The organism is Paenibacillus sp. TCA20 (assembly GCF_000732325.1).
Lineage (GTDB): Bacteria > Bacillota > Bacilli > Paenibacillales > Paenibacillaceae > Paenibacillus > Paenibacillus urinalis.
Genome location: NZ_BBIW01000021.1, coordinates 1 through 57,671, shown reverse-complemented (window position 1 = coordinate 57,671; position 57,671 = coordinate 1). Strand labels below are relative to the sequence as shown.

Sequence of the window (57,671 nt, the reverse complement as noted above, 5' to 3'; positions counted from 1 at the left end):
AAAACGTCCTGTCGGATCAGTCGTGATCCAGGCTCCGTACACGGTTCCGGTTAGACCTACAGCTACCTCCGGACGTTCGACTTGATCCGCTTCACTAGATAGAAGCACAGGTGTCTGCCACGTAATACCACCATCGGTTGATCTGCTGAAGAAGGCTGTGGAGTTCCCTGCATTCGCTACATTAAACTGGTGATTGTAGGTCACATAGATATTTCCTAAATAAGGACTGGACTGAGCCGTATCGCATATGACATTCGTCTCATCATTATTTATATAAGTACCATATCCCTGATTTACTATTCTCGGTGCGCTGAATGTTGCCCCATTGTCGGTAGATATATAAATGATCGCTGTCCCGTCAGACGCGCCAGGAAAAGCATGGGCAGTAATGACAAAAATATTTGGAAAGGCATAAGCAACCGCAGAAGCCTCTGCTCCTGTGAACCCTGGAGGAAGGGGTAAGAGGGCGTTGGACCAAGAAAATCCACCGTTCAAGGATCGGTATACCCCAATGATCGGGACTCCTGTTGTTGTATCCACTGCGGTAGCGACCATGATGCCGGGGATTAGATAATTCACGGCGACACTAGGTTCGAACTTGGGATTACCAACTGGAGTCACTTGAAAATTAAAATTGGTCAACGGCAATCTCCCCCTTTCATTCGTCTTATCTATTCTTATTCTATATACACAGCATCGGTTCTGATTGGGACAACACCCGTTTTTGTCATAAATCCGCACATGTAAAGGTGTTAGTCTATAACTCTCTGAATCTGCTGAATATAAATGATAGTGTAAGATGAAAGGAGGAGAAAGGTATGCCCGTGTATACTACTGGACTTATTACAAACACAAGAGCTTTTGGTACAGCTGCTACGAATGCGGTAGTTAGTGTTCGAAATGTGGGGAACTCTGTTGCCAGTATCATCGTAGTGGTCTACGTCGTTCCAATAACCACTTTGACACTTACTCCGTTATATGTCTCCAGTTATTCGATCGCTCCAGATAACGCAGACATTCGCTCATTTAATATTGCAGGAAATGTGGCTTATGAAGTGCAGTACAATATTGACACGACCCTTACAGAAGCGGCAATATCTACTTTTGGTTTAGATGAATTTGGTAATCTTGTTACAGAGCAAGGTGTGCTTCAATCCGAACTGACTCCTATTTCTGCATTGTCCATTTAATACAGCCAAAGTTTCATTTTATAGAACATTTTATCTGCCCATTGTTTTATAACAATGGGTTCTTCGGGTTTGATCGAGTTGTGGAAATCAGGGCATACGCACAATCCATTTGTCCAACGATACATACACTATAACCAAATGTGCGGAGGAAGAGGTGATTGGGGTTTGGTTGATTTAGGTGTGGTCATGCCTGTATATGTACAGAAGCCCGAATTTCTCCAAGCAGCACTGGAGTCCGTGTTAAACCAATCTTTTAGCAAATTCAAGATGGTGATTGTGATTGATGGTGCTCCTGAGATGGAGCCGCTGATCAAGAGCATTGTGAAGGAGGATAAGCGCGTTAAGATCGTAGCTTATCCCGATAATCAAGGTGTTGCGCATGCCCTTAATACCGGATTCCAGCATTTGTTCTTGGACGAACATATCGAATATTTGACGTGGGTATCAAGTGACAACGTGTATTATCCCTATTATCTGGAGACGCTGCGCAGAGAGCTGAAGAAGGGATCTGATGAGTTAGGTCTGGTGTACAGCTCCTTTCAGTCCATTGATAATAACGGAAGCCGTCTTCATAATGAGCATCAGCTGGCTGCATTACGAAAATACCAGAGCAGACCCAAGGAGAGGCTGCTGGATTCATCGATTATCGGTGTTTCGTTCATGTATAAGTCCAAGTATGCCAAAATGATTGATGGTTATCATCTTGTACCTGTTGAGGATTATGATTATTGGCTCCGTTTGACGGAGAATTGCGAGATTCGTTATATCCCGGTCGAGCTGATGGATTACAGAGTGAATTCGACCTATAGCGTGTCGGCGACACTCAAATCAAGTGAGCAGCATCGAAGATGGAGATATACGTATCATTTGGCACGTCATTTGGCCCGATCAAGAAGAAAAATGAAGCCTCAAGTGACGGTGTTGTTTCCCATAAGTATCGCAGATGAAGCAGCTCTTATGAGATTAGAGAATCTGTATGAGCAAAGCTTTAGTAATTACTATTGCTATGTGCTGGATCTGACCACAGATCAGAGTGCTCAAGCGCTGTTGTCCAAAGTCCCCCATCCCATAACGGATTTCAAATGGTATCCCACAGTAAATGAAATTGTAGCCAGTCTCATTGCGGTTCAGATGATTCAAACCCCTTACACAATGATTCTAAACAATGTATGTACAACAGACGTGATGGAAATGGAAACCTTGCTAATCGAATTATCGAAGGCCGAGCCAAGCGCAATGTCTAATTATTACACACCAGATCATTCACAAATCGGTTATCGGTTCGCACCTTATTTGCCGCAGAAGCTTGATTATTATAACGAATTGTTTAAAACTGAGCAGCTTGTGCAGGCCATAAAATTTAAATATATGAATGCGTGGTAGTGGAGGATGAAAATACTATTTACTTTTTTTAATCCGAGCGGTGGTATGGAGACGTTAAATCGGATAAGAAGCAAGGCGCTTATGGCTCGCGGCTATGAATGCCATTTATTATATGCGGTCGATGGAGAAGGACGTAAGAATATAAAAGGGATTAAAACGTTTGTAACTAATGATAACGAGCAAATCAAGCGTATTATTGAATCAGAGAATTATGACTTCATCGTCGTTTGTACAGACATTCATCTGCTTCAAAAGATAAAAGAAATGGGCTTTCGTGGCAAAGCGGTCTTTGAGATTCAAGGACTGGGTACGACAGACACTGCTCTTGAGCTGCTGGAGGTGTTTGATTCAGGAATTCGAGAATATGCAGACGCGTTGTTATATCCCCGTACTTCGCATCTGAAGCAATGGTTTGAGCAAATCTTCCCTGCGATCCCTCAGTTCTGTTTTGACGACCCTCTTGATACGGAGCACTTTGGATATGTGTCCTATCCCCCTAAATCCTATCCGATTATTGGCTGGATCGGCCGCATCGAACAGAATAAGAATTGGAGCGAATACTTAAGAATCGGTTTTGAGCTGAGAAAGCAAATTCCGGATCTGTATTTATGGATGTTTGATGATGATACCCTATCCGATCCCTCGCAGAAAGATTATTTCGAATTTAGTGTACGTACACTAAATTTGTCTGAGCGATTGATTCGATACTCGAATATTCCTCATGAGCAAATGGCGGACTATTTATCAATTATCGGAGATTCAGGAGGATTCTTGTGCTCGACCTCGATTAAAGAGGGCTTCGGCTATGCTGTTGCAGAAGCAATGCTATGCAGATGCCCTGTACTATCTACCGACTCGGATGGAGTAAAGCGGTTTATTACGCACAATGTAACAGGCAAATATTATAACCTCGGAGATATCAAGCAAGCGGTAGGTGAATCTCTCACTTTGATGCGAAACCGGGGTTTAAGGAATCAGATTATTTCTGCTGCTGAGCAGCATATTAAGAGCGAATTTTCCACTTCTATATACTGCGATCAATTTGAGTCCATGGTATCTATGATCACAAGATGAGTTTTTAAATTAAATCATGAGTAGAGACGGGAGATTTCTTCTCGTCTTTTTTAGTATTTACTTCCTAATGTTCAAGATCTAGATTGGACAAACTAGAAAAATGGAAATAAGTAATGAAGTATATTGGTTAAATAACTATATAAGAAAGTAATTAATATTTAAAGCTAGTTAAAGTCAGCAGAGAAGGGGAGTGCGTAAGACAGATATGAAAAAACAGTGGTGGAAAGAAAGTGTTGTATACCAAATATACCCGCGCAGCTTCATGGATAGCAACGGAGATGGTATTGGTGATCTTCAAGGAATCATTTCGAAGCTGGATTACTTGAAAAAACTCGGCGTAGATGTCGTATGGCTGTGTCCTGTCTATGACTCACCAAATGATGATAACGGCTACGATATACGGCATTATCAACAGATTATGGATGAGTTTGGAACGATGGCGGATTGGGAGGAGCTCCTTGAAGGCCTGCATGAACGTGGAATGAAACTGATCATGGATCTAGTCGTCAATCATACTTCAGATGAGCATGCTTGGTTCGTAGAAGCACAGAAGTCGATGGATAATGGGTATCGAGATTACTATATATGGCGGCCAGGCAAGAATGGAGAGGAACCGAGCAATTGGATGTCTTATTTTCGCGGTTCTGCCTGGCAGCATCAGCCCGAAACGGATGAGTACTATCTGCATCTATTCTCCAAGAAACAGCCTGATTTAAATTGGGAGAACGAGCGGGTCCGCAAGGAAGTGTACCAGATGATGACCTGGTGGCTGGACAAAGGCATTGATGGATTTCGTATGGATGTTATTAACCTCATATCAAAGGATCAGCGCTTTCCAGATGCCGAGGAAACAGGAGATTCTCTATATCATTGGGGCGGGAAGTATTTTGTGAACGGACCGAAAGTGCATGAATATTTGCAGGAAATGAATCGGGAGGTGTTATCGAAGTATGACATTATGACCGTTGGTGAATGTCTGGATGTTTCACCTGAAGAGGCCGTCAATTACGTAGCGGAGGATCGAAACGAATTAAACATGGTATTTCATTTCGAGCTGATGAATGTAGGCAGCGGACCGCTTGGTAAATGGGATATCATTCCATGGAAACTGACCGATTTCAAGCGGGTAATGCACAAATGGCAGCAAACGCTGAAGGATCGAGGTTGGAACAGCCTGTATTTGAACAATCATGATCAGCCGAGAATGGTCTCACGTTTCGGAAATGATGATCGGTATAGAATAGAATCGGCCAAATTGCTGGGCACTCTGCTGCATACGCTGAAAGGGACACCTTATATATATCAAGGGGAAGAAATCGGAATGACGAATGTGAATTTTGCTTCGATAGAAGATTATAGGGATATTGAAACCTTAAATATGTTCCACGAGTATACTCAGTCCGGGCATCAGCATGATCTGTTAATGCAGTCAATCTATGAGCGAAGCAGAGACAATGCTAGAACACCGATGCACTGGAATCAACGTGAACATGCTGGATTTACGACTGGTACACCCTGGATTCAGCTGAATCCGAACTATACAGCAATCAATGTTGAAGAGGCACTGTCAGATCCGAATTCGGTGTTTTACTATTATCAGAAGCTGATTCAGCTTAGAAAAGAACATCCTATTATTGTGTATGGTGATTATGAGCTGCTACATGAGGAGGACGAGCAGATCTATGCCTATACAAGATCACTAGAACAAGAGATGCTCATCGTTGTGCTAAATTTCTCAGAACAGGAAGCGGAATTCATGCTTAATGAAAATATTAAGTACTCCGATTCACAGCTGCTGATTCATAACTATGAAATTCAGGATAAGGGCATCTCTAAGCCATTCACATTAAAGCCATTTGAAGCAAGAGTATACAAGCTGTTGACATAAAGGGGAGAATGAATCATGGGAAGCAGAGCAACCGGAAGACTAGCTCCATTCGCTAGATTAACGAAATTAACCTTAACTTTAGCGCTGACAGGATCTATGACTGCATTGGGTACGGTCTCAGCTCAGGATACGAGTGAGCTCACAGGGAATAAGCCTGCAGGAGGAGAGGCCTTCTATATTAGTGACATTCAGTTCTTAAACGAGACGACGGGACGTGCAGCAGGTAATGGATATATGATTGGCACATCCGATGCCGGTGATCACTGGCAGAACATCTATACAGGAACTTGGCAGTTCACTCAGCTTGATTTTATCAATAATAAAGTAGGTTATGCGCTGGCGAAATCCTCAAGTGGCGGACCGAATGCGCTACTGCATACGGATGATGGTGGTAAGTCATTAACGAAGATAAAAACGGGGGACATGTATCTGCAGCGTATCGATTTTACTAAGGAGGATGAGGGATTTGGCTACTCCCAGGCTTACACTTACCATACCTCCGATGGAGGCAGCAGCTGGAGCAAGATAGCCACCCCGACGAATACCAGATATGCGGTATTCACAGATGCGAAGAAAGGTTATGCACTGACAGTTCATCCGGGATACGGATATAAGCTGCATCAAACGACAAATGGCGGCACAGGCTGGAAGGTACGTCTCTCCGTATCCTCGGAGACAGTCAGTGGCGGTAAAATCGCCGTGAACGGCCAGGAGGTATGGGTGAGGCTGAACGGAGGGGCTGGCATGTCTCAGCAATCCTACGCCGTATACGCTTCGAGCAATGCTGGTCAGAGCTTTGTCAAAGTGATCGGTCAAGATACAGCAGGAGCCGGACCCGCGCCTGGCGACGAACCAGGGTATACAGATGTCGGTCCTGCAGCACCTGCCGGGCATCCAGGGAATTTATCGCTTGTAAATGGAGCGGCCTATCTCGCTGGGTTCTCGCCGGCAGGGGAGAAGATCGGCGTGGGAAGCTCTTCCGATGGCGGGAAGACGTGGACGAACCTGCCGTCTATTCAAGGATACGATAGTGACATTTCCTTCACTGAGCGGAATAAAGGCTGGATGGCAGATACAAGCCTCATGCATCCTGCAATTTATCGAACGGGAGACGGAGGTCATTCTTGGACTGAGGTCTTGGTTCTGGAGCAGCCTAACGAGTGATTCGTTATACTCGGCTAATGAATGGAGCAGATGAGTGTTCATGGCCGATCCGATTTGTAAAATGAACAGAGGAGCAGACCTTTTGATTAATTGAAAATCAAAGGTCTGCTCCTTTGTGCGGTTCGAGATTGCAATTTTTAAGCGATCGGTGTTCCATTAGGCACTTCTTCATCGGGTCTCAGCAAGATGACATCGCCTTCTTCAGGAATGCCGCCGAGTACGAGAACCTCAGATACATAGCCGGCGATTCGGCGCGGAGGGAAGTTTACAACTGCCGTAATCTGCCTTCCGATTAATTCATCGGGCGTATACCGTTTGGTGATTTGTGCAGAGGATTGCTTGATACCGAGTTCTCCAAAATCGATCTCCAGCTTGATTGCCGGCTTTCTTGCTTCCGGAAAAGCCTCTGCCTTAACAATGGTGCCGATGCGGATATCCAGCTTTACGAAATCATCTATCGTGGCCATGCCATTTCCTCCAAGTTTAATTTTCGGAATCAAGATAACGATACAGTGTAGATTTGCTGATTCCAGTTTCGTCTTTTATCTGTGCCAGACTATATTGATTGCTTTGATACATAACAATCGCTTTTTTGACGTTTTCGTCTGGTTTTTTGGGGCGTCCGGGTCTTATCCCCTTCTGTTTTGCTTCATATAACCCTTTTTTAGTCTTCTCACTAATTACATCACTTTGAAAGTCGAGCAGTTGGTGCACCATCTCTTGAAAGGCCAAACCGGTAGAAGTACTTGTATTGATCCCTTCTTTTGCGGAAATAAGATAGCAGTCTCTATTGCGCAGCTCATCGAGCAGTTCGGCCAGGTGCCTCGTTGAATCAGCGAGTGCAAATAATTTAGCAACAACGATATGATCGCCGGGCACGAGCTTGTCTAATAGACCGTACAACGCAGTTCGTTTCTTGGCGGAGCCATGCTCCTCGGCAATGATATGATCGCAGGCATATTGTGCCAATACGGCTTGCTGGTGGTTACATTGTAAATCGTCCTGATAAGGTCTTACATATCCGATTAGCATGTATTAAACTCCTTGACATTCACTAGTCTCAAAAAGGTTCCATTTTGGAACGATCCATGATAAACTAACGAAGGTATTGATAACTTGCATTTATATGATGACTTGACGTTTATGAGACTTAAAAGTCGGGTTCTCAAAAATAGATAAAGAGGTGTGGAGAGAAAGTGTTAGAAAATCTCAAGAGAACATGGTTTTTTAATGTAAGAGCTGATATTTTGTCCGGAATTGTTGTAGCTCTTGCGCTCATCCCGGAAGCCATTGCCTTCTCACTGATTGCGGGTGTGGACCCTATGGTCGGTTTGTATGCTTCCTTCTGTATTGCTGTAATCATTGCTTTTGCTGGCGGCAGACCAGCGATGATCTCAGCAGCGACAGGGGCCATGGCCTTGGTTCTTGCTCCCCTGGTGAGGGAGCACGGGATCGAGTACATGCTTGCAGCTACCATTTTAACAGGTATTATTCAGTTTCTGCTAGGTGTGTTCAAAGTAGCTACACTGATGAAGTTTATTCCACGCGCCGTCATGATTGGCTTCGTCAATTCACTGGCCATTCTGATCTTTATGGCGCAAGTCCCTTATTTCTGGGGCATCAATGGCGCAACCTATGTGTTCCTAGGTATAACACTGCTTATCGTATACGTCGTGCCTCGATTCTTCAAGGCCATTCCTGCACCATTGATTGCCATCGTCGTGTTAACTGTTGTATCCGTATTTACAGGATTTAATCTCCAGACCGTAGGAGATATGGGGAACATTACTCAGACCTTACCGTCATTTCTGATCCCTGATGTACCGTTCTCTATCGAAACACTACAGATAATATTACCATATTCTTTCGCACTCGCAATTGTCGGCTTGCTTGAATCACTGCTTACCTCCTCCATTGTCGATGATATGACAGATACAGAGAGCGACAAGAATCGTGAAGCTAGAGGGCAAGGGATTGCAAACTTCGTCACAGCGTTCTTCGGTGGTATGGCGGGATGCGCCATGATCGGTCAGTCCATGATTAACGTAAAATCAGGCGGACGCAGCCGTTTGTCTACGCTTGTGGCAGGGCTGTTTCTTATGTTCCTGATTCTTGTACTTGGTGATCTGGTAGTCCTAATGCCGATGCCCGTTCTGGCTGGAATCATGGTCATGGTCTGTATCGGGACGTTTGATTGGTCTTCATTCCAATATTTGAAAAAAGCGCCCCGTTCGGATGCCATCGTCATGGTGGTTACCGTAATTATTGTCGTTGCCACTCATGATCTCTCCAAAGGAGTTATTGCTGGTGTCATCTTAAGCGCTGTGTTCTTCGTGGCGAAGATATCGAAACTGGAAGTGACCAAGCCAGCGGAGGATGTCAAGAAACAGGTGTTCAAAGTGAAGGGGCAATTATTCTTCGCCTCTACCACGACATTTGAACAATCCTTTGATCTGTCTGTACAAGATCGCGACATTGTCATTGACTTCTCCAATTCTCATGTTTGGGATGATTCTGCTGTAGGCTCGATTGATAAAATCATCTTGAAATACAGAGAGAATAACAATGAAGTAAGACTGACCGGACTAAATGAAGCAAGTCAGCGCATGATCGATAAGCTGGCGGTATTTACAGACAGCAAGGGTAAATTGAATACACATTAAAACAGGTATTCTTATGATATAACATTACCCGCGAGGAGGAATATCAAGGTACAAACGGATGAAGTAACAGGGTGAACAATATTTTGCTTGGTGAAAAATAAGAAGGTCCTGCTCTGCTGAAAACTCAGTAGTGCAGGACCTTCTTGTATATCTTAAGGTTCAAAGCCCTGTTGACTAATATATACACGCTCCTCCGGAAAAACGCTTCGCATCCGAGACAGAACGATTTGATAGGCAGTGGAGTCATACCATGCGGTTGAATCTATTTCATCATATAAGGCATCAATCCCCAGCTGTCTTGTTCTTTTGCCGCCGCTGCCATCTCCCATGAAATAATCATCAATGGTAACGCGGTTGGTCGCACAATAGAGCTTGGACGCAAAAGCCTCGCTGCTGGGCAGAATCGGAGCGATCGCTGCTTGAGTCGGAATGCCCGCCTCGGTTAATTCCTGCAGTGCCTTCATTCGGGCAGCAATAGGAGGGGCAGAGGGAGAGAAATGTTTTCTGACCTCATCCAGATCGGTTTCGATCGTAAGACTGACACGCACCCTGTCTCCCAATGCTGTGAATAAATCGATATCCCTTGTGACGAGGGGGCTTCTGGTTTGTACCAGTATAAAATCAGGCGGAGATTCGCACATCACTTCCAGCAGGGAACGAGTAATCTGCTCTTTATATTCGATGGGCTGATAAGGATCTGTACTGGAAGACATAAAGATCGTAACCGGCCCCTTAGCTGTGGCACGCTTTAATTCCTTGCGGAATACAGTTGACGCTTCCTGCTTCACATCTACCCAAGTTCCCCATTCCGACCCGCGAAATAGAGAAACAGGCATCCGGCGGACATAGCAATACGAGCATCCGAACGAACATCCCGTATATGGATTCAATGTATGGGTGTAGCCAGACAGGAATCCAGTTCCTTTATTCATCAGTGACTTTGGAGTTTTATATAAATATTGAATTTCTCTCTTGGACATCGATAACACCTCTATTCTTATAGAACAGATTCTATTATAATTCATTAAAGGTCGTGTGGGAACATATATTCTCATTTTTATCCCGTATGATACATCTTTCGATTATGAGATATAAGATTCGGGTATAACATTCGTAGCCGGATAATCCAGCAATTACCTATATTACTGCATAAAAAGGAGATGTAACGATGATCAAGAGAAATACAATCAAGCTGGCAGATGGAACTGTGCTTCCTGCAATCGGACAAGGAACCTGGCGTATGGGAGATGATCCTTCCGTACGAAGTGAAGAAATGGCCGCACTGCGTCTTGGTGTTGAGCTGGGGATGCATGTTATTGATACCGCGGAAATGTATGGTGAAGGCTTGTCCGAATCCCTTGTCGGAGAAGCGATCCAGGGCATTAGGGAAGAGGTGTTCCTCGTTTCTAAAGTATATCCGCATAATGCAGGGCGAAACCGAATCATTACCCGTTGTGAGCAGAGCCTGCGCAGACTGAAGACAGATCATTTGGATTTGTATCTGCTTCACTGGAGAGGAGACATTCCTCTCGCCGAAACGGTAGAAGGAATGGAGAAGCTGGTTCAGGACGGTAAAATCGCGCGTTGGGGCGTTTCCAATCTGGATACAAAAGATATGGAAGAGCTGCTATCTATATCTAAAGGCAGTAATTGTGCGGTTAATCAGGTACTGTATCACCTCGGCTCAAGAGGGATTGAGGTTGATCTGATGCCATGGCAGACAGAGCGTCAGATCCCAATTATGGCTTATTCTCCGCTTGCGCAGGGAGGTACACTTCGGCGTGAAATTACTGGCAATGAGACCGTAAAGGCAGTTGCAGAGAAGCATGATATAACCCCGCTGCAGTTAATGCTTGCTTGGAGTATTCGGAACGGTCAAGTTCTCGCTATTCCTAAAGCTTCTAAGGAGGAGCATGTGATACTGAATGCTGCTGCATATGAGGTAGAGCTGACGGAGGATGATCTCAATGAGCTGGATTTAGCATTTCCGAAGCCAGATCATAAAGTACCGTTAGAAATGATTTAATTTATGTTAGAAAACTTTACAGGTGTATCTGAAATTTCACATTAATTAATCTATTCTACCTATTACATGTTAAAATCTTGCTCAAATCCTCTTATTTACAAGTCTATCATTCTATTATATGTTAGTTTAAGTAACATAAATAGAATGAGGGCGAGGGAATGAAGTATGAGGAATAGCAAAATGCAAATGATGAGTGTGCTCTTGGCTGGAGGACTGCTGCTTCCTGTGGCCGGCTTTCCTGGCGAGATGGCGGCTGCGGCACCTGTCAGCACGGAATGGTCTGAATTTATGGAACTCGATTGGGCCCCGAGTGAGTGGACTGTGGAAAATGAACGACACAAGACCATCAGTACGGAACAGTTTGCAGAGCTCATTAATCTGGCGGCGAAGGAAGCCGGTTCGGAGCGCCTCATTACAGAAGTTTCACAATCGGCTAAGATTAACAGAGAAGTGGCAGCCCGCTTGTTGGATGAAATGATTGATGTGCCTTACGTTGAAGAAATGATATATCAGGATATTCCGATCAGCAGTCCTTATGCAAGCTCAATTGGTGTAATTACGACGGCCGGTGTGATGAAGGGGAATGCTGAATATACATACGGTTATGGCAAGCCCCTTACCAAGGGGGATGCAGCAGTTGTTGCCCTCAGGGTCTATCAATATTTACAGCCGGTGAGTGTCGTTGAGGCATCGATCTCGGATTTGCAGAAGGCAATGACTTCAGGAAGAGTTACCTCCGCAGAGCTGGTGGATATGTATCTGGAACGCATCGAAAAATACGATGTAGAGGGTCCGAAGCTTAACTCTATTATTTCCCTTAATGAGCAGGCGGACGAGCTGGCTGAAGAGCTGGATGCCGAGCGTGGGCAGAGTGGAGCAAGAGGTGCGCTTCATGGAATACCTGTCATTTTAAAAGATAATTTCGATACAGCGGACATGCCGACTACAGGAGGCTCGTTAGCATTAAAAGAAAGTGTTCCATTAGATGATGCTTATCAAGTGGAGAAGTTAAAAGAAGCCGGGGCAATCATACTAGCGAAGTCCAATTTGCACGAATTTGCATTTGGTTATACCACAGTAAGCTCTGTGTCTGGTCAAACGCTGAATCCGTATAATGTATCCAAAGTGCCGGGAGGCTCAAGTGGCGGGACAGGAGCGTCGATCGCGGCGAGCTTTGCTGCAGTAGGGATGGGCAGCGATACCGGCGGTTCTATTCGAGTGCCGTCTTCATTTAATAATCTGGTCGGTATTCGTCCTACCATTGGTTTATCAAGTCGAGACGGAATCATGCCGTTAGCATTGACACAGGATACAGGAGGGCCGATTGCTAGAACCGTTGCTGACGCGGCTGCGATCCTTGACTTAACGGTAGGTTATGATCCTGATGACGTGACTACAGCAGCAAGTGTAGACCGCATTCCGGAATCATATTTGCATTATTTGGACCCAGCGGGATTAAACGGAGCGAGAATTGGTATTGTCCGAGAAGTGTTTGGCTCAGATCCAGATATCAATAAGGTGATGGATGAGGCGATACAGGACATGAAAGACCAAGGTGCTATATTCATTGATGATGTTGAGATTCCTAACTTCAAACAGATTAACAGCTATGCCAGTCTCAGTGCATGGGAATTCAAATTCCAGTTTAATGATTATCTCGAATCGCTGGGAGAAGAACGCGCGTATAAGGATCTTACGTCGATCATCGAATCGGGCTTATATGATGAATCGGTGAAGACACAGCTCATGGAGCGCAACAATCGGGAATCGCTTGAGGATGAGTCTTACAAAGATATTGTTCTTCATCGTACCAAGTTAGCGCAGAATGCTGTACTTAAGATGATGGCGGATTATAATCTGGATGCCCTTATTTTTCCTACTTCCGCAAACCCGATTTCAGAGATCGGGGATGAGCAAACCATCGGCGATGGCTTTAAGCTCAGCTCCTTCACAGGTTACCCGACAATAACGGTTCCGGCTGGCTTCAGAGCTGCTGACAACATGCCGGTTGGGTTGGATTTCATCGGAAGACCTTTCAGTGAACCGACATTGATTAAGCTTGCCTACTCCTATGAACAGCACACCCAGCATCGCACGGCTCCTGCCTTAACTCCATAAAGATGGGTCAACATTATCGAACAGCGGCGGATTTATGAGTCCGCTGTTTTTTTTTGCGTGTCCAATCCAGAAATTGAGTCAGTCCCTGGGGCGATGTGTTATAAATAGGATGATATGAAATGGAAGGTTGAGGATGAGAGATGGATAAAATCGTATTTGCTGTAATTGGGGCTGGATGGAGAGCTGAATTTTTTATGCGAGTTGCTGCAATGCTGCCGGATCTATTTAAAGTAAGCAGAGTATTGGTCCGAAATGAGGCTAAGGCCGAACTGTTTCAAAAGAAATGGGGAATAAAGACCGTTACAACATTGGATCAATTCCTGGAGAACCGGGATTATTCGTATGCGATTATTTCTATACCTTGGGATGCCAATCCGAATTACATAGCCGAACTGAGCAAGCAGGAGATACCTGTACTCGCCGAGACGCCTCCAGCTCCAGATATGGACGGACTATTGAAGCTGCATCAGGAGCTGCCCGCAAATGCTAAGGTAGAAGTTGCAGAGCAGTACTTGTATCAGCCGATGCACGCGGCCAGAATCCGTCTTGCCCGGTCCGGTATTCTGGGTGAGGTCTCTCATGTTCAAGTATCAGCTGCACATGGATATCATGGAATAAGCCTGATCAGAGAATTGCTGGGGGTCGGGTATGAGAAGGCGAGTATTACAGGACATCAATTCACAAGTCCCATTGTGAAAGGACCGGGTAGACAGGGCTTGCCTGAAAACGAAGAGATCGTTCAGTCCATTCAAGAATTGGCAGTATTTCAATTTGGAGAGAAGACTGCGGTTTTTGATTTTTCCAATGTTCAGTACTTCTCTTGGATTCGGGGGAATCGGATCTTGGTTCGCGGGGAGCGTGGAGAAATTGTCAATGACGAGGTTTCTTATCTGAAGGATTTCAGAACGCCCGTCACATCCCGCTTAAGAAGAATAGATACGGGACACGGAGGGAATCTGGAAGGATACGCGCACCGGGGAATCCAATTTGAATCGGAGATGATTTATGAGAATCGATTCGAAATGGGAAGACTGTCGGACGATGAGATTGCTGTAGCGACAAGCATGTATAAGATGGGCCTGTATGCGTTAGATCTGGGGCCTTCATTCTATAATTTTGCTAAGGCAGCGCAGGATCATTATTTATCTATGATGATGAAGAGATCAATCAAGGAGGGCCAAGAGGTCGTCACTGAAATTATGCCGTGGTCAAGCAGGTAGGTGATAGTCTGTTATTTCTGCGAAAATTTCGTATTTTTCTGTCAATTGGGTAAATTACTTAGGTCGAGTTATTATAACCCAGAATACAAATGACAGGAGACGAGCGAAATGGCTAGACTAACAGACAAAGTGGCGATTATTACAGGAGGAGCCGGCGGAATTGGTAAAGTGACAGCAGAGCTGTTTCTGAAGGAAGGCGCCAAGGTGGTTATTGTGGACCTCATGCAGGATGCGCTTGATAAGGTGAAGTCGGAATTGTCATCTCATGGAGAAATTGTTGCTATACAAGCAGATGTATCGAATGAAGCAGATGTAGAGAAGTATGTAAAAGCAACCGTTGATCAATTTGGCAAAATTGATGTTTTCTTCAATAATGCCGGAATCGAAGGTAAGGTTGCGCCAATCATGGAACAAGAGGCTCAGGACTTCGATAAAGTTATTGCTGTGAATGTCAGAGGTGTGTTCCTTGGATTGAAGCATGTGCTCAAAGTGCTTGTAAATCAAGGCTATGGAAGTGTTATCAACACTTCGTCCGTCGCCGGATTAAGCGGGAGCATTGGAGTAACACCTTATATTACCTCGAAGCATGCGGTTGTGGGACTGACCAAAGCAGCCGCACTTGAGGTAGCCAGCAAAAATGTCCGGGTAAACTCCATTCACCCTTCACCTGTGAATACACGTATGATGCGCTCCCTCGAAACGGGCATGCAGACGGATCAGGAGACATTGGCCAAAGCTATCCCGCTGGGACGTTATGCTGAGTCCAGTGATATCGCCAATCTTGTACTATTTCTCGCTTCTGATGAGAGCTCCTTTATTACAGGTGTGCAATATCGCGTCGACGGCGGTATGGGTGCGATGTAACCGTTCAGCCTGCATTAAGATATATACGGATTTAGATCTAAACCTCTTTTTGGCAATCCAGCCGAGAAGGGGTTTTTTTGGATCCAAGTTTGCGCCAGTCTACACTTTGCATTTATTTATACACAATATTATAAGAATAAAAATTCCAGTTGTGGAAAATATACAAGGGGTAGGCTAGACTCACCCATATTATAGGAAAGTAGGTACATGTATTGGATACGAATCATAATGATCCAAAAACGAACATAGAAGATGATCAAACTTTAACGAATCGACAAGGCCATCCGATTACGAACAATCAGAATATTAGAACAGTCAGCAACCGGGGACCTGCTACCTTGGAGAACTACGATTTTATCGAGAAGATCAGTCACTTTGACCGGGAAAAGGTGCCTGAACGAATTGTACATGCCAGAGGAGCAGGAGCTCACGGTTACTTTGAAGCTTATGGAACATGCGGCGATGAGCCGATATCTAAGTACACTCGTGCCAAGCTGTTCCAGGAAAAAGGCAAGCAAACACCGGTCTTCGTGCGTTTCTCTACCGTTGTACACGGCCTGCACTCTCCGGAAACGGTGCGTGACCCGCGCGGATTTGCAGTTAAATTTTATACGGAAGACGGCAACTGGGACCTTGTTGGGAACAATCTCAAAATCTTCTTTATCCGGGATGCGATGAAATTCCCTGATATGATTCATGCGTTCCGTCCAGATCCAGTGACCAATATTCAGGATGCGAGAAGGTTCTTCGATTTCTGTGCCAATTCGCCGGAATCCTTTCATATGGTCACATTTGTCTATTCTCCATGGGGTATTCCAGCGAACTACCGAATGATGCAGGGCTCGGGCGTAAACACGTACAAATGGGTCAATCAAGAAGGAAAAGCAGTGCTTGTCAAATATCATTGGGAGCCGAAGCAAGGCATTAAGAACCTCACTGTGAAGGAAGCAGAGGAAATTCAAGGGAAGAACTTCAACCATGCGACACAGGACTTGTATGAGGCTATCGAGAGTGGTGATTACCCGGAATGGGAGCTGTTTGTGCAGATCATGGAGGATGGTCCGAATGAAGAGCTCGATTTTGATCCGCTGGATGACACGAAGCTGTGGCCGAATGATCAGTTCCCATGGAAGAAGGTTGGACGCATGGTGCTGAACAAGTCTCCTGAGAACTATTTCAATGAAGTAGAGCAGTCCGCTTTTGGTACAGGGGTACTGGTTGATGGACTTGATTTCTCGGATGACAAAATGCTGCAGGGTCGTACCTTCTCCTATTCAGATACACAGCGCTATCGTGTAGGTGCGAACTATTTGCAGCTGCCAATCAATGCCGCGAAGAAGCGTGTCGCAACCAACCAGGAGGGTGGTCAGCTTCGTTATTATAACGATAAGGCACCAGGGCAGAACCTGCATGTGAACTACGAGCCTTCCAGTATGGGCGGACTTACGGAAGCCGAGCAGACAGGTAAAGAGTACACACCTTATATTGAAGGCAATCTCGTGCGTGAGTCGATAGACCGTAATGACAATACGAAGCAGGCAGGTCAAACCTACCGTGATTTTGAACAATGGGAAAAGGATGAACTGATTAACAATATGGTGAACGATCTTGCCATCTGCCCGAAGGATATTCAAGATAAAATGATTGCTCTAGCAGAGCAGGCCGATGAGGACTATGGCCGCCGCTTGAGAGAAGGTATTGCAGAGAAGAGCAAAATGATGGGCGACAATAACAGTGTTGCACAGACACACCCGCTGGGTGCTGATGATGCGCCTGGGGCAGTAGATGAAGCGATTCAAAAAGGACATGAGCAGGATCCGTATTAAGGAATACTTGCGTAAGCCAGTCTGCTGAGAAGATCTCTCGTGGAGACTGAGAAGTACATAGACGCAAAGGGTTTGTTGTGTCTGATAGAAAATATCCCTCAATAGTTAACATGAGTAGAAATGATCCTAATGATCATGAACCTTATTCATGCTGTTGAGGGATTTTTTTGTACGATATGATATGATGGGGCGTCCTTCTGGTTATCAAGCGCTGGTAACGAAAGTGATAGAAGGAGATTTGCGCAATAAGGAAGAGATTTATCAACTATGTGAAGGCTTATGGACGGGGTTAAATGAGTGGTATTCGGAGCTGGGGATTGACTATGTCAGTAAGGAGCTGCCTGTGTAAATGGTTCTTTAGATGCATAATTTAGTTGGCATCTTGACCGTTTTTCGATTGTTTGCTATATTACATACACAACAAATGCATATCTCAGGCAGTCTATCCAAGACGGGTGACTACTTGATCGGCAATAGAGCCGCTTGCTTATCTAAGAAGATAAGGGAGCGGCTCTTTCTGTTTACTTTATGCATTTTTAAATCATTTTAAGGAGTGTTGTACATGTATCGACCTTTAACAGAGAAAGGCAAACCTGCTTTTGGAGGAATTCGTACCTTTATGCATCTTCCGCATATCAAGACACTAGATCATGTCGATTATGCTATTATCGGAAATCCATTTGATACGGGAGCCGGTTATGCAGTAGGCACAAGATTTGGTCCGTCAGCAATACGGGAAATGTCACAGCGAATCAGGACAACGAATCCGGCCCAAGGAATTGATAGCAGCGAGTATTTGTCTGGGATCGATTATGGTGACCTTTCCATCTATCCTGGTTATATTGAACAGACGTATGAAACCGTTCAAGAGCAGCTTGCTCCAATTTATGATAAAGGCATTGTTCCTATTATTTTAGGGGGAGACCACTCCATATCCTATCCTCATGTGAAGGCTGCTGCAGCCCAATATGGTCCGATCAGCCTCGTTCATTTTGATTCTCATTCGGATGCTTGGGAGCCTATGGATGAAATACGCAGGTTTTCTCATGGTAATATGTTTTATCATGGAGCCAAAGAAGGCTGGATCAATACTCAGACATCCATTCAAATGGGAATGCGGGGACATTCGAGCTTAACGCACTATGAAGAAACTCGTGCCCTTGGTTTTGATCTGCTTACTACCGATGATGTGAAGAGAATGGGGACGGAGCAGCTATGTCAAAGAGTCAAGGACAGAGTAAAAGACACACCGGTCTTCCTGACCTTTGACATCGATTTTCTGGATCCTGTGTTTGCACCAGGAACGGGAACGCCTGAAGTCGGGGGATTTACGACATATGAAGCGATTCAGATGCTCAGAGGACTTGCTGGAATAAATATCATTGGATGTGATCTTGTAGAGGTGCTGCCTGACCGTGATCCAACAAGGGTAACGGCTCTGAATGCGGCCACCATTGTATCTGAGTTTATTACACTTCTGGCAATACGTCGCCGGAGTCAAAAGCTAATGGCTGCAGAATCTGTGACTGTCTGACTTCACGTTATATGAAAAACATCCGCTGAAGCTAATTGCTCAGCGGATGTTTTAACGTTGTCCGACATGCCAGGAGGCAGATCATATAGGTTGTCTTAACACGGAATCAGCGACCTCGATGATTTTTCTGCGCTCATTCATTGCCTGTGTACGCATGAGTTCATACGCTTTGTTCTCACTTATATTTTTCTGTTTACTAAGTGACAGCTTGGCGCTTTCAACACGCTTAATTTCATCAAGCTTGCTGGATAAGAAACGATACTCACGTTCCAAATGGACCCTCATCTGATAGTTCTTTACTCCTATGAGTAGTGACCATTGAAGCTCATTATCATTCATGCCTGAGCATAGTACACCGTCGAGCTTCTCGTGGGGAGCGGCAGTAGCAGGTTTTCGTTCATCGCACCACCACAGAATAGGAAAAGAGAATAAGGAGTTTGCCGCATGAAGCCATTTCTTCAGTCGGCAAGCAGGCAAATCGAGAATGATCATTTCAAACCTGCTCTCTGTAAGCTCACCCATACATTCAGCTTCAATAGACTCAACACGATAACCTAGTTCTTTGAACTTGACATCAACTTGACATTTGGTCGTCGGGATATCATGAACATGCAATAATCTTGGTTTCATAATTTACCCATCACCTCGAAGTAGGAATTGAGACAACAGCTTTCGTGTTTTGTGTATGTACAAAGGAGAATGTTCCTGATTAATGATAATTTATATAATACATCTATTTAAAAGTCAACTGATTGAGTAAAGTAATATGACACGAAAGTACAAAAAATAATAAATTTCAAGATAATATGTTAAACATATTGACATAAGTGACTTCTGTTTCTATAATTGCATTACACAACTGCATACAAGCAAGCATCCTCTGGTATGGGATGTTTGTCTATGGCAAAGAGGCCGCTTAATCATAAGCGGCCTCTTTTTGCTTTTTTCTAACAAAATAGAATGGAGTGAGCTGAAGATGAAATATCGTCCACAGATTGAAATGGGGAAACCGTTGTATTCAGGAATCCATACGTTTATGCATTTGCCTTATGAACAAAACCTGAATGATGACGTGGATTTTGCCGTAATCGGAGTTCCGTTTGACACAGGTGTCAGTTATGGAATTGGAGCTAGGTTCGGTCCGTCAGCGATTCGAAGCATGTCGCAGCGGATCAGGCCGATCTCTCCCGTACATCAGATTGATATTTCTGAATATTTATCAGGGGTGGATTATGGGGATCTCATCGTTCACCCAGGTTATATCGAACAATCCTATCAGGCAATTGAAGAACAACTGACACCAGTATTTGAAGCAGGCGTGGTGCCGATATTGCTGGGAGGAGATCATTCTATATCACTGCCCCACTTAAGAGCAGCAGCCAAGAAGCATGGTCCTGTATGTCTGGTGCATTTTGATTCCCATTCTGACACTGGCCGATCCAAGCATCCGGAAAGAATGTGGTCGCATGGTGCTGTTTTCAGTTATGCAGTAGATGAAGGTTTGATCGATCCTAATCATTCCATCCAGATGGGAATGAGAGGAACAACATACCGTGCAGATGGTCTGGAGGAAGCTAGAGCAATGGGCTTTAAAGTGTTGACGACAGATGATGTTAGGGATTTGAGCATTCCTGAACTTTGTCGCAAGGTGAAAGAATGTGTCGGAGATCGCCCGGTGTTCCTTACCTTTGATATTGATTTTCTGGATCCGGTCTACGCGCCTGGAACGGGAACACCAGAGGTCGGAGGCTTTACAACCTATGAAGCACAGAAGATGCTGAGAGGCTTGGCAGGTATTGATTTTATTGGCTTCGATTTGGTAGAAGTACTGCCTGACCGTGATTCAAGTCAGGTGACGGCACTGAATGCAGCTAATATGGTATTTGAGTTTATCAGCTTGCTTGCAGTAAAGCGTAGAGAGAAGTCAGAACGTGTGACACGGGCGGAAGGGGACATGTCATATGAGAAAATGGTTTAAAAAAATGGCCTTATTCCCTCTGATTGGCATGCTGCTTATAACAGGCTGCGGTTCACAGGGGGAAGGCGCGGGAACGGCAGTAGGAGCAGCGTCTGGTGGTAATGCTTCTCAAGCAAACCAGTTGACGATCGGAATCACCAATCCTCCGCTTATGTTTAATCCGATTGATTCTGACGGAAGTGGTTCAAGCGGCGCTGTGTTTACGTATCGTTATTTCTTTGACAGCTTGATCAAGACGACAGGACCACTTCAATTTGAGCTTCAGCTGGCAGAATCATTTGAAACAGAGGACAATCAAACATTCAAAATTGCCCTCCATCCAGATGCAAACTGGACGGATGGTACACCAATTACGGCGGAGGATGTTGAATTTACGATTAATTTGATCGCCAATCCGAACACCATTACAACTCAGCGCAGTGCTATTTTTTCATTGGACGGTTTAAATGAGAAAGGAATGCTGCCGGAAGGAAAGGACAAGCTGGAGTCCATTAAAGTCATTGATGACAAGCATCTGGAGCTGCGCACCAAAACCCCGGTTGACCCCAATCTCGTATATGAACGTTTCTCAGATGTGCTCATTGTACCTAAACACATATTGTCTGAAGTGAATCCCGCGGAACTGAACCAAAATCCGTTCTGGCGTAGTCCCAATGTAACCTCCGGACCTTATACTTTCGTTAAGTATGAGAACAAATCTTATGTTGAGCTGGCTGCCAACCCGAATTATTACCGGGGAGCACCGAAGATAGAGAAAGTGTTTATAAAAATCATGCCCGCTGCCAATATGGTTGCGCAATTAGAGTCAGGTGAGCTCGACATGAATGCTGCGCAAGGTGTTGGGAATATTCCGGCAACGGAGTGGAGCACAGTCAAGTCAATCGAAGGACTAAAGACGCTTGAAGAACAGACCCGAAGATATAATTCCATTGAAATTAATACCAAACGGTTTCCTGATAAAAAAGTACGTCAAGCTCTTGCCTACGCAATCGATCGTCAAATGATTGTAGATCAGCTGATGCCTGGGACAGGAGAATTGCAAGATGGGCCTTATTCAAACAGCCATCCTTACCACGACGAGAATATCCTTAAATATTCCTATGATCCAGAACTAGCCAAACAAATGTTAGCTGAAGCAGGTTTCGATATGAATGCTCCCATTGAGCTTATTGTTCCGACTGGAGATAGAACACGTGAAATGGCAGGGAATATAATTCAACAAAATTTTCAGGCAATAGGTCTGAAGGTGAATCAGGTCAATTTTGATTTTCCAACGACGGTGTCTAAGCTTGTATCAGGAGATTTCGATCTTGCGCTCAGCAGCTTCGGAAGCATTATCGATCCTGACGGGCCAGCGACGGTCTACCGATCAACTGCAGCACTGAACGATATGCGATATAACAATCCAGAAGTAGATGCGTTGTTTGATGCGGGTATGGCAGAGACGGATCCTGTGAAACGAGGTGAAATCTATGACAAGCTTCAAAATCTTATTCAGGAGGATGTTCCACTCATCACGGTATATTCCGAGTTTAACCTTATGGCAATAGGAGAGGACATTAACGGTAAGGGTGGTGTCGTCGATGGTATGCACTATGACGTTAACACATGGGAACGCAGATAAGGGTCAAGAATGACGAAGGAGGTACAGCATGAACGATTTGCTGACGGTTCGAGAGCTGAAAACCAATTTTCGTACAGAAACAGGAGAAGTGACGTCCGTTGATGACGTCAGCTTCTCTCTTCAAGAAGGCGAGACCTTATGTATCGTCGGCGAATCTGGCTGCGGGAAAAGCGTGACATCTCTATCTATTCTGCGCTTACTTGGACGAAGTGGTTATATATCTCACGGATCCATTCGGTTTCAGGATAAAGAGCTGGCTGAGCTGCCCGAACATGAGCTGATTAAACTCCGAGGCAAAGATATCGCCATGATCTTTCAGGACCCGATGTCCTCTCTTAATCCGGTATTCACCATTGGAAATCAATTGATCGAGGTTATTCGGATGCATCTAGATTTAAACGCTAAACAAGCCAAAGAGCACGCAATAACCTTGCTTAAGCAAGTCGGTTTTTCAAGAGCAGAGCAGATTCTTGGTCAATATCCCCATACCTTATCAGGTGGAATGAAACAGCGGGTTATGATTGCCATGGCTCTTGCCTGCAAGCCCAAGCTCCTGATTGCGGATGAACCTACGACAGCTCTGGATGTGACGATTCAAGCTCAAATTCTCCAGCTGATTAAGGATATTCGCTCTGAATATGGCACTTCAATTATGCTGATTACGCATGACCTGGGTGTTGTTGCAGAGATGGCGGATCGAATTATCGTGATGTATGCCGGTCAGGTGGTGGAGGAAGGGGAAGTGTTCGAGCTGTTTGATCATCCTGCACATCCCTACACCAATGGCTTGATGGAATCCATCCCTCATATAGAAATGGATGACGCGAAGCTTCGCTCTATTCAAGGTTCGGTTCCTTCCCTGCAGGAGATGCCTTCAGGCTGCAGATTTATGAAGCGATGCACAAGAGCTGGGGAACGATGTCATTCGCTGCCTCCGCTTACAGAGATTAAAGCAGCTCACAAAGTAAGATGCTGGTATCCAATCATGCCGGACAATTTGTCCAAGATCGAGGGGTGAATTCGATGTCTGCAATACAGAAGGTAATAGAGGATAATATTCAAGCTGTACCGCCTTTGCTTCAATTAGAGGCAGTTCATAAATATTACTCCATCAAAAAAGGAGTGTTCTCCAAAACCATCGGTCACGTTAAAGCCGTGGATGGAGTGAGCTTAACGGTGTTTCCTGGTGAAACTGTCGGACTTGTAGGGGAGTCGGGCTGTGGAAAATCAACGCTTGGGAGAAGCATTGTGAAACTGGAGGAGGTTACGACAGGTAAGGTTCTATTTGAGGGAAAGGATCTTGCTCCGCTGCCAATTGGACAAATGCGAGGGATAAGGCGCGACTTGCAAATGATCTTTCAAGATCCATATTCATCCTTGAATCCAAGAAAACGAATCGTGGACTTAATGACAGAGCCGCTTAAAGTACTACGGGGAATGACGGATGGAGAGGCATTACAGCAGGCTGCTTGGCTTATGGAGATTGTTGGACTGCCTCTATCAAGTCTTGGTAAATATCCTCACGAATTCTCGGGAGGACAGCGACAGAGAATTGGTATTGCTCGAGCTGTGGCCTTGAAGCCAAAACTAATCGTATGTGATGAACCGGTCTCGGCACTGGATGTGTCGATCCAAGCTCAAATATTGAACCTGCTGAAGGATCTACAACAAGAGTTTAATCTTACATACCTGTTCATTGGACATGGACTAGGCTCGGTTAAATATATGAGTGACCGAATTGCAGTTATGTATTTAGGGAAAATCGTCGAGTTTGCTTCTGCCAGCGCTTTATTCCAGCATCCGAAGCATCCTTATACCAAAGCGTTGTTGGATGCTTATCCTGTCCCTAATCCATATCTTCGGAATAAAGAGCGAATCCTCTTGCAAGGGGATGTTCCAAGTCCGGCAGCACCACCGACAGGCTGTCGTTTTCATACCCGCTGCCCGATGGCAAATCATAAATGTAAGGAAGAAGAGCCTGAACTGACGAATCATGGAACTGACCAGAACCATCTGTATGCCTGTCATTATCCACTTATAAATAACCAAATAGTGAGGACTAGAGAAGAGGGGGCGCTCTATGTTTAATTACATTATCCGTAGATTACTTATCGCCCTTCCGGTGCTTCTTGGTGTTACCTTTCTAAATTTTGTGCTGATTAACCTAGCCCCTGGTGATCCGGTAGATATGTATGTGAACCCTGATGTAACGGAGGAGGACAAGCAGATCCGGAGGGAAGCGCTAGGGCTCAATGATCCTTTTATGATTCGTTATTTTAAATGGCTTGCGAATTTGTTACAGGGTGATCTTGGGCATTCCTTCAGCTCGTTCCAGCCTGTTACGTCCATGATAGCAGAACGCATTGGCCCGACTCTACTGCTAGTTGGAGCTTCTATATTGTTTGGTTATTTAATTGCTATACCGATTGGGATATATTGCGCTGTCAAATCTGGCTCCAAATTTGATTACTTGATGTCAACGGGCTCTCTTCTTGGTGTATCCATTCCCAATTTTTTTCTAGGATTAGGTCTTATTTATATCTTCGGTGTTCTGCTAGGTATACTTCCCACCGGAGGTATGAACTCAATGGGAGGGGGCGGAGGATTCTGGGATACCCTGACTCACCTCATTCTGCCTACAATTACTCTAGGGACTTCCATATCCGGCGGCATGATCCGTTATGTGCGTTCAAGTGTCATTGAAGTACTCGGACAGGAATATCTGAGGACAGCACGAGCTAAGGGTATGAAGGAATTCATCGTTATTAATAAACATGCGCTCAAAAATGCACTGATCCCTCTTATCACGATTGCAGGTCTAGATATTCCCATACTCATCGGCGGGGCAGTGATTACGGAAACGATCTTTCAGTGGAACGGAATGGGGCAGCTCACCATTCAAGCCATATTCTCAAGAGATTTTCCTCTGCTCATGGGTGTAAATATGCTGGCCGCCTTGTCTGTGTTAGCCGCAAACCTATGGTCTGATGTGATGTATGCGGTCGTTGATCCACGTATCAAATACAGTTAATGAAAGGAGTGCGAAGTATGCCTTCACTGAATGTGCAGCCTATTGCAGCTTCAGAAGATAGGACATCAGCAGCAGCTGCGTCCCAAGTGCCCTCCTATGAAGCGGATAGCTACTGGAGAATGATAAGACAGCGATTTATGAGTCACAAGCTTGCTGTAGCCGGCCTTATAATGATGGGATTTTTGATTCTCGTTGGTATATTCGCTCCATTAATCGCGCCATACGATCCAAATGCGATTATAGGAGCATTCTCCGCATCCCCTTCTGGGGCTCACTGGCTTGGAACGGATCAGGTTGGCAGAGATGTGCTCAGCAGGTTAATTTATGCTACCCGGGTATCGCTTGCGGTAGGTGTTATCACCGTAATTCTGTATGTACTCATAGGTACAGTGGTTGGAGCCATTGCTGGTTATGTCGGGGGATGGGTGGACATGCTGATTAATCGAATCATTGATGTGTTTATGTCATTTCCCAGCATGATGGTCATTCTTGTACTCGTAACCGTACTCGGTACAGGGCTCTCGAATATTATTATCGTACTTGCCTTGCTTGGATGGCCTGCAGTTGCAAGACTGGTGAGAGGCAGTGTTCTCTCACTTCGGCAAACTGAATTTGTGAGAGCCGGGATCGCGCTTGGTTTCAGTTCACCTCGACTCATCTTCGGACATATTTTACGTAATGCGATGGGACCTATTCTTGTAAATGCTACATTTGGTGCAGCTGCTGCGATTCTATCAGAATCCTCTCTAAGCTTCTTGGGAATGGGAGTTCAGCCGCCGGCTGCAAGCTGGGGGAATATGCTGAATGCGGCACAGTCTATTACTGCACTGACCACTCAGCCTTGGTTATGGATTCCGCCGGGGCTCGTTATTATACTATCTGTACTATCCATTAATTTTATAGGTGATGGAATTCGTGATGCGATGGACCCGCGCAGGACGGGTGCATGAAAGTAGAGGTAATATGAAGAATACCAAGCTTGATTTACTGAAAAAGTATCCAAGAGATGCACTGCTGTTTATAGCTGCCAGCTTCGTCAATTCCACGGGCAAAGCGATTATGTGGCCATTAACTACACTATATGTTCACAACGTAATGGGAAAATCTTATGGTGAAGCCGGGCTGATTGTGTTATATCAGGCGCTGTGCAGTGTAATCGGTGAAATCGTAGGGGGGAATTTGTATTACCGGCTTGGCCCTAAGCTCCTGATTACCGGCTCGTTTATTCTGTCTGCTGCCGCGCTGTATGGTATAGCCTTCACTGACAGCTGGCCGGCGTATATTATATGCGTATGCTTGCTTGGCTTTGTTAACGGAATAGCCCTTCCATCATTGAATGCCTATGTCGGGTTTCGTTGGAAAGAGCATCGAAGAACACTGTATAACCTCATGTATGTGTGCAACAACTTTGGTTTGTCCATTGGAGCGATGGTTGGTGGTTTGATTGCTTCTATTTCGTTTACATTGACCTATACGTTTACAGGAACAACAACACTCTTATTTGCTATATTTCTGCTTTTTTTTATGCGTATACGAGCAGGCACCTCTTCATATTCACAGCCTCAGTCCATTCAGGATACTCGTAAGGAGCCTAATATAATAGAAGAAAGTAACCCGCTTAAGGAAGAGGAACATTTGGATCGAAAAGGCTTATTTAAAAACATGAGCATATACTTGTTTATTTCACTTGGTGCGATGTTCTTCTGGATTTCTTTCTCTCTCTGGTCAACGGGAATAGCTCCTTACATAGACGAGAAGGGGATGGATCTTAAGTTCTACAGTCTGCTGTGGACAATCAATGGTTTTGTAATCTTGTTCGGACAACCTTTTACTACCTGGATGAAAAGCCGTTTTGCACACACGATTGTTAGGCAGATGTTTGTAAGTGCAATATTTTCAGTTATGGCGTTTTCCTTCATCCTGTTCTTCCATGATCAGTACATTTATCTCGTCCTTGGCATGATGCTGGCGACGATCGGTGAGATGATGCTGCTGCCTGCAATTCCTACATTTTTCTCTGAACGAACAGGCTCTTATGCACCTTTCTATATGGGATTGTCCGGGGGATTTGCCAATGTGGGAAGAATGATTGGTCCGTTAATGTTTGGTAATGTATATGATCTCTGGGGAATTGTTCCGGTTATTTTTCTTGGCACGATGTCTTCTTTTGCTGCACTGCTGATGTTCTATATTCATTCCAATTTAAATAAGAGTGAAGAGCCTGTGCATACCATATCGTTAAGAGCTGAGACTCTGGGGAAATAAGCTTGCTGTTGTTTTTATCTATGAATAGACGAAAAACCGTCGTTTGTCTAAGCGCAAATGACGGTTTGTTGTGTACAGCTAAATTCGGCCTTTGTATTTACCTGTTCCAGTCATATTCAACTTCACATTAATATTGCGTATGGACTCCTTGTTCAAGAAGAATCCCCTAGTTTCCTTGAGCTTATAAAACAACTTGGGATCTACTCGATACAAAGCTTGGCTTAACTTGAACGGATCACATTCTTTTTCCAGTCCCTTCTCGAAGGTGAACTGAATTTCTTCTCTGATCGCGGCATTCCCCATTTGAACAATTTCTTGCAGTGGCCTGTTTTCCAGGAGCTCGGTTAGTTCGCCATCTATATTTACGGTAAGATCAAAGACAGGACGATCCCCTAGAATTACAGGCCTCACATGGAATTGAGGATGATACAGCATAAGCACGGCGATAGCAGCTTCTTTTTTGGGCAGTCGGATCATGGTGCGGTCTAGATTCTCCTGAGACCATTGAATGCCAATAAGATCCTCAGCAGACATCCAGTTTTTCATTTTGTCCTTCTCAAAAAAATAAGCTCCCGTTAACTCAAACAAAGGCTTCTTGGTATCATCTTCGGACCACTTCTTCCGTGATATGGAAACGGATGGAAGCGGCGTTGGATTGCCAGGCTCATTTAGTCCTGCAATGAAGCGATTCCCGATTTCGGGTAGAATAAATGATCGCTGAGTGTTGACCTGCGCACCTGAGTAAGCAATAGATTCCAAGGGAGACATGTTAAACAGGGATTGAACCTGCAACATATCCATCATATTTTCTTTTGTTCCATAGACGAATAGATTGTAGCGAATTTCTCTATAACGGTTCAAGCCATTATAGATATCGGTGACCCCTTTTTTTAGCAGATTTTCGGAGAGGAATACGACCTTTAAATGGCCCCAAAACATTCTCAGCTGAGAGGTTGTATTCATATCTGTAAGTGCCCCAGTAACTGTCTCCCCTTCTCCGATACCTATCCATACCGGGACTTCCTTGCCAAGCTCCATGTTTTCTGTTTTGGCCACATTGGCAAAGTTAAGTACCTGAACATAAGCTATATACTTTCCATCAACATAATCGATACCGACACCGGTGACATAAGCCATGTTCTGAATGTCTTTCGAATCATCACAGCCCTGACACAGCAGCAAGGCCATCGCAATAGCAAGTCCGACAAGTCTTCTCCTCTTCATTCTGTACCTCCGGCTCGATCTGGATCCTGTGGATGGAGACTATCAGGACGAGTCCTCATATTGTTCCATGGAAATCGGAGTACAGATTTAAGCATTTCTTTGAAATGAAGAGGGGAGAGAGGTTCTAAATAATTGACTCCGAAGGATTTGAGATTCGCCATATATGCAACAAAAAGAACGATACCTAAAATAACACCATACATTCCAAGAAAGGAAGAGAACGCAAAGAAAATAAATCGTAAAAAGCTGGATGTCGTGCTGATCGTCTGGTTGATGAGCGTTACACCTGCAATAGCCGTAATAGCTCCGATAACAACAATGGAAGGAGAGACCAAGCCGGCACGAATAGACGCATCTCCAATGATTAAGCCGCCAATCGATGTTAACGTAACACCGATTGCACTGGGGAGCCTGACTCCGGCTTCTCTGAATATTTCTAGCAGCAGAAGCAGGATGAACATCTCGATCTGTGCTGAGAAGGGTATCCCCATACGTGAGACAGATACCGTTGCCAGCAAACGAAACGGAATTTGATCCTGGTGAAATGCCATCAGAGCGACCCATATGGAAGGGAGAAATATAGACAAAAATAAGCATAGGCCTCGAAGAAGCCGCACAAAAGTGACATAGGAATAATTAAAGTGAATGTCCTCAGGCGACTTTAATAACAGACTTATCCCTGCGGGAGCAACCAATACCATTGGGTTTCCATCCACAACAAGAATGAATCGACCGGCAAGCAGGGAACTTACGCAATAATCAGGTCTGCCGGTATAGTCCATTAGGGGGAGCACTTTGTATTTGGAATTGGTTAAGAAGCACTCGACCTGGTTGAGTGAATAGATGCCGTCGGTATCAATTTTGAGAAGTCCAGTCTGTATTTCTTTTAATATTTTGGGACTCAGCACATCCTCGAGATATAATAGCGCCACTTTTGTCTTTGTGCGTCTTCCGAGTGTATAGGACTCTACGCGAAGAGACTGGGTGCGCATTCTTTTGCGTATTAAGGCTACATTGGTAACCAAATCCTCGATAAAGCAGTCTCGGGGGCCTTTGACTGAAATCTCCGTGTTAGAATCGATTGGTGATCGTTTGGGTGTATTCGCTAGAGCAATTTGAAAAAAGAGCTGCTCATGTGGAAATATGAGGAGCAGATCTCCTTCAAAAATGATATCGTCCAGCTCATCCAGACTCGGTTCTTTTTCTAAGGAAATTACCGGTATAGAAGCCGCGAGTCGTTCCTCGGATTGCTGAAAACGATTGAATTGTTCATAATATTCTTCAAGCTTCGGCAATACGTTTCTGTATACCCGGTCCGTATCGCAGAGCCCAATCGCATAGATAAGGATAATGTTAGAATGTTCATCCTTGCCCAAGCTGCATACCTGGACGGATACGTCCGCAGCGCCTTCGTACCTGCTCTTCAGAAACTCCGGATTACTGATGCTCTTCAGCTGATGTTCTGTCATATGCCGGCTCCTTTTTTCGTTTGTTAAACACAGAGATGAGCGCCCATAGGATGGATAAAGACAACAAGAGGATCAAGCTAAGCGGCACATAATGATGAAACAGCCATAAATAGAAAGAGTACTCATTGAGTGGGAACAGGGCGCCGACAGCATAGGTAGTCATGACCACGATGATAAACACGCTGCGAGTTATTTTTTTCTTGAACGAAATGATTTCGCACAGGATAAAGACCGATAGGCTGACTCTTATGCAGGCACCAGATAACCACTGAAAAATAGACAAGAAGTCAAGATGTTCAATATATTGACCGATCTTCACCAATCTCCATTGCTCGAATGGGGAAGCCATCTGTTTGGATGCTTCAACAGGTCCGAATTCGGTAATAGCACCTATGATGGGACCAAGTGTGATCATGATTGTGAACACTCCATAGATATATAGCTGCCACAGGCGTACTTTGTGACTTAGGTGATGTTGGAGAAGGAGTATGATGATAAATTCTACAAATCCTCCGCCAGCATAGAGCATTCCTTCAATGACAGGCCTGGGACCATGCTCAAGAATAGGCTGCAGCAAATGATAGTCTTTCAATGTTGTGTTGGATACGGCAACGAAAATACCCAGCCCGCTAACGAGCGGCAGCAGTATACCTGACGTAATGGCGATAACATGGATTCCCCATAGCACGAGTACCATACATAACAACACTAGAATCAGGACCAAGAAAAAATCAGAGCTGGTAGGCAAGTAATTGGACAGATTCCATTTAATCGTGTGAATAACGGTTGTTCCGCCAATTAAATAAAGAATGGCAAGCATAGGCAGCATCAATATCCATGCCACAATAGGATGAGATTGGTCAGCAATCCAGTCCATCCATTTTCGTTGGCCGGATTGATGCATCAGCCACCGAATAAGCGGAATCCACAGCAGGAAGAGTGCTCCTGCTGCAAGGACAGCAATCCATGCGTCTCTTCCGGAAGTGTCCAGCAGCATTGGATTAATAATGACGTGATTAGCCAGACCATTCATTAAAGCCAGCATCATAAATAGCTGTAATATGTTTAGAGCGCCTTTGCTCTCTGTCATGTCATCACACTCGTTTACTAAATGATGTCATTAATTTGTCCCAAACGAAGGAATTATTATGCAATAAGTAAAACCGAAGGGTAAAAGTTCAGAGCCCAATGTGGATTTATGAGCAACTTTAGAGTATTCAATCGCGTCCTAAATTAGAGGAGGTGCTGATCATGAAAATCCGATTCCAAATGATATGGATGTTACTGCTTGTATGTACGATTGCAGGATGTGGTCAGAGTACGGAAGGGGAGCCTGTCCCTGATCCCGGAGTTGACCAAGGCGTTGTGGAGCCGAATGAGCCCGAGGCAGTAATCAAGGAAGCGAGAGGAACGCTTACAGGTCTTGCCGATCCGCACACGGCTGAGATTGTAATCGATGGCGAGCCAACAGCCTTTCAGTTAGGTGAGGGCATGCAGGATGCGATTGCGGAGGTGGAAGAGAACAGCGTGCTTGAATTTAGGTATGAAGAGCGGCCGATTGAAGGCCAGGATTCGCTGAAGCAGTTGGTTCTCATTGAGATTATAAGCTCTGCACAAGGAAGTGAGGGTCCTGAAGGCATAGATTCCGAATCACCGGAAGACGGAAGACCTGCCGTAACAGAGATCGAATTGCAGCTTGAAGGTACGACGGAGCAAAAAGAAGCAGAGCTGGTTAAAGCAGCAGCTGGATATTCTTTATATGTGTTTGATATCTTCTCCTTTAATCCAGAGACAGGTGTGTTGTCTATGGATGTGGATCCGGGTTATGAGGTGAAGATTGCTCAAGAGAATGGTGATACGGAGCTTGCACAATTAAAAGAAGAAGGGATGACCAGACTCTCTAAGTATGGCACTGTTGAAGAACAGGACAGTGACAGCATCGATAAGGCAAGCCTGTTTCTAAAAGTAAGGGAAGAAGCGACAGGTAATTCTTATGAATATATCATCAAGGATGTTGAAGACACCTGGTTTATTTATGAGGTGTCAATCCCGCAAGGAGAGGCGACGGAAGGATTTAAACCTCACGCCTATGCTTCACTAAATACCATTGAGTTAGATCGATAGAGGTTCTGATATGAGGATACAAAGGTCCGATACCGATTAACGGTTCGGACCTTTGTTTCGTTATTAGGAGTCATCAATCATGAATAAACGCTTCCGAAATTTTCGAGGTGATATGCCCTCCTGTTTGGTGAAACAGGATGTGAAGTACGCAGCCTGATTAAAGCCTACTTCTTCAGCGACCCGGCTGATGGACAGATCTGTTTGTAATAGCAGCAGCTTTGCCTGTTCAATTCGGTACTGCAGTAAATACTCGACCGGAGAACAATTAAATTCCTTCTGCATGCAACGTGCGATATAGACAGGATGAAAATTGATGTGCTCTCCCATAGTCTGAGCTTTAAATTCCTCTCGATAATACTTGCGTATATATGCAGCGGCTTTACTGGCGCACGTAGAGGATGGTGAGGAAATCGGCGGCTCAAGTGCTCCGGCCAAATGCTCCATCAGCTCTTGAAAAACAAGCTGCTGCTTCCATAAGGATGGAGTATGATGACCGTGCTGTACCAGCCCAGTTAATGTCCGAAGCAATTCCTCTGTTGTGTCTATGCTTGGCAGCGTGCCGAACTGAGGGATCTGCAGCGTAAAGTAATTCGGGACCATTAATTGCAGCTCGGAAGAATCATGACTCGGAAGCTTCAGAGATGAAGAATCCGTGCTCCACGAGCCAGAAGATTGAAAATGCAGCCAGTAATAGGTTGTATCCTCTGAGCATTCTTTCGTCCCGTAATGGTGCGCATCCGGCCTAAGAATTAAATATTTCCCTGCACTGATCTGATAGGCAGTTCCGTTCTCTGTCACTTCAAGCTCACCAGAGTGCACAACCAGCAGATCGAAGATTCCAATATTTCTGCGGTTTGGATGCTTACCCGCCATAGGTCCGATACAAATCCCGCTCATGATATACTCCGGCAGCGGAGGAACAGAAAAATGAAGAATCGTCATATTAAAGCCCTTTCATTTCCTTAGGTTTGAATATTATAAGTTTGAGTTCATAAAATGATATTATCCATTTAGTATACCATCTATAATTTGAAAATGTTGAAGCGTTTGGATCGCTTTCATTAATAAACGCTTATTTTGTTGTGGAGGTTGGAATATTAGATATGGATAGTAAAAAGTTTACGTTATGGGTGCTGGCATGGCCCATATTTATTGAACTGTTTCTGCAGTTTCTGCTCGGAGCAGTCGATACATTAATGGTAAGCAGGATATCTGACGATGCCGTCGCCGTTGTCGGATTCTCTAATCAGCTGTTCCAGGCAATGACGGTCTTGTTTACAACAATTGCCAGCGGGGCAGGGATTCTGATTGCTCAGAAGCTGGGCTCAAGCAAGAAGCAGGATGCACGTATTATCGGTATAATGGCCTTTAGCGTGACCACGCTGATTGGCATACTGTGCAGCGCTGTTCTGTATGTGTTCCCCGAACAAATTTCTACAATGCTGCAGCTCCCAACCGGATTGCTGCCGCTCGCAGGGACTTATATTTCCATTGTAGGCGGGGGGATGGTGCTCGTCGCGATGATGGCAACGATGAGCACGGTGATTCGGAATACAGGAAATACGAAGGGGCCGATGTATGTTGCCATCGGCATGAATATTATCCACGTCTTCTTTAACTATGGATTCATATTCGGGGCCTTCGGTTTCCCGCAGTGGGGACTTACTGGAGTAGCGATCTCAACGGTCGTAAGCCGGCTTTTGGCTGTATTACTGCTGTTCTACATGTTCCTTCGTTCATTTGATTATAAGATACAGTGGAAGGAATTCCGGATATTCAACAAGCCTTTGTTCGGCGAGATTATGAAGATCGGCTGGCCGCTCGGGGTCAATTCCTCCTGCTGGGTCTTTACACAGCTTATCCTGTACTCTTTTATCGCGACGCTGGGATCGGCAGAACTGGCAGCCAGAACTTATATGAACACATTGGAATCGTTCTGTTTCCTGCTCGGTTCCTCCATTGCGATGGCAGCCCAAATTCAAATTGCACATCTGTTTGGTGCAGGGAAAATAAAGGAAGCATACCGGAGTGCCTACAGAGCACTAGGTATCGGAGCAATTTATGTTGTAGTCAATGCTTTCATCCTCTTTGTGTTCGGCAGACATATATTAGGCCTGTTCACCGATGATCAGACCATCATTGCGATCGGAGCCTCCTTGCTGGGAATGAATCTGATCTTGCAGCCGGGGAAAATGCTTAATATGGCACTCGGCAGCTCGCTCAATGCGATTGGAGATACAAGGTTTACCATGTATATCTCACTAGGATCGATGTGGATCGTAGCTACAGGGCTCTCTTACGTACTGGGAGTTCACCTAGGATGGGGCCTGATCGGTATTTATTCCTGCATGATCGCTGATGAATATTTAAGAGGAATTCTGTCTTACTATAGATGGAAAGGAAAGAAATATTTGAAGAAGGCAGAAGTGAGCAATGAAGTAGTAACTCCTCCTTCACTAGATACGATACCTTTAACATAATGAAAATGTTAGTTCAATGAAGAGTTCGTCTTAGTATAAGACAGGGCTCTTTTTTTGTTTTCATTCAAACTTGACATAAACTTTGACATACAGCTGTATAAATTACAAATTGTGAACGGGAATTTATATAGAGTATTTATCATACTTGAATACACCTATGAAATATATATTGACATCATATGGGGAGTTAAGTTTATAATAACTCAAGATAATGACAAAATTGTATTTATACGTAAGTGATATTATGTAAAGTTAGGAGGATTAAGTTAAGTTATATGACGTAGCTCGATGTAAAAGTATAATTTCCGGGAGGTTTGTGAATGGAGTCATTTGTTAATTGGTTAAACGGTATTATATGGAGTGACGCATTAATCTATCTATGTTTAGCGACAGGACTCTTTTATACTTTTGCAACGCGTTTTATGCAGGTAAGAATGATTAAGGAAATGTTTAAGCAGATGTTTAAAGGTAAAAGCTCTGAGGCGGGGATATCCTCCTTTCAAGCCTTATCCATGGCCTTGGCGGGAAGAGTCGGTACAGGTAATATCGCAGGTGTCGCAACGGCCATCGCGTTTGGGGGACCAGGTGCGGTATTCTGGATGTGGCTGATTGCCTTCCTGGGTGCAGGCTCTGCATTTGTCGAAGCAGCACTGGGGCAGGTGTACAAAACGAAGCAGAACGGTCAATTCCGCGGGGGCCCTGCCTATTACATAGAAAAAGGCTTGAATATGAAATGGTATGCGGTACTGTTTGCAATCGTGACCGTACTGGCCACCGGTGTCCTTCTGCCAGGTGTTCAGGCAAATAGTATTGCATCGGGAATGTCGACGGCATTTAACATAGATCCGGTTATCACAGGAATTATTCTCGTCATTCTTCTGGCTGTCATTATCTTTGGCGGAGTTAAGCGGATTGCGAATGTCGCTCAGATCGCAGTTCCATTTATGGCCTCAGGCTACATCATTATGGCATTCCTTATTGTAATTATGAATTTCTCTGAAATTCCAGCCGTATTGAGCATGATCTTTTCAAGTGCATTTGGTGCTCATGCAGCCTTTGGCGGAATTATCGGGGCTGCTATCAGCTGGGGTGTAAAGCGAGGCATCTATTCCAATGAAGCAGGACAGGGAACGGCGCCGCATGCGGCTGCCGCTGCTGAAGTATCCCATCCTGCGAAGCAGGGCTTGGTTCAGGCATTCTCAATCTATATTGATACATTGTTTGTATGCTCTGCTACGGCATTCATGATTCTGATCACGGGAATGTACAATGTAACTCCTGAAGGTGCGGCTCCGATTGTTAATAACTTGGGTGATGTTAGTCCAGGTCCTGATTTCACGATCAGGGCAGTAGAGACCTTCCTTCCAGGCTTTGGTGCTCCGTTCATTGCGATTGCTCTGTTATTCTTTGCCTTCACAACAATCATGGCCTATTATTATATGGCTGAGACGAATCTTGCTTATATCAATCAGAAGACCCGTAGGATTTGGACCGAATTTGTGCTCAAGCTGGTCATCCTAGCTGCTACATTCTATGGCAGTGTGAAGACAGCGAGCCTTGCATGGGGACTCGGAGATATCGGCGTTGGCAGTATGGCTTGGCTCAATATTATAGCCATTCTCCTGCTCACTAAGCCTGCCCTCAAGGTACTTAAAGATTATGAGGCGCAGAAAAAAGAGGGTAAGGACCCTGTATTTGACCCTGTTAAATTGGGGATCAAGAATGCGGAGTTTTGGGAGAAGGAGTATATTCCAGAGGTACCAGCAGACAAGAAGAGTAATAATACATTAAATTTCTAATCCTAATGATTAGAATCATTTCATGATACAGGATCTCCGCTTCTCAATAGAGAGGCGTGGCCAGTGCTCGGGCGTAAGAACTGGTCCTTCCTATTTGATGAGCACCATCAGCCAAAGCCCGCATATTACAGCGTGACGAATAGAGCTTTGACGTGAATATATGGTATGATTGCAGTGAATGTACAACATTGACTGTGGAGCTGACAGAATGCGCAATAATAAATGGAACAAATATACAGGAATTGGACTGATACTCGTAGGCCTGCTCGTTATGACGCTAACAGGTAGAGATCAATTCATTGGATTTATCCCCATGCTGATCGGTCTTGTGTTTGTAGGAATTTATGCGGCGAGGACGTTTAAAGAAGTACGGAAAACGATGGATAACCATGACGAGTAGGATATAGACTGAGCAAGGAACTCTGCCTGAGAATTCTCAGGCAGAGTTCCTTTTTTTGATGCCTATAATGAGCGTTCCTTCTGCTCCATAAGATAAGAAGGGTGAGGATTCATAAATAGCTCCTCAGGTTCTTCATCATACAGCCGGATGCTTAGTACGACTCCCATGCAAGCCATGTTAATGAGCAGTGAAGATCCACCGAAGCTGAGAAAAGGAAGTGTAATTCCTGTCAGGGGCATTAAACCGATAAACATTCCGATATTCTCAAATATTTGATAGAGCAGCATGGACACGATCCCTACAATAATGACAGGACCTTCGCTGCTCTTGCACTCCAGCGCAATGGTAATGAGTCTATGGACGATAATGAAGTACAGAAATAAAATAACGGATACACCAAGAAATCCAAACTCCTCTGCGGCAACAACAATAATCGAATCAGAATAGGTATAAGGGACAAAGCCCGACTGAACGTAAGCACCGCTGAGAAAGCCCTTGCCAAATAGTCCCCCTGAAGCAATAGCCAGCTTGGCATTATTGGTATGGTAGGTGGCATCCTTGCTCGCTTCATCGGGAAGAAGCCAAGCATCAAACCGATCCAGCCAGTGCTCCTTGTCTATATCCGTCAAGAAGCTGGTAATCTGATCATGAAAACCGATATACGATTTGATTCCTCCATACACGAGCACCGCGATAAGTAACATAATCAGCAGGGTATGTATATTTTTCATATTGCCTATCCATAGAATACCCAGCAGAATCACGACATAGCAGAGCGCGTTTCCCATATCATTCTGTACCATTACGAACGCGAAGGGAACGAAGGTGAGGAGAGAAATGGGAACAACGTCTTTCCAGAAGAAGAGCTCACGCTGCTTGGCTGCTACGATAGCAGCAAGACTCAGAATCAATATAAATTTAAACACTTCTGCCGGCTGAACGTTAACAGGACCTAAGCTGATCCAGCCTTTGGCCCCATTAATGACATCTCCAAAAAAAGCAACATAGAGAAGCAGTAATAGACCAGCCGTAAACAGAATCCAATGATATTTAATGAACAGCTTGTAATTAACAAATGCGGTCCCAAAGAGTACGACAAATCCAAGAATATAATAGAGCAGCATCGTCTTGTCAGAGCCGGCCATGATCGGATCAGACTGAATGCCGCTGTGAATGAGAAGAATGCTCGCAACCATAAAAAAGCATAAAATGATAACGATCGTCCAGTCTATTTTCTTAAGATGGGATAGCATGGTTAACTCCTCTCTATTTGTTGTCACTTCTATTAAATTATAGTGCACGCATCTAATCTTTACCAATTATCTGTGTGCAGGCTTAACAGCTCTACTTACTATGTAAATTAGCTGGGCTAGGATATTATGGCGAAAATTAGAATTATATAGAATAAAATTAGAAACTTTTTCCGATACGGAGCGTCTAATACTATGATTTTTAGAGGAGAATAGAAAAATAGAACAGAAGGAGTCAAAGAATGAAACTGAAGAAACTATCCATGCTAACCGTCCTGGCCTTGTCACAGATCGCTTCAGCTATCCCGGTTAGTGCACAATCTACCGTAGCCAATGCTCCACAAGAATCGGATGTGAGTGAAGTTCTTGAGCAGAGCCTGACATCTCAAGAGACTGGAAACGAAGCTTCTATCTCTGATCAGCAAGGCTCTCAAGGAGAAGCTGTAAATAACAACTCTGCGGGTACGGACGAGTCAGCACCATTGCCAAACGCAGCCACTGGGACAGAACCGGCTGAGGTGACTGAACCGCCTGCAGAAGTTATCGACAATAATACGGATACAACTGAACCCATACCTGCGGCTTCCGCTAATGAGCTGATACTGCACTTTAACAGCACGAAGATGGAGCAAGGTGGTCAAGTATATAACGCACCTCAACCGATGCAAGTCAAGAAGGGTGTTTCGTATGTTCCGATCCGTGCCCTCGTGGACCGTGTAGGCTATAAAGTGACTTATGACAAGAAAACCAAGGAAACCATTATTACGAGCGGAACCAACGAGCTTCGCTTCAAAACGGACAGCAGCAAGTATACGGTTAATGGCGTTTCCAAGTCGATGAAAGGCACCTCCTTCCAAACGAAGAATACCTTCATGGTCCCGCTGACTGCAATTACGCAAGCACTTAACATATCTTATAAGGTAGACAATGTCGGCAAGCTGATCATTATGGATGTGTCGGTTAAGCCTGTTGCCAAGTTCAGCATCCAGGAGAAGGAAATTTTTGCTGGCCAAACGACGCTCACATATGTGACGGAAGCGACTTCCCCTTCGGGACTTGAGATTGTTAACGAACGCTGGGAAGGCAGACAGGACATTTATGCTCAGGCAGGCGAGTATACCATTACATATACGGTACAAGATGAGAACGGGAGCTGGAGTGATCCATACAGCCAGAAGATAACCGTACTTCAGCCTAATCTGCCGCCGGTTGCCATGTTTACGACGGATAAGGATGAATATCGAATGGGCGAATTCATTACCATTACGGATCAGAGCACTGACGATGGTCAGATTGTGAAGCATGATTGGAATAATAAAGCTTATGCCCATTTTACACCAGGACCCAAAACGATCAGCCTCACGGTAACGGACAATAAAGGGTTAACAGCTACTTATGAGAAGACGATTATTGTAACGGGAGAAACACTGTATTCTGCAGATGACTTTAATAAGCTGCTTCTGCCTCCTGGAGAGAAGTTCTCTTTTGACGGGTCTAATGTGCCTGCTCTGCCAAAGATCAACTATTCATATTATGATGAGCCGAGCACACTCATTCGCAGTAACAGTCCCGAAACCGTTAACAGCGAAGGCATTGTATATAAGGAAACCTCAGTGGGCGACACCCGCTTTATGATCCACCATGTGAACAATGTCGGCAAGAACGTGAAGATGTATGTAGTGGCAACGAATAAGAACGCCACGAAGGCCACCATTACGACGGAGAACCTTGGCTTTGCCGGTCCAACAGGTATCGCAACCGCAGCGGGTAAGAAATCCGTATACAATTATTTTGAATCCATGCAGAACGGCTCCAAACAATCCATGCTGACACTCGAACCAGGAGAGAGCAAGCTGGTGATGACAGAGCTGAGCAAGACGAGAATGAAGCAAGGTGATGTTATCTCGTTATTCTCTGATATGCACAGCGACTATCCAATTGAGTACAATGTCGTGATGATTGATGAGAAGCTCGATCCGCTTACGGTACTTGGTGAATTGCCTGTTCTCGATCGCGATGGTGTTCATAACCGAGGTACGTACCCGAATTCGACTCGAGTAATCCGTTATTCTGAGTACGTTGGAGATACAGCGCAGCGTTTGGCTCTAGGAGACAATCAGGACGATCCGAATCTGGCCGGTATGGACCCAATGCTCGGTGTTGAAGCATCTAACACAGGTAACTTTGGCGTATTGTACAAAATGACATTCGATAACGTAGCGGCCAACACACTCATCTCCTTCAATCCGCGCGGAGGTAAATATTCCGGTTATGCCATGGTCAACGGCAACATTACGGCGATATACTCAGCCGGTCAGGTGAGCGCGCCTAACGAGCAGGCAGTATTATATCGTACAGGTGACTATAGTCAAAAGGTAGAAATCCTGATGACTGCAGCACCAGGAAGCAATTTGCCTGTCAATCTGCTCTTTACACCGCTGCCAGAGAAAAAAGAATAGGATTCTTAAATAACAAACAGCCATTTATCCTAGAGAACCTGGGATGGATGGCTGTTTGACGTTATTGAATACCGAGCATCTCGAGTCCGAGCTCAATCCTGGGATCATCCTGATTGTCTGTCAGATATACGACATACAATTTGGAGGGTGGAGCCGTAAATTCAGAGAGCAGCTCGTACAGCTGTCCTGTCTGAATATACGGATCGGCTATAGTGCGGGGAAGATAACCAAATCCAGCTCCCTGCAGCAGCATGGTCAGCATAATCGCTGAGTGATCTGTCTGGAGCGGGGGAATATAGGCATCCCCCACTATACCTCTGAACCATTCGGGAAAAGGACGACCCCATTCAATATGATAGTAATCTTGTTCATAGAAATCAGCCCTTGTGATGAAGCTGTCTCGCGGTTTGGATGAAACAAGGATAATTTCCTCTTCAAACAAAAACTTCTTCGTAAATTTCGGGTGTTCTGGCGGGTCGTAACGAATGGCCAGTTGTACAATTCCATCCAGTACCAAGTCACGAATCATATAGCTGGAGTCAATATAGCTTAGAAACTTGACAGCAATACAGGGGTGTTTTTTTCTGAAATCAAGCATGTTCTGCAAATAAGTGTAGTGCCATACGGAGCCAGGTCCGCTAACAATGAGATGATGATCCACTTCTTCTTGGAGTGTCACCTTACTCTCCTCGTAAATTCGCAGCATTCTCTCCGCATAAGGTACAAAGGCAATACCTGCTTGTGTCAGACGGACATTTCGTTTATCCCGGTCGAGCAGAGTTTTTCCTAATGTGGCTTCCAGTGCTTTGATTCTGGCGGTAACAGCAGATTGTGAAATATGTAAAAATTCTGCCGCCTTCGTAAAATTACGAATCTTGCATACAGCAAGCAGAGCTTCAATCTGTGAGATATCCATATGAATATGACCTGCTCTCTAATTATTCAAAATATTAATTATTATAATACATATTATTCGTTATACAAATTAATAGGATTAGGCTATGATTTTGTAAACATGAACCGGGAGGTTAGATCCATGCAAAGACAAGTAATGATTAAGCAGTTGTCTTCTGTAGAAGATAATATCGAAGAGTTAACAGACTTATTGGTAGATGTAGTCAACGACGGGGCTTCCATCGGATTTCTGCCACCATTGACGAAGGAGGAGTCCAGAGCTTATTGGGATGGGGTCATTCAGGAGGATGTGCGCTGTTTAGTCATCATAGAGAATGAAAGAGTCGCAGGAACCGTGCAGCTACATGTATGTATGAAGAAAAATGGACTTCACAGAGCCGAAATTGCGAAGCTCATGATTCATCCATCTGCGAGACGGCGGGGATACGGAAGAAAGCTATTAGACGCTGCTGAAACCTGTGCCAGGGAGGATAAGAGGACATTAATCGTGCTGGATACGAGAGATGGAGATCCCTCCAATCTTCTGTATCAATCCCATGGTTATCTCTTTGCTGGTCAGATCCCGTACTATGCAAGAAGTGAGACTGGGGAGCTTGATGCAACAAATTATTATTATAAATTGTTAAAATAACCAGACTGCCAGCTAGATCAAGCAGACTGTAAAAAAAGAGTCTCAGCTAGAACACCATTCTAGCTAAGGCTCTTTTCTATTACATGCGCAAAATCAATACCAATTAAAAGATTTAGAGATAATCACCAGCAAGATGAATAATACGAGAATACCTCCGATGCTAAAGCCGTTGTATCCGCCTTCGTTGCTCATTTATCCGCACCTCCTTTACTGGAGTTAATAGCATCTTATGCATTCCCTTATGATATGGATTGCGCTATTAACTATTTTTAATAGAGTTGAAGCAATTTCTTAATCCCTTTAGCTGCTTTATGATATGTTTAGATAACAAAAATCTAAGAGATCGATTACAGGAGGAGCCTCATGGAACAAAACAACAAAATCACATTAGCAGAAGCTTACAACAAGAGTGAATACCCTATTCTGGGGAATGGTAAATGGAATGTTCAGATGCTGAAGGAGGCATTTGAGCATGTGGATGGGGCAATGGCAGGAGACCGTTATGGTACAGGCAAAGTGATTGAAGATTTTGAACGTAAAATGGCGGATATGTTAGGGAAAGAATCCGCAGTGTTTTTTCCGAGTGGTACGATGGCGCAGCAGATTGCGATGCGAATATGGTCAGATGAGAAAGGCAGCAAAATCGTCGCATATCATCCACTCAGCCATTTGGAGATTCATGAGGAAGACGGTCTCAAGGAGCTGCACCACTTGGAGCCTGTCCTTCTCGGAGAAGCACACCGTCTAATTCGATTGCAAGACGTGAAGCAGCTAGGAGGAGATGTGGCATGCTTGCTGCTAGAATTGCCGCAGCGTGAGATTGGAGGTCAGCTGCCGGAGTTTGAGGAGCTTGTTGAAATCTCTGCCTATTGCAGAGAACAGGGGATTCGGCTGCACCTGGACGGTGCAAGACTATTCGAAACAACACCTTACTATGGAAAGTCCGCAGCCGAGATATGTGCGCTGTTTGACAGTGTGTATGTCTCCTTTTATAAAGGAATTGGCGGTATAGCTGGTGCGATATTAGCAGGACCTGAAAAATTCACTACAGTATCCAAGGTATGGAAGAGACGTCACGGAGGAGATTTGATTGGGCTGTATCCTTACATTCTGAGCAGCGATTATTATTTAAATAAACGGATTGACCGAATGGCAGAATATTATAACAGGGCAAAGGAGCTCGCCGGCTTGTTCAATCAGTGTTCAGGAGTTAGAACTGTTCCACAGGTCCCCGTGACAAATATGTTTCATCTTCATTTTCATATGTCTGCTGGGGAGCTTGAGCCCATACTGATTGATGTATATACACAAACAGGAGTCGGCTTAATCTCGTTCCTGCGAGAAGTTCACAATCAGGAATGCAAGACAGAGATTAGTATTGGAGATCGCTATGGCGATGTACCGCAAGATCGGCTAGATCAGGCGATTCAATTACTTCAGGAGAACATGTTTAAAGTAAAGAGGTAGATTACGAGCTTGATGCATGAGATTCTCATCTTATGATAACTGTGTGCTGCTTTTCCTAGATAGGAAGGACCTCGAATTAACGGATTTGTACCATTGTGAGCAAAGTATTGTGATGAGGAGGACATCAATAATATCTCCTCCATAATACATAAGCATAGCTCCAGTTTCAGTCTGCGATAGATTTACACCTATAGGAGGGTGGGCATAAATATACTTGGACAGGATATTATGTCCTGCCGACGAGAGCAGCAAGATACTGGCTCTAAGTCTGAAGCTGTACCGATGTGGAACAGGATCCACATCGATCATGGAGCATGTAAACAGGAATCCGGCTAGCAGCATATGAACATGGACGAACCAGTGCAGCCAAAGGTGATGATGCATAAGTGAATAGATGCTCGTCGTATACAGAAGCCACATACTTCCGAGGTTGATGAGTGACGCTGAAATAGGATGACTGATCATTCGGATCACAGGTCGGTTGAGGAATGAAATGAACCTCCGGGCTAGTCGAACAGGAAGTGTACGCAGGATGAGTGTCATCGGAGCTGCAAATACAAGCAGGATGGGAGCGAGCATTCCAATCAGCAAGTGACTGATCATGTGATATCGAAAATCGTGATGGGCCGCATTAGCTAAAGGTCCGAAGACTGCAGCGATCGCACATGTGATACCGAGGAGCCAGAAGAGAGTCCGGTGTATCTTCCATGTTCGCAGCTTTTGGCTGGACACAATAGCTGCAATCATATACGCGATCATCACTGTAATGAGAGGCAGAGCAAATATATAGAGGGAAAGAGAATGCTGGGCTGAAGGAATGTGATTATGAATCGGCATAGGTTGAAGCTGCTCCTGTATGTTTTGTTTGAATAATCAATGTCACTCCACCAATGACTAACAATATGGCAAACAGGTTCCAGATGATGTCGTAGATGATTACATTCTCCACATACCTGATCTGATGGAGCAGCATGAGCTTATGTTGAATCGTACCATCGTATAGTTGAAACAAACCACCACCCAATAGGACGCCGCCCCACCAGCGTTTCTTATGCAGAGAGTTTAGTCTCAGCAGATGTGCAAGCATAAATAAACTTCCGATCGTAGCAAACCAACTGAAGGCATGAAACAAACCGTCGGAGATAAGTCCGATAGAGGTCGTCGATTTATCATAGAAATGATGCCAATGAAGCAGCTGATGAAAAATAGTTTCATCTACAAAGCTCACAAGTCCCAGACCAAATAAAATACCAGACCATAGGTTTAATGATGACAGACGACCCTGCGCTCCGACAGAGCCAGGGTTCAATGTTGTTTTCGATTCTGGCCGGCTTTGATTGTGCACGTTAAGTACCTCCATAAGCTAGTATGTATGAATTAAGTCTAACCAGAAAAAAACATCTGCAAACTTACCCCAATAAAAGCAGATATGACGAGCACGAACGAAAGTACTATCTTCTTTTATTATAATTTCAACATATGAAAAATTCATAATAGGAAGTAATCTTATTTATCTAGATACTTTCCATAAAATTACTTCCTATCACCTTATCTGGATCAGATTGGTATAAGAAAAAAGGAAGCCTTAAAAATATTTTACCGAAATTCATGATTTCGGTGTGAACCATTACGCATTTTTTGTAACAAGAGTATAAAATAAAGAATAAGAATAATAACGATTCAGAAGCTTAGGATATAAAAATGATGCTTGATGAGGAGGCCGGAAGATGAAGGCGCATGACATTATGATTAGTCCCGTATACAAAGTGAAAGAAAGTGACAATGTGGAACAGGTTATTCAGAGATTTATCGATCATCGGATCAGTGGTCTTCCGGTAGTCAATGAACGCAATGAAATTGTCGGCTACATTAGCGACGGAGACATTATGCGTTATATTGGCAAGAAGGATGATATGTTTATATATACATATGCCGTCAATTTGAATTACGAGGAATATGAGGATCGTGTCAAACAAATTATGAAATTGAATGTGATGTCCATATGTAAGAAAAAAGTGATAACCGTATCCTGGAATGAGGATATTGAGATCATTGCATCCATTCTCGGAAAAAAACAGATCAAGAAGCTGCCCGTACACCGTAATGGCGTTCTTGCAGGCATCATCAGCAGAGGCGATGTTATTCGCCATTCCTTTCAATCTCTTTTGTAGTTCTGGAATTTGATGTAGGATAGACATAAGAAATCTCTTTACCGTATTCATATCCAAGCTAGAAAGGGTGAAGTGAACGTGAAAAAAGGACTGACAAAAGCAGGGATTGGTTCAATTGATGACGTCTTGTTCATACAAAAAGCAGCAGAATATGGTTTTGAGGCGGTTGATCTGGACGCCAAGCAGCTCGTTGATAAAATAGGATTGGAAACAGCACAGCAGCTTCTCAACGAACACGGCATAATTATTGGATCTATAGGACTGAGCGTAGAATGGCGCGGCACGGATGAACAGTTTAAGCAAGGATTAGAGGGGCTTGCCCTATCCGCAGCCCGTGCTGAACAGCTTGGATGTACGGCTTGTACTACATATATTTTACCTTCCACTGACGAGAAAGCGGCTTCATTTATGGCCAGAAGCATTTCACGGTTAAGATGGTGTGCTGAAGTGCTTGGGGTCTATGGCATACGTCTTGGTCTTGAATTTGTGGGGCCGCATCATTTAAGAACGGCATGGAAGTATCCTTTTATCTGGACCGCAGAAGAAACGCTGGAGATGATCGACGCAATTGGCTTGTCCAATGTGGGATTGCTGGTTGATTTTTATCATTGTCATACAACAGGCTTGACTCCGAATGCTCTGCTTCAACTCAAAGAGAATCAAATCGTCCATGTGCACATAAACGATGCCTATGATCTTCCTGTAGAGCAGCTGCTTGATAACGATCGCGCTTATCCTGGAGAAGGAGTCATTGATCTGTCCGGCTACTTGAGCAGCTTAGCACGTATCGGATATCATGGTGTTGTGTCCCAAGAGATTTTGTCTCCGGCCCAGCCGGAAGGAACATGGGATGACTTATTAGCCCGCTCCCGCAGCGGATTCGGAAAGGTGTTCAAGTAAATGACAACAACAATAGATAAGATCGCATGGATTCACTTGCTTAATGGTCAAATCCTAGGTGCTCGCAGTAAAGGCAAGGATACGTATTATTTGCCGGGTGGCAAAAGGGAACCTAGTGAGACGGATGAAGAAACGTTGATTCGTGAAATCAGAGAAGAGTTATCAGTCGATATACTTAAGGAGCGGATTCAATTATACGGTACGTTCGAGGCCCCGGCACATGGCAAATCGGAAGGGATTCAAGTGATGATGACCTGCTACATGGCTGATTACGAAGGAGTCTTAAGCCCTGAATCCGAGATTGAGGAGCTGAAATGGTTGAACTATGTCGATCGGGAGCAAGTATCGGCAGTAACACAGCTCATTTTTGACCAGCTTCATAGCGAGAATCTGTTGAAGTAGTCTTTATTCACGTTCAATAGATTAGATGACCTGTAAATAATATATTGATGCCTTTAATTTGTATCAAAACACAGTGAAGCTCTAGAAGCTTCACTGTGTTTTTTACTTTAATAATCCGTATAGACAAGTGTTTTCACTTCACGTAAACTAAGCAATAGACGCCATTCCGGGCGGGAATCCGATGGATACTCGTGTTTAGTGATATGGTACTATATTTTTGCATGAAGAGAACGCTTTCGATGAAGAATCCGAGTCGTACCTGAGGATTCTTTTTTTGATGATAGACTGCTAATAGCCTCACTTATAATGAAAAAAGTTCAGGAGGAGAAATCAATGTTTGAGAAAATGAGGCTTACGATTCGTACCAAGATTATTATAGGTTACTTTATCATTATCGTTTGCTTGGGAGCAGCGATCTTTGTCCTTAGCAGCCGAATCACGTCCATGGAGCAGGAGATGGATTTTATTGCGGATCACGATATCGAAGTACATAATCTGACGTACCAGATAGAGAAGCATATGCTGGATATGGAAACGGGTCAGAGAGGGTTTGTTATCGCTGGTGAAGATCGTTACCTGGTACCTTACAACGATGCATTGTCCAATTGGAAAGCCGATTACAATCAATTGTATGAGCTGGTATCTAACAATCCAACTCAGATCCAGCGTCTTGATGAGATTAAGAACAATATTGAGCAATGGATCGAAAATGCCGGTGAGTATGTTATTGGTCTGAAGCAGGAGAATAGAGAACAAGACATCGCAGTGTATTTCACACAGGATATTGGCAAACGGCTGATGGATCAGATGAGAACTCAGTTCAACGAATTTCGATTGACAGAGAAAGCATTGACGGAAGAACGGTTACTGCATCTGGATCAGCAAAATGAGGATTTCAGGAATGTGATGTACACCGTTATCATTCTCGTCATCCTATTATCAATTATTGTAGCTTATATCATATCGAGAAATATAGTGGGTACGATCAAACAGGTCAGCTCCGCCATTTCGGACATGGCTTCCGATAAAGGCAAGAAGCTATCTAGACGCATTACCGTTCGCACGCGTGATGAAATTAGGGAATTAGGTGAAGTCACCAACAGACTTATTGAAACGTATGAGAAGAATGACTGGCTGCAGACCAGCGTCCGTGAGGTTGCCGTATCCTATCAAGGCGTTATCGAAGTATCTAAGCTTGCAGAATCATTCACTATGAAACTCGCTTCTCTGCTAGATGCGCCCTATGCGGTATTTTATCTTCGTAAACAAAACAAGTTGGTTAAGACCGCTTCTTATGCCTCTTCTGGAGAAGGTCTGGGAACCGAATATATCCGCATTGGTGAAGGACTTGTGGGTCAGGCGGCACTTCAACAGCAGATCATTCTTCTTGAATCTGTGCCCGAAGGACATGTGAAAATTTCGACAGGGCTCGGCGAATCTTCGCCTCGTCATATTATGATCTTCTCAGTTGAATTTGAAAATGAAGTCGAGGGTGTAATTGAGCTTGCTTCGTTGAAGACATTTACGCCTGAGCATATTCAGTTAGTGGAGCAGACTCGAAGCATGATCGGGATCGCCATCAATAATGTCCTGGCGCAAATGGAGGTCCAGCGATTGCTGGCAGAATCACAGGCGATGTCTGAGGAGCTCCAGTCTCAAACCGAGGAATTGAAAACACAATCGGAAGAGCTTATCTCCCAGCAGGACGAGATGAAGGCATCCAATCAAGCGCTTCGTCAATCCGAGGAACGTTTACAGCGCCAACAGCAAGATCTTGAGCAGATCAATCTGGATTTGTCGGTGAGAACAGAGCAAGTGGAAAGTCATTTGCGCAGGATCGAAGAAATTAACGAGCAAATGGAGAAGCAAAATTATGTATTGGAGAAGCAGGCATCGGATCTGCTAATCGCATCTAAATATAAATCGGAATTTTTGGCGAATATGTCACATGAGCTGAGAACACCGCTCAATAGTTTACTAATCCTTTCTCAGATTCTGATGGACAATAAAGACGGGAATCTAAATGCGAAGCAGGTTGAATTTGCTGAGACCATCCATTCCTCGGGTAACGATCTACTCAGGCTGATCGATGATATCCTGGATCTATCCAAGGTTGAAGCAGGGCAAATGAAGGTCGAGATGGATGATGTGCTGCTAGCGGATATTAATGACAGTCTTCGGGGAAGCTTTCACCCCATCGCTTTAAACAAAGGAATTGAGTTTAATATTGTTGCAGATGCACCTCTGCCTGAATACATTTACACCGATGTACACCGATTACAGCAAATTTTGAAGAATCTCTTGTCCAACGCTTTTAAATTTACAAGTGAAGGTCAAGTCACGCTGAGCATCCACAAAGATGAGCGCAGATGTCCTTTCAATGAAGGCGAGGTAGAGCAATGGATTGCATTCACCGTTGCTGACAGCGGCATTGGCATCCCACTCGACAAAAAAGAGATTATATTCGATGCTTTCCAGCAGGCCGATGGAACAACAAGCCGAAAATATGGTGGAACTGGACTTGGACTGACGATCAGCCGCGAGCTTGCGGGATTAATTGGCGGACATATCGAGTTTGACAGTGAGGAAGGAGTAGGCAGCACCTTTACACTATTCATCCCAGAATACAAGCATAATTCAGAGACCGAGATGATAAATGAGGCTGCTGTCGCAGGCGAGGAACCTCAATCGGCTGTAGAACAGCTGAACGATTCTACTGCCGTTATTACGCACGCAGATTCTCCGGGTTCGATCAATCCTCTCGAAATGGACGTATTGGATGATCGGTTAAGTATAGAGGCCGGTGATCGCGTTCTGCTCATTATTGAAGATGACGTGAATTTTGCTGGAATTATACTGGACATGGCTCGATCACGGAAGTTCAAAGGAATCGTCGCTCTGCAGGGGGATCATGGTCTTGCTCTTGCTCATGCTTATAAACCAGATGCCATCATATTGGATATTCAGCTGCCGATCATTGATGGATGGACCGTACTTGAGCGGCTGAAGCAGCATCCGGAATTGCGTCATATTCCAGTGCAAGTGGTCTCTGCAGCAAATGAACAACAGATGGGACTAACGATGGGAGCTATCGCCTATCTGAAGAAGCCGGTCAACAAGGTTCAGATCGAGGATGCCCTATCAGATATTGAAACCTTCATTAATCGTGACCTGAAACGGCTGCTTATTGTTGAAGATGATGTCGTTCTTAGAAATAGTATGGTAGAACTGATTGGTCATGACGATGTGCTGATTACCGATGTATCTACGGGTGAAGAGGCTCTGCGGGAGCTTGAAAAAGAACGATTTGACTGTATGGTCATGGATCTTGGTCTAGCCGGCATTTCTGGATTTGAACTGCTCGACCGTATAAGGCAGAATGATCATTTGAAGCAGCTGCCGATCATTATATATACGGGAAAAGAACTGACCATGAAGGAAGAAATTGAGCTCAAAAAGTATGCGGAGAGCATTATAATTAAAAACGTTAAATCGCAGGAGCGTCTATTCGATGAAACGGCATTGTTCCTGCATCGAGTCGAAGCAAATCTGCCGGAAGATCGCCGCAATATACTGAAGAAGCTGTACAGCAATCAGACTGATTTCGACGGGAAACGAATTCTTCTAGTTGAAGATGACATTCGCAACATTTTTTCACTTGTCAGTATATTGGAATCGTATGGATTGAATGTGACCTTTGCGGAGAATGGGCGAGAGGCGATGGAAGTTCTTGCTGAGGATCCTGAATTTGATCTTATTCTTATGGACATTATGATGCCGGAAATGGATGGATATCAGACGATGAGAGCGATACGTGGTAACAGTCGCTTTGAGAATACTCCAATTATTGCTTTGACGGCAAAAGCGATGAAAGAAGATCGGCAGCTATGTATTGAAGCAGGTGCATCTGATTATATTAGCAAGCCGATCGATGTTGAGAAGTTGCTTTCTTTATTGAAGGTGTGGCTCTATACGTAAAGGAGGCTGAAGATCATTTCAGATTATGGGGAATATTCGCAGCTTGATCCTCTGTCAGGTCAAGATAAGGAGCTTGAGAAAATAGAAGTAGAGCTGCTTCTCCAGGCGATTTATCGTATGTATGGTTATGACTTTCGTAACTATGCTTATGATTCGATATATAGAAGAATTAGGCACGGAATGCAGTCGATAGGTGAAGAGTCAATCTCGGCTCTGATCCCTCAAGTACTCCATTACCCTGACCGGATGCAGCAGCTGCTTCGTTACTTTGTCGTTGGCGTGACGGAGATGTTCCGTGACCCGGATATGTTTTATTCGTTTCGTAAAAATGTTATTCCGTATTTACGGACATATCCTCATATTCGAATCTGGCATGCAGGCTGCTCAACCGGCGAAGAGGTGTTGTCAATGGCAATTCTGCTTCAGGAAGAAGGCTTGTACGACAGAGCCAGGATCTATGCAACCGATATTAATGAGGATGCACTTGAAAAGGCTCAGATGGGCATATATCCCTTGAGAAATATGAAAGTGAACACCTATAATTATATTCGTTCAGGCGGTACAAGGGATTTCTCAGACTATTACATGGCCCGCAAGGACTCTGTTATTTTTAATTCATCCCTGCTCAAGAACATTGTATTTGCACGGCATAATCTGGTCACGGACCAATCATTTAATGAATTTAATGTGGTTTTCTGCCGAAATGTACTCATTTACTTCAATCGAGAGCTGCAGAATCGGGTATATCATCTCCTGCATGACAGTCTAGCGCTGCTTGGTTTTCTTGTACTGGGAGACAAGGAATCGATGCTGTTTAATAGTCATAGCCACAAATATGAAACGCTTGACAGGCGTGAGAAGCTGTATCGAAAGATCCAATGAATAGTCACCTGATGGACTGAAGAACCTGCTAACATTGCGGGTTCGTTTTTTTTAGTGCAGCAACATTGATTTCAAGATTCCTGGGTATGATGAAATTGATTCGTCTAACAAGTAATTTTCAGAAAAACTTGAAAAAGTACAATTAGAGAGATAAAATTGATATGTATACATATAATTTGTATAACAATTATGGAGGCAGAAAGATGAAAGCTATAGGCAATGAAGAAAAGTATGGCTATGCGATAACAAGAACTAGCCGAGCTGTGCTTCGGTTTCTTACTGGGTATTTAAGGAGCTATGCGATCACCCCTGAGCAATGGACTGTAGTAAAGAGAGTGTACGAGCATGATGGTATTACGCAAAAAGAGTTAGCAGCCATCTCAGATAAAGATCCGGCAACGCTTGCTAAAATATTGGACATACTGGAAAGGGAAGGACTGATTGTTCGGAAGACAAATAAGGAGGATCGGAGATCCTATCTCATATACATTACAGATCAAGGCGTCAAATTAAGAGATGAGGTATATGAACATCTGGAACAGGTATTCAGCAAGGTTCTTGACGGAATACCGCAGGATGAGCTGGCTGTCTTCAACAAAGTGTTGGGTCAGATTGAAGATAATGCAGCTGCTCATACCGTACATTTTTAGTAGGAAATCGAGGTAACAAGTATGGATAATTACAACAATCATAAAATCAGCAAATATCAAAAATCCACCGAAAGACGCCGTGCGAAGCACATCATTCCGGCGGAAAGAAAATATAGAGATGCATTTGCAATCAAGCCGATTCCTTTAAATTGGTTTCGAGGAATTGGATCCGCTATAAGTGTAGGTATACCTTCCATATTAGGGTTTCTGAGTGGAAATCCGAGTCTAGGCATACTGGCATCCATCGGCGGCTTTACTTTTTTGTATGTATCGAATGAAACCTATGCTCAGCGTGCGATCCGCTTATTCTGGGTTGCGCTTGGCTTGACTGCCGCGTTAACGCTGGGTGCCTTATGCTCTTACAATGTGCCGCTAATGGTCTTCATGTTTGGTCTTGTTGGGGCATTATCTGTCTTTATATTCAATCTTTTTCGAATTACAGGTCCTGGGGGGATGTTTTTTGTCCTTGCCTATTCAGTCGGAACGTCCATGCCGCACGATCCAAGTACATTACCGTTAAGCGCACTGTGTGTACTGCTTGGCGGTCTGTTTGCTTGGATTGTGGGGATGTTCGGTTATCTGATCGTTCCTTATGGACCAGAGAACAAATCAGTGTCTGCTGTATATCAGAGCTTATCCAAGCTGCTCTCTGCGATCGGGACAGAGCAATTCACGGATCTTCAGCATCAGAGCGCTTCACTCATGAAGCAGGCAGAACGCACCTTAACGAATGGTAAAGTCATTGGCTCGCGAAATAATCAGTACTTAGAAAAATTAAAAAGATTAAATCTGCAAGCGAGCGATATATTTATATCCATCATCGATGTCTCCATGGAGAGCAAAAATGCGGCAGAGGACGGGCTGGCACATGCATTGCAGAGGCTGAGCCATGCCATCCACACAAGAGATGCTAGAGTTCGTTTGAACCACTCCATGGAAGAAGAATATGAGGGTTCGTTACACAATTTGTATGCTCATATTGAAGCGGCGTATGATATGTTAACGAGAGAAGCTGATACACCGGCTGAAGATAGTATGACATTAGGCGATTCGAAGCCTTCGATCCTCAACTTGCTGCGTAACGCATTCAGACCCGATTCAACGATTCTGTATACTTCCCTTCGATATGGGTTGGTGCTGCTCGTTGCAGCGGCGATCGCCTATGGTTTTCATTTCGACCGCTCTTACTGGGTTCCCTTGTCTAGTGCAGCTGTTATGGCTGGAGGCACCTATATCGGCACGGTATATCGAGGTCTGCAGCGTTCGGCTGGGACAATTATTGGAATCTTGATCGGTGCTGCAGTGCTGTGGTATGAGCCAATCGGTATCGTCATCCCCCTCACTCTGATGATATTTCAATTCATTGTGGAGCTTATATACGGAAGAAACTATGCACTCGCTGTATTATTCCTGACACCAAGCACGCTGCTGATCGGTACAACCATTCAGCCTGCTTTGACCGCAGGATATTTTATATCGGCCCGTATTATAGATATTATTATCGGGAGTATTATTGCTATTGTGGGTTCATTGCTGCTCTGGAGAACAAGGGCTTCCAGGAAATTGCCGGAGGCGATGTCCCATGCCGTTCAAAAAGAAGGGGAATTACTTCTGGCAATACTCAATGAAGATCCTGTTCATGATAAAGAGCTTCAAGAGCATGATTTACGTAATGCGTTGATTCAATTAAGATTGGTTTATGACGATGCCTTTGCGGAGTCTATCAAAAAAAGCGGCCGAATCGCCGTGCTGTGGCCGGCCGTTGCCGATTGTCTGCATCTGGGATATGTTCTGCTGGCAGCAGCAAACAAAAATGAAACCGAAGCGATATCCGATGAGGATAGACATGAGTTTCGTCGTTATTTCGAAATGCTCACACAATCGATTAAGGATAAGAGAGAACCAGTAGAAATGAACCTCCCTTGGCTCTCCAAGTTCCCAGCCATATATGAGGATATTGTGCAGCTTCAGCATTCCCTGCACATTGGGGAGAAGGCGACAAGTTAGTTTGAATAAGTAGATAGAAGAGAAGAAGAGGCGAATCCCTTAATATGAGGGATTCGCCTCTTTGTGTTGAGTGACAAGGAATAGAAAAGGACCCCAAGCAGGGGTCCAAAATGATCTTTTTGAGATAAATTAGTATTGGTTCGACTGTCCACCGTCAATAGGAATCACGACACCGTTAATAAATTCGGATTCTCCGGACAGCAGGAACGCGACGAGACGGCCTACTTCTTCTGGTTTACCGAAGCGTTTTTTCGGATTGACGCTGACGAATTGTTTGCCGGCTTCTTCCCAACCGTCTTCTCCGCCGATTTGTTTCAGGGAACCAACGACCATTGCTGTCATTATGGCACCTGGTGCAATGGCATTGATGCTTAAGTTGTACTGACCATATTCGATTGCTGCGTTTTTTGTCATACCGGCCACGGCATGTTTACTCGCAACATATGCTGCCTGATTTAGAACTCCGCGGATTCCGCCGACAGATGCTACGTTCACGATGGCACCGGATTGCTGCTCTTTCATTACAGGAAGTACATATTTCATACCATAGAAGACACCTTTAAGGTTGATGTCGATGACTTTGTCAAACACTTTGCTGTTGTATTCTGCTGTAGGAGCCTGAGTACCCTCGATTCCAGCATTGTTGTAGAAACCATCGATGCGGCCGAATTGTTGTACCGTATCATCTACATATTTCTGGACCGCTTGCTCATCAGATACATCGGCAGTGAGAAGAAGGATTTCTGCTTCAGGTGCTGCTTCAAGAATCAATTTTTTCGTTTCTTCAAGTGCGGTTTGATTGAGGTCAACCAGTGACAGCTTGGCGCCTTCTTTAGCGATTTCAAGGGCTGCCGCTTGTCCTAATCCGGAGCCTGCTCCAGTAATCAATACAACTTTTGAATCAAAACGTTTATTCATGCTCCATTCTCCTTTGGTAAGTTAATTATTCGGATTGCTCATCTATGTAAATCAGTAAGTTAAATTGATTCATCTAGATGATAATAGCGTTTGCAAGCGAAATTCATTAGTAATCATATATCACAAATAATTCACTTGACAATAAACAAAACCCTATTCCATGTCCTCTAAACAACATCACACTCTAATATGTTCACCCACAAGACAAAACTTAAACATATGTAGATCAATTGTACGAATATGATCCAAATAAATGGTTAACTCGACAAGATTCATGACATTCATTGAGCACCGGCATCATATGTTGAGAAAGATGGTTCCTAACCTATTGATATATGTCAGTTCATGAAGGGGGAACAATAATTGGTTGTCACGACGGGGCCTATTTTAAATAGTGCGGTAAACGGCCTTCGGCCGGTCCAGATGGTCACAGTTAAAATGATGAATAAATCATTGACTCAAAATGCTTCGATCTTAATACAAGGATATGTACTGGATCAAGTAAGAGCAATTTACGTGGAAGAGTTCTTCAATCTCGCTCCGAACGCTGTATTTACAAACGATTATTTAGCCAATGTCGAAGGTTATGAGTTTGTAGTGTCGATTGATGATAATGATGCGATTGAAGTATCCGTATGGGGAAAAGATGGATCAGGTCACATCGTGAGTGCGCATCGATTAGTATCTTCAGAATTGTAAGAAGTGAGTGTTGTAACTAACAAATCACTTCATAATTGAGGGAGATTGGTAATATGGCTAATTACTCAACTGGACCTATTGAGAATAATGCGGTAAATGGAGTCAGACTTACACAGCAAATTACAATATCTATTGAAAATCGGGATACCGTCAATAGTGGAATTGTAACGGTTCAGGGATATGTGTTGGATACGGCTCGAACTTTGTATGTGCTCGATTCGTTAAGCATTGGACCAAATGGTGTGATTAACAGAACCTATTTCGCCAATCTGGATGGATTTGAGTTTGAATTTCTTACAAGCGGTCTTGCAGAGGATTCAATTGAGTTATCTGTATGGGGTAAGGACGGCGCAGGAAATCTGGCAGCAGCCCATCGGATTGTTTCAGCTGAGCTTCTTGGAGCAAACTCCGGTGGGATCGGCGCTACAGGGGCAACAGGTCCGACCGGAACAACCGGTGTAACGGGAAGTACGGGGGCGACCGGATTAACTGGTGAGACCGGTGCGACAGGAATGACTGGGCCAGAAGGGCCGCCAGGTGGTTCAACTGGTGCAACCGGATCAACAGGTGCGACAGGAGCGACAGGAGAAGCGGGAGCAGTCGGTGCAACTGGCTCGACGGGAACAACGGGTCCGGCAGGAGCAACAGGTGAGGCCGGAGCAGTAGGTGCAACGGGTCCGACAGGTGAGGCCGGAGCAGTAGGTGCAACGGGTCCGACAGGTGCGACAGGAGAAGCCGGAGCAGTGGGTGTAACCGGTCCGACAGGTGCGACAGGTGAAGCTGGAGCATTAGGCGCAACCGGACCGACAGGAGCAACGGGAGAAACCGGAGCAGTCGGTGCAACGGGTCCGGCAGGAGCAACCGGTGACGCCGGAGCAGTTGGGGCAACTGGTTCGACAGGTGCGACAGGTGAAGCTGGAGCATTAGGCGCAACCGGACCGACAGGAGCAACCGGTGACGCAGGGGCAGTCGGTGCAACCGGACCGACGGGAGCAACA

Annotated in this window: 50 protein-coding genes and 1 pseudogene (1 of these 51 running past the window's edge); 36 read left to right on the top strand and 15 right to left on the bottom strand. The window is 44.5% G+C overall.

The genetic code is table 11. The annotated features are described in order from the left end of the window. Positions 1 to 642, bottom strand: the 5' portion of a protein-coding gene (locus tag TCA2_RS24710) for a sialidase family protein (protein WP_052512292.1). Its footprint begins 603 nt before the window's first position; 642 of the gene's 1,245 nt are visible here — the first part of the coding sequence; its start codon is at positions 640 to 642; the stop codon falls past the left edge of the window. A gap of 176 nt (positions 643 to 818) precedes the next feature. Here TCA2_RS24710 and TCA2_RS24705 point away from each other — a divergent pair, with 176 nt between their 5' ends. The 5 genes from TCA2_RS24705 (at position 819) to TCA2_RS24685 (ending at position 6,699) form a co-directional block, all read left to right on the top strand. Then, entirely contained in the window at positions 819 to 1,190 is a 372-nt protein-coding gene (locus TCA2_RS24705) for a hypothetical protein (RefSeq protein ID WP_047914261.1), read from the top strand. A 165-nt stretch (positions 1,191 to 1,355) separates the two neighbouring features. Further along, a complete protein-coding gene (locus TCA2_RS24700) occupies positions 1,356 to 2,573 on the top strand; it encodes a glycosyltransferase family 2 protein (RefSeq protein WP_047914260.1) in 1,218 nt (405 codons plus the stop codon). A gap of 6 nt (positions 2,574 to 2,579) precedes the next feature. Then, positions 2,580 to 3,647 (top strand): glycosyltransferase family 4 protein, encoded by a 1,068-nt coding sequence (locus TCA2_RS24695; RefSeq protein WP_047914259.1) that lies wholly within the window; start codon positions 2,580 to 2,582, stop codon positions 3,645 to 3,647. A 205-nt stretch (positions 3,648 to 3,852) separates the two neighbouring features. Further along, positions 3,853 to 5,535, top strand: a complete 1,683-nt coding sequence (locus TCA2_RS24690) for an alpha-glucosidase (RefSeq protein WP_047914258.1) — start codon at positions 3,853 to 3,855, stop codon at positions 5,533 to 5,535. Positions 5,536 to 5,550: 15 nt separating this feature from the next. Then, complete coding sequence (locus TCA2_RS24685) at positions 5,551 to 6,699, top strand: hypothetical protein (protein ID WP_052512291.1); 1,149 nt, start codon at positions 5,551 to 5,553, stop codon at positions 6,697 to 6,699. A 137-nt stretch (positions 6,700 to 6,836) separates the two neighbouring features. Here TCA2_RS24685 and csaA read toward each other — a convergent pair whose 3' ends face one another. Both csaA and TCA2_RS24675 read right to left on the bottom strand, forming a co-directional pair. Beyond that, positions 6,837 to 7,166, bottom strand: a complete 330-nt coding sequence (csaA, locus tag TCA2_RS24680; protein WP_047914257.1) for a chaperone CsaA — start codon at positions 7,164 to 7,166, stop codon at positions 6,837 to 6,839. Between the two features lie 16 nt (positions 7,167 to 7,182). After that, positions 7,183 to 7,731, bottom strand: coding sequence for a recombinase family protein (locus tag TCA2_RS24675; protein ID WP_047914256.1), 549 nt, complete (start codon positions 7,729 to 7,731; stop codon positions 7,183 to 7,185). A 164-nt stretch (positions 7,732 to 7,895) separates the two neighbouring features. Here TCA2_RS24675 and TCA2_RS24670 point away from each other — a divergent pair, with 164 nt between their 5' ends. Next, positions 7,896 to 9,362 (top strand): SulP family inorganic anion transporter, encoded by a 1,467-nt coding sequence (locus TCA2_RS24670; RefSeq protein WP_081872817.1) that lies wholly within the window; start codon positions 7,896 to 7,898, stop codon positions 9,360 to 9,362. Positions 9,363 to 9,514: 152 nt separating this feature from the next. Here the strand turns inward: TCA2_RS24670 and TCA2_RS24665 are convergent, their stop codons facing one another. Continuing rightward, the gene (locus tag TCA2_RS24665) at positions 9,515 to 10,342 is read right to left on the bottom strand and encodes a radical SAM protein (protein WP_047914254.1); all 828 of its coding nucleotides are present in this window, start codon (positions 10,340 to 10,342) and stop codon (positions 9,515 to 9,517) included. Positions 10,343 to 10,530: 188 nt separating this feature from the next. On the opposite strand from TCA2_RS24665, the gene TCA2_RS24660 reads away from it, so the two are divergent. The 7 genes from TCA2_RS24660 (at position 10,531) to speB (TCA2_RS24630) (ending at position 18,950) form a co-directional block, all read left to right on the top strand. Further along, complete coding sequence (locus TCA2_RS24660; RefSeq protein ID WP_047914253.1) at positions 10,531 to 11,388, top strand: aldo/keto reductase; 858 nt, start codon at positions 10,531 to 10,533, stop codon at positions 11,386 to 11,388. Between the two features lie 165 nt (positions 11,389 to 11,553). Beyond that, the gene (locus TCA2_RS24655; protein WP_047914252.1) at positions 11,554 to 13,506 is read left to right on the top strand and encodes an amidase family protein; all 1,953 of its coding nucleotides are present in this window, start codon (positions 11,554 to 11,556) and stop codon (positions 13,504 to 13,506) included. Positions 13,507 to 13,646: 140 nt separating this feature from the next. After that, positions 13,647 to 14,726, top strand: coding sequence for a Gfo/Idh/MocA family protein (locus tag TCA2_RS24650; protein ID WP_047914251.1), 1,080 nt, complete (start codon positions 13,647 to 13,649; stop codon positions 14,724 to 14,726). Between the two features lie 108 nt (positions 14,727 to 14,834). Continuing rightward, positions 14,835 to 15,590: an SDR family NAD(P)-dependent oxidoreductase gene (locus TCA2_RS24645; RefSeq protein ID WP_047914250.1), complete on the top strand. Its 756-nt coding sequence runs from the start codon at positions 14,835 to 14,837 to the stop codon at positions 15,588 to 15,590. Positions 15,591 to 15,802: 212 nt separating this feature from the next. Continuing rightward, the gene (locus tag TCA2_RS24640) at positions 15,803 to 17,416 is read left to right on the top strand and encodes a catalase (RefSeq protein WP_047914249.1); all 1,614 of its coding nucleotides are present in this window, start codon (positions 15,803 to 15,805) and stop codon (positions 17,414 to 17,416) included. Positions 17,417 to 17,564: 148 nt separating this feature from the next. Next, on the top strand, positions 17,565 to 17,765 hold the full coding sequence (locus TCA2_RS24635; protein WP_047914248.1) for a kanamycin nucleotidyltransferase C-terminal domain-containing protein: 201 nt from the start codon (positions 17,565 to 17,567) through the stop codon (positions 17,763 to 17,765). A gap of 213 nt (positions 17,766 to 17,978) precedes the next feature. Beyond that, a complete protein-coding gene (gene speB, locus TCA2_RS24630; protein ID WP_047914247.1) occupies positions 17,979 to 18,950 on the top strand; it encodes an agmatinase in 972 nt (323 codons plus the stop codon). Positions 18,951 to 19,031: 81 nt separating this feature from the next. Here the strand turns inward: speB (TCA2_RS24630) and TCA2_RS24625 are convergent, their stop codons facing one another. After that, complete coding sequence (locus TCA2_RS24625; protein WP_047914246.1) at positions 19,032 to 19,580, bottom strand: ANTAR domain-containing response regulator; 549 nt, start codon at positions 19,578 to 19,580, stop codon at positions 19,032 to 19,034. A 346-nt stretch (positions 19,581 to 19,926) separates the two neighbouring features. Between TCA2_RS24625 and speB (TCA2_RS24620) the strand changes: the two genes are divergently transcribed. Genes speB (TCA2_RS24620) through TCA2_RS24590 form a run of 7 tightly spaced genes read left to right on the top strand, consistent with a single transcriptional unit; the run spans position 19,927 to position 27,848 of the window. After that, positions 19,927 to 20,928 (top strand): agmatinase, encoded by a 1,002-nt coding sequence (speB, locus tag TCA2_RS24620; protein WP_047914245.1) that lies wholly within the window; start codon positions 19,927 to 19,929, stop codon positions 20,926 to 20,928. Continuing rightward, positions 20,912 to 22,552 carry an ABC transporter substrate-binding protein gene (locus TCA2_RS24615; protein ID WP_047914244.1) on the top strand — a complete coding sequence of 547 codons (1,641 nt, stop codon included), beginning with the start codon at positions 20,912 to 20,914 and terminating at the stop codon, positions 22,550 to 22,552. The genes speB (TCA2_RS24620) and TCA2_RS24615 overlap by 17 nt, the downstream gene beginning before the upstream one ends. Before the next feature lie 28 nt (positions 22,553 to 22,580). Then, entirely contained in the window at positions 22,581 to 23,570 is a 990-nt protein-coding gene (locus TCA2_RS24610; protein ID WP_047914243.1) for an ABC transporter ATP-binding protein, read from the top strand. Positions 23,571 to 23,575: 5 nt separating this feature from the next. Then, positions 23,576 to 24,640, top strand: a complete 1,065-nt coding sequence (locus TCA2_RS24605; protein WP_047914242.1) for an ABC transporter ATP-binding protein — start codon at positions 23,576 to 23,578, stop codon at positions 24,638 to 24,640. After that, on the top strand, positions 24,633 to 25,583 hold the full coding sequence (locus TCA2_RS24600) for an ABC transporter permease (RefSeq protein WP_047914241.1): 951 nt from the start codon (positions 24,633 to 24,635) through the stop codon (positions 25,581 to 25,583). The genes TCA2_RS24605 and TCA2_RS24600 overlap by 8 nt, the downstream gene beginning before the upstream one ends. 17 nt (positions 25,584 to 25,600) lie before the next feature. After that, the gene (opp4C, locus tag TCA2_RS24595; RefSeq protein ID WP_052512290.1) at positions 25,601 to 26,533 is read left to right on the top strand and encodes an oligopeptide ABC transporter permease; all 933 of its coding nucleotides are present in this window, start codon (positions 25,601 to 25,603) and stop codon (positions 26,531 to 26,533) included. After that, positions 26,502 to 27,848 (top strand): MFS transporter, encoded by a 1,347-nt coding sequence (locus tag TCA2_RS24590; protein ID WP_238546510.1) that lies wholly within the window; start codon positions 26,502 to 26,504, stop codon positions 27,846 to 27,848. The genes opp4C and TCA2_RS24590 overlap by 32 nt, the downstream gene beginning before the upstream one ends. A gap of 78 nt (positions 27,849 to 27,926) precedes the next feature. Here TCA2_RS24590 and TCA2_RS24585 read toward each other — a convergent pair whose 3' ends face one another. Genes TCA2_RS24585 through TCA2_RS24575 form a run of 3 tightly spaced genes read right to left on the bottom strand, consistent with a single transcriptional unit; the run spans position 27,927 to position 31,631 of the window. Further along, a complete protein-coding gene (locus TCA2_RS24585; protein WP_047914239.1) occupies positions 27,927 to 29,072 on the bottom strand; it encodes a Ger(x)C family spore germination protein in 1,146 nt (381 codons plus the stop codon). Then, positions 29,069 to 30,541, bottom strand: a complete 1,473-nt coding sequence (locus TCA2_RS24580) for a spore germination protein (RefSeq protein WP_047914238.1) — start codon at positions 30,539 to 30,541, stop codon at positions 29,069 to 29,071. The genes TCA2_RS24585 and TCA2_RS24580 overlap by 4 nt, the downstream gene beginning before the upstream one ends. Beyond that, a complete protein-coding gene (locus TCA2_RS24575; protein ID WP_047914237.1) occupies positions 30,510 to 31,631 on the bottom strand; it encodes an endospore germination permease in 1,122 nt (373 codons plus the stop codon). The genes TCA2_RS24580 and TCA2_RS24575 overlap by 32 nt, the downstream gene beginning before the upstream one ends. Positions 31,632 to 31,792: 161 nt before the next feature. Between TCA2_RS24575 and TCA2_RS26425 the strand changes: the two genes are divergently transcribed. Further along, a complete protein-coding gene (locus TCA2_RS26425; RefSeq protein WP_052512289.1) occupies positions 31,793 to 32,665 on the top strand; it encodes a hypothetical protein in 873 nt (290 codons plus the stop codon). A 63-nt stretch (positions 32,666 to 32,728) separates the two neighbouring features. Here the strand turns inward: TCA2_RS26425 and TCA2_RS24560 are convergent, their stop codons facing one another. Further along, positions 32,729 to 33,607, bottom strand: a complete 879-nt coding sequence (locus TCA2_RS24560; protein WP_047914236.1) for a helix-turn-helix domain-containing protein — start codon at positions 33,605 to 33,607, stop codon at positions 32,729 to 32,731. Positions 33,608 to 33,768: 161 nt separating this feature from the next. Between TCA2_RS24560 and TCA2_RS24555 the strand changes: the two genes are divergently transcribed. The 3 genes from TCA2_RS24555 (at position 33,769) to TCA2_RS24540 (ending at position 37,344) form a co-directional block, all read left to right on the top strand. Further along, positions 33,769 to 35,145, top strand: a complete 1,377-nt coding sequence (locus TCA2_RS24555) for an MATE family efflux transporter (RefSeq protein WP_370510384.1) — start codon at positions 33,769 to 33,771, stop codon at positions 35,143 to 35,145. 320 nt (positions 35,146 to 35,465) lie between these two features. After that, entirely contained in the window at positions 35,466 to 36,944 is a 1,479-nt protein-coding gene (locus TCA2_RS24545) for a sodium:alanine symporter family protein (RefSeq protein ID WP_047914234.1), read from the top strand. A gap of 208 nt (positions 36,945 to 37,152) precedes the next feature. Then, a complete protein-coding gene (locus TCA2_RS24540; RefSeq protein ID WP_047914233.1) occupies positions 37,153 to 37,344 on the top strand; it encodes a hypothetical protein in 192 nt (63 codons plus the stop codon). 62 nt (positions 37,345 to 37,406) lie between these two features. Here TCA2_RS24540 and TCA2_RS24535 read toward each other — a convergent pair whose 3' ends face one another. Next, positions 37,407 to 38,597 carry an FtsW/RodA/SpoVE family cell cycle protein gene (locus tag TCA2_RS24535; protein WP_047914232.1) on the bottom strand — a complete coding sequence of 397 codons (1,191 nt, stop codon included), beginning with the start codon at positions 38,595 to 38,597 and terminating at the stop codon, positions 37,407 to 37,409. A 239-nt stretch (positions 38,598 to 38,836) separates the two neighbouring features. On the opposite strand from TCA2_RS24535, the gene TCA2_RS24530 reads away from it, so the two are divergent. Continuing rightward, the gene (locus tag TCA2_RS24530; RefSeq protein WP_047914231.1) at positions 38,837 to 41,053 is read left to right on the top strand and encodes a stalk domain-containing protein; all 2,217 of its coding nucleotides are present in this window, start codon (positions 38,837 to 38,839) and stop codon (positions 41,051 to 41,053) included. 61 nt (positions 41,054 to 41,114) lie between these two features. Here TCA2_RS24530 and TCA2_RS24525 read toward each other — a convergent pair whose 3' ends face one another. Continuing rightward, positions 41,115 to 41,969, bottom strand: a complete 855-nt coding sequence (locus TCA2_RS24525; RefSeq protein WP_047914230.1) for a LysR family transcriptional regulator — start codon at positions 41,967 to 41,969, stop codon at positions 41,115 to 41,117. Positions 41,970 to 42,089: 120 nt separating this feature from the next. On the opposite strand from TCA2_RS24525, the gene TCA2_RS24520 reads away from it, so the two are divergent. After that, positions 42,090 to 42,599 carry a GNAT family N-acetyltransferase gene (locus tag TCA2_RS24520; RefSeq protein WP_047914229.1) on the top strand — a complete coding sequence of 170 codons (510 nt, stop codon included), beginning with the start codon at positions 42,090 to 42,092 and terminating at the stop codon, positions 42,597 to 42,599. A 93-nt stretch (positions 42,600 to 42,692) separates the two neighbouring features. Here TCA2_RS24520 and TCA2_RS27780 read toward each other — a convergent pair whose 3' ends face one another. Beyond that, entirely contained in the window at positions 42,693 to 42,791 is a 99-nt protein-coding gene (locus TCA2_RS27780) for a YjcZ family sporulation protein (RefSeq protein ID WP_238546509.1), read from the bottom strand. A 171-nt stretch (positions 42,792 to 42,962) separates the two neighbouring features. Between TCA2_RS27780 and TCA2_RS24515 the strand changes: the two genes are divergently transcribed. Continuing rightward, positions 42,963 to 44,066: a low specificity L-threonine aldolase gene (locus TCA2_RS24515; protein WP_047914228.1), complete on the top strand. Its 1,104-nt coding sequence runs from the start codon at positions 42,963 to 42,965 to the stop codon at positions 44,064 to 44,066. A gap of 30 nt (positions 44,067 to 44,096) precedes the next feature. On the opposite strand, the gene TCA2_RS24510 is transcribed toward TCA2_RS24515, so the two are convergent. Together TCA2_RS24510 and TCA2_RS24505 are read right to left on the bottom strand one after the other, a co-directional pair. Then, positions 44,097 to 44,903, bottom strand: a complete 807-nt coding sequence (locus TCA2_RS24510) for a cytochrome c oxidase assembly protein (RefSeq protein WP_047914227.1) — start codon at positions 44,901 to 44,903, stop codon at positions 44,097 to 44,099. Then, positions 44,890 to 45,411, bottom strand: coding sequence for a DUF2243 domain-containing protein (locus TCA2_RS24505; RefSeq protein WP_370510383.1), 522 nt, complete (start codon positions 45,409 to 45,411; stop codon positions 44,890 to 44,892). The genes TCA2_RS24510 and TCA2_RS24505 overlap by 14 nt, the downstream gene beginning before the upstream one ends. A gap of 382 nt (positions 45,412 to 45,793) precedes the next feature. Between TCA2_RS24505 and TCA2_RS24500 the strand changes: the two genes are divergently transcribed. The 7 genes from TCA2_RS24500 to TCA2_RS24470 all read left to right on the top strand — a co-directional run bounded on the left by TCA2_RS24500 (position 45,794) and on the right by TCA2_RS24470 (position 55,056). Beyond that, a complete protein-coding gene (locus TCA2_RS24500; RefSeq protein WP_047914226.1) occupies positions 45,794 to 46,237 on the top strand; it encodes a CBS domain-containing protein in 444 nt (147 codons plus the stop codon). A 78-nt stretch (positions 46,238 to 46,315) separates the two neighbouring features. Further along, positions 46,316 to 47,137, top strand: a complete 822-nt coding sequence (locus TCA2_RS24495; protein ID WP_047914225.1) for a sugar phosphate isomerase/epimerase family protein — start codon at positions 46,316 to 46,318, stop codon at positions 47,135 to 47,137. Next, entirely contained in the window at positions 47,138 to 47,539 is a 402-nt protein-coding gene (locus tag TCA2_RS24490; protein WP_047914224.1) for an NUDIX domain-containing protein, read from the top strand. 333 nt (positions 47,540 to 47,872) lie between these two features. Beyond that, positions 47,873 to 51,517, top strand: a complete 3,645-nt coding sequence (locus TCA2_RS24485) for a response regulator (RefSeq protein WP_052512288.1) — start codon at positions 47,873 to 47,875, stop codon at positions 51,515 to 51,517. Positions 51,518 to 51,529: 12 nt separating this feature from the next. Next, entirely contained in the window at positions 51,530 to 52,399 is an 870-nt protein-coding gene (locus TCA2_RS24480) for a protein-glutamate O-methyltransferase CheR (RefSeq protein WP_047914223.1), read from the top strand. 203 nt (positions 52,400 to 52,602) lie between these two features. Next, positions 52,603 to 53,049, top strand: coding sequence for a MarR family winged helix-turn-helix transcriptional regulator (locus TCA2_RS24475; RefSeq protein WP_047914222.1), 447 nt, complete (start codon positions 52,603 to 52,605; stop codon positions 53,047 to 53,049). A 21-nt stretch (positions 53,050 to 53,070) separates the two neighbouring features. Then, positions 53,071 to 55,056 carry an FUSC family protein gene (locus TCA2_RS24470; protein WP_047914221.1) on the top strand — a complete coding sequence of 662 codons (1,986 nt, stop codon included), beginning with the start codon at positions 53,071 to 53,073 and terminating at the stop codon, positions 55,054 to 55,056. 129 nt (positions 55,057 to 55,185) lie between these two features. On the opposite strand, the gene TCA2_RS24465 is transcribed toward TCA2_RS24470, so the two are convergent. Further along, positions 55,186 to 55,974, bottom strand: a complete 789-nt coding sequence (locus TCA2_RS24465; RefSeq protein ID WP_047914220.1) for a glucose 1-dehydrogenase — start codon at positions 55,972 to 55,974, stop codon at positions 55,186 to 55,188. Positions 55,975 to 56,337: 363 nt separating this feature from the next. Between TCA2_RS24465 and TCA2_RS24460 the strand changes: the two genes are divergently transcribed. Both TCA2_RS24460 and TCA2_RS27930 read left to right on the top strand, forming a co-directional pair. Next, entirely contained in the window at positions 56,338 to 56,673 is a 336-nt protein-coding gene (locus TCA2_RS24460) for a hypothetical protein (protein WP_047914219.1), read from the top strand. Positions 56,674 to 56,726: 53 nt separating this feature from the next. Then, a pseudogene (locus TCA2_RS27930) lies at positions 56,727 to 57,671 on the top strand (collagen-like protein); the annotation flags it as partial.

Excerpts from the sequence above, each read along its gene's own strand:
- TCA2_RS24705 (WP_047914261.1), top strand. The coding sequence starts at position 819 with ATGCCCGTGTATACTACTGGACTTATTACAAACACAAGAGCTTTTGGT.
- TCA2_RS24695 (WP_047914259.1), top strand. The coding sequence starts at position 2,580 with ATGAAAATACTATTTACTTTTTTTAATCCGAGCGGTGGTATGGAGACG.
- TCA2_RS24690 (WP_047914258.1), top strand. The coding sequence starts at position 3,853 with ATGAAAAAACAGTGGTGGAAAGAAAGTGTTGTATACCAAATATACCCG.
- TCA2_RS24685 (WP_052512291.1), top strand. The coding sequence starts at position 5,551 with ATGGGAAGCAGAGCAACCGGAAGACTAGCTCCATTCGCTAGATTAACG.
- csaA (WP_047914257.1), bottom strand. The coding sequence starts at position 7,166 with ATGGCCACGATAGATGATTTCGTAAAGCTGGATATCCGCATCGGCACC.
- TCA2_RS24675 (WP_047914256.1), bottom strand. The coding sequence starts at position 7,731 with ATGCTAATCGGATATGTAAGACCTTATCAGGACGATTTACAATGTAAC.
- TCA2_RS24665 (WP_047914254.1), bottom strand. The coding sequence starts at position 10,342 with ATGTCCAAGAGAGAAATTCAATATTTATATAAAACTCCAAAGTCACTG.
- TCA2_RS24660 (WP_047914253.1), top strand. The coding sequence starts at position 10,531 with ATGATCAAGAGAAATACAATCAAGCTGGCAGATGGAACTGTGCTTCCT.
- TCA2_RS24655 (WP_047914252.1), top strand. The coding sequence starts at position 11,554 with ATGAGGAATAGCAAAATGCAAATGATGAGTGTGCTCTTGGCTGGAGGA.
- TCA2_RS24650 (WP_047914251.1), top strand. The coding sequence starts at position 13,647 with ATGGATAAAATCGTATTTGCTGTAATTGGGGCTGGATGGAGAGCTGAA.
- TCA2_RS24645 (WP_047914250.1), top strand. The coding sequence starts at position 14,835 with ATGGCTAGACTAACAGACAAAGTGGCGATTATTACAGGAGGAGCCGGC.
- TCA2_RS24635 (WP_047914248.1), top strand. The coding sequence starts at position 17,565 with ATGCTGTTGAGGGATTTTTTTGTACGATATGATATGATGGGGCGTCCT.
- speB (WP_047914247.1), top strand. The coding sequence starts at position 17,979 with ATGTATCGACCTTTAACAGAGAAAGGCAAACCTGCTTTTGGAGGAATT.
- TCA2_RS24625 (WP_047914246.1), bottom strand. The coding sequence starts at position 19,580 with ATGAAACCAAGATTATTGCATGTTCATGATATCCCGACGACCAAATGT.
- speB (WP_047914245.1), top strand. The coding sequence starts at position 19,927 with ATGAAATATCGTCCACAGATTGAAATGGGGAAACCGTTGTATTCAGGA.
- TCA2_RS24615 (WP_047914244.1), top strand. The coding sequence starts at position 20,912 with ATGAGAAAATGGTTTAAAAAAATGGCCTTATTCCCTCTGATTGGCATG.
- TCA2_RS24610 (WP_047914243.1), top strand. The coding sequence starts at position 22,581 with ATGAACGATTTGCTGACGGTTCGAGAGCTGAAAACCAATTTTCGTACA.
- TCA2_RS24605 (WP_047914242.1), top strand. The coding sequence starts at position 23,576 with ATGTCTGCAATACAGAAGGTAATAGAGGATAATATTCAAGCTGTACCG.
- TCA2_RS24600 (WP_047914241.1), top strand. The coding sequence starts at position 24,633 with ATGTTTAATTACATTATCCGTAGATTACTTATCGCCCTTCCGGTGCTT.
- opp4C (WP_052512290.1), top strand. The coding sequence starts at position 25,601 with ATGCCTTCACTGAATGTGCAGCCTATTGCAGCTTCAGAAGATAGGACA.
- TCA2_RS24590 (WP_238546510.1), top strand. The coding sequence starts at position 26,502 with ATGCGATGGACCCGCGCAGGACGGGTGCATGAAAGTAGAGGTAATATG.
- TCA2_RS24585 (WP_047914239.1), bottom strand. The coding sequence starts at position 29,072 with ATGAAGAGGAGAAGACTTGTCGGACTTGCTATTGCGATGGCCTTGCTG.
- TCA2_RS24580 (WP_047914238.1), bottom strand. The coding sequence starts at position 30,541 with ATGACAGAACATCAGCTGAAGAGCATCAGTAATCCGGAGTTTCTGAAG.
- TCA2_RS24575 (WP_047914237.1), bottom strand. The coding sequence starts at position 31,631 with ATGACAGAGAGCAAAGGCGCTCTAAACATATTACAGCTATTTATGATG.
- TCA2_RS26425 (WP_052512289.1), top strand. The coding sequence starts at position 31,793 with ATGAAAATCCGATTCCAAATGATATGGATGTTACTGCTTGTATGTACG.
- TCA2_RS24560 (WP_047914236.1), bottom strand. The coding sequence starts at position 33,607 with ATGACGATTCTTCATTTTTCTGTTCCTCCGCTGCCGGAGTATATCATG.
- TCA2_RS24555 (WP_370510384.1), top strand. The coding sequence starts at position 33,769 with ATGGATAGTAAAAAGTTTACGTTATGGGTGCTGGCATGGCCCATATTT.
- TCA2_RS24545 (WP_047914234.1), top strand. The coding sequence starts at position 35,466 with ATGGAGTCATTTGTTAATTGGTTAAACGGTATTATATGGAGTGACGCA.
- TCA2_RS24540 (WP_047914233.1), top strand. The coding sequence starts at position 37,153 with ATGCGCAATAATAAATGGAACAAATATACAGGAATTGGACTGATACTC.
- TCA2_RS24535 (WP_047914232.1), bottom strand. The coding sequence starts at position 38,597 with ATGCTATCCCATCTTAAGAAAATAGACTGGACGATCGTTATCATTTTA.
- TCA2_RS24530 (WP_047914231.1), top strand. The coding sequence starts at position 38,837 with ATGAAACTGAAGAAACTATCCATGCTAACCGTCCTGGCCTTGTCACAG.
- TCA2_RS24525 (WP_047914230.1), bottom strand. The coding sequence starts at position 41,969 with ATGGATATCTCACAGATTGAAGCTCTGCTTGCTGTATGCAAGATTCGT.
- TCA2_RS24520 (WP_047914229.1), top strand. The coding sequence starts at position 42,090 with ATGCAAAGACAAGTAATGATTAAGCAGTTGTCTTCTGTAGAAGATAAT.
- TCA2_RS27780 (WP_238546509.1), bottom strand. The coding sequence starts at position 42,791 with ATGAGCAACGAAGGCGGATACAACGGCTTTAGCATCGGAGGTATTCTC.
- TCA2_RS24515 (WP_047914228.1), top strand. The coding sequence starts at position 42,963 with ATGGAACAAAACAACAAAATCACATTAGCAGAAGCTTACAACAAGAGT.
- TCA2_RS24510 (WP_047914227.1), bottom strand. The coding sequence starts at position 44,903 with ATGCCGATTCATAATCACATTCCTTCAGCCCAGCATTCTCTTTCCCTC.
- TCA2_RS24500 (WP_047914226.1), top strand. The coding sequence starts at position 45,794 with ATGAAGGCGCATGACATTATGATTAGTCCCGTATACAAAGTGAAAGAA.
- TCA2_RS24490 (WP_047914224.1), top strand. The coding sequence starts at position 47,138 with ATGACAACAACAATAGATAAGATCGCATGGATTCACTTGCTTAATGGT.
- TCA2_RS24485 (WP_052512288.1), top strand. The coding sequence starts at position 47,873 with ATGTTTGAGAAAATGAGGCTTACGATTCGTACCAAGATTATTATAGGT.
- TCA2_RS24475 (WP_047914222.1), top strand. The coding sequence starts at position 52,603 with ATGAAAGCTATAGGCAATGAAGAAAAGTATGGCTATGCGATAACAAGA.
- TCA2_RS24470 (WP_047914221.1), top strand. The coding sequence starts at position 53,071 with ATGGATAATTACAACAATCATAAAATCAGCAAATATCAAAAATCCACC.
- TCA2_RS24465 (WP_047914220.1), bottom strand. The coding sequence starts at position 55,974 with ATGAATAAACGTTTTGATTCAAAAGTTGTATTGATTACTGGAGCAGGC.